Consider the following 57671-nt stretch of genomic DNA (forward strand, 5'->3'; position numbering starts at 1 on the left):
TTGCCCGCACCAGCATTGATGGCGTTAGCACCGGTTCCGTTGACAATGATCGAATTGGCGACGCTTGAACCCACTACGGACGCGGATCCGCCGATCACCAGGTTTTCGATACTGATCAACTGATCGCGATTGCCCCCGAATGTCGCAAATCCAGCGGCAAGGTCGAAGGTGACGCTGGAAACCCAATTCAGGTCATGCACCAAGGTGTCAATGCCGGCGCCACCGTCATAGACATCGTCATCAGACGCACCCATGCCTTGGGTGTCGATAATCGTATCATTACCACCTTCGCCATTGACCACATCGTTGCCACCCAGGCTGTCGATCGTGTCGTTGCCGGCGCCGCCATTGATCGTGTTGTTGCCGCTGGTCCCGGTCAGGCTGTCATTACCGGCGCCAGACGTCAGGTTTTCGAAATTGACAAAGGATTCCGGCGAGAAGTTGGTCACGCCCGTCGTCAGGTTGACGACATAGTTGCCGCTGTAGGTCGTCGTATTCAGCCAGTCGAGACCTGCACCACCATCCAGGGTTTCGGTCGCGCCAATCCCGGCAAAGATGGTGTCATTGCCCAGTCCACCGGTATAGACGCCACGGCCCGACGAATGCAGTTCGTCATTGCCATCGCCGCCGTCGACCGTATCGCCGGGATTGCTGCTGAAGCCACCCGCATCGACCGTATCATTGCCGTCGCCGGTATTGATAATATTGTTGCCCGCCGTGCCGGTGATCGAGTCGTTTCCGGCCCCCGTCGTCACATTTTCGAAATTGACGTAGGATTCGCCGCTGTAGTTGGTGACGCCGGTGTTCAGGTCGATCGTATAGTTGCCGCTCCACGATGTCGTGTCGAGCGTATCGGTACCCGTGCCACCGTCCATAACCTCGGGCGTGCCGGGCGCCGCGTACATGAGGTCATTGCCGTTTTCGCCGTAATAGGAGCCGAAGCCCGACGAATAGACCGTGTCGCTGCCCGAACCGGCATAGACCGTGTCGGTACCGCCGCTGCGCATGTCGATGACATTGTTACTGGTGCTGCCATAGACAAGATTGTTGAGGCTGTTGCCGGTCCCGTTGATCGCGCCGCTCAGCAGGTACAGATTTTCGAAATTGGCCAGCAGCGTATAGGTGATCGACGAGTAGACCCAGTCAGTGCCAGCGCTTGCCGCCTCGGTAACCGAATCCAACGTGCTGTCGACATAGTACAGGTCATCACCGGCGCCACCGGTCATGGTGTCGTTACCGGTACCGCCGTTAAGTGTGTCATTACCATCATTGCCGGTGACACTGTCATTCCCAGTGCCGCCGTCGAGATAGTCGTTGCCGAAGCCGCCATAGATGGCGTCATCGCCGGCTTCACCATACTGGTAGTCATTGCCGCCGTCGGAACCCAGGGATTCGTCGAGCGTATCGTTGCCGGCGCCACCCCAGTTGGTGTCGTTGCCGGCGATGCCGTACAGATAGTCGTTGCCGCCGCCGCCGGTCAGAGTATTGTTGGCCGCGTTGCCGTACATCTGATCGGCGCCCGAGCCGCCGATGGCGTTTTCGATCAGCGACCGCGCATCGCCGTTATACTGCAGGGCGTTGGCAATATTGCCCGGCGCCAGGTTGGTGCCGCCCGAATAGGCGCGGTTATTGGCCAACTGCGCCGTATTGAAGGTCGTCCAGTTGCCTGGACGCAGGTCGATGCTCTGGTTGCCGCTGAAATTGCTGAGATCATAGGTATCGATCCCGTTGCCGTCCCAGATGGTGCGGAAGATCTTGTTGCCGTCCGGGTCACCCTGGCTCACGCCGTTGATGAACATTTCGCCGGTCGTGGCACTAAAGGTGTAGACGCTGTTGCCGCTGTTGGAGTTGAAATTGGCGCCGTACAGATACTGCAGGGCGGCAATGTCCTCCATCATATAGGTCTGCGGCTGGTTGAACTGGTCGCCTTCGAACTGGATCGAGTTGCCCGGATCGGAGCGATAGGTCATCAGCGACCAGGCCTGGCCGTCATGCGACGCCGTCAGGGCGCGCGAACCATAACGCGGGCCCGGGCCGTCAATATAGCCGCCGACCGTCAGGTCGACATTGGTGTAGTCCGAATGACCATGCTTCAGTCCGAGCGCGTGGCCGGTCTCGTGCATGATCGTCGCCTGGCCCCAGTTGCCGATATTGGGCGTCAGGTAGAAGGGCTGCCCGGTCATACCGAACCAGATATCACCATCCCACGTATCGCTACCCGGGAAATTACCTTCGGCGGACGGCAGCGACGAGTCCGTCGTCTGCGAATAGCGCAGATTGCCGTGATTGGCGTTGGTTTCGGTGATTTCGGTAAAGGTCAGGTTGGTGTAGCCGGCAACCAAACCCAGTGCGTAACGCACCGCCGTCTGTTGCGCCGCGTTGAAATCGACGTGGTTGGTCAGGTAGCCCGAGTCGTAATAGGGCGTCTGATAGAAGCTGCCGCTGGTCGGAAAGCTGAACGTCATGTTGGTGATCGTCCATTTGGAACCGATCAGGACGGCATCGGTGTCCTGGACACCGCTGAAGTCATAGTGGCCGGAGACAAGCGTCTGCGAGATCCGCGCCGTCAGGCCCGGGCCCGACGAGTCGTTGATCCCGTCACCCCCGCCGCTATGCGCCATGGTGCGGGCGCCGCCGCCCGAGATCGACCCTGGGTCGCCCAGGGTGCCGATCGAGCTGAGTATGCCGCCGGAATAGGCCGGGGCCGACGGTGCATTGAACGTCGCGGCACCCGACACGCTGCCTGGCGTGTGTGACAGAGCATTGGAAACCGGCACCGGGCGTGGAGCGGCCGCACTTGCGGCAAGCTCACCGGCCATGACCAGTCCATTGATGGGGTTGATGGGGGCGGACAAAGCAGACGGGGCTGTCTTACCTGCCAAGCTGAGACCAGAGACACTGCCGGTCTCGTCGATATCGAAACCAAAACGCACGCGCATGGGAGTCACCCTGTGTGAAAATGTGGGATTAAAAAACTTACACTACGGTATTATTACACTATGCCCCAGACCTCGCCCCAGGTCTCGCCGTCCGCACTTTACACCGCGTCGCTGGACTTGTGGAAGCCAATTTTGTCAATCTTTTTAGAAAACGGCCATATTTCCGCCTTGCGCCTTGAAATCCTGAAACAATTATTTTTCGGTACGGGTCTTGCATCTTGCCCTTAGGGTAAATTTCGCTTTACCCTATTGATAATATTCGCCTTTCGGGAGATTTTCAGTATCCGGAGGACGTACAGTTTAACCGCATAGACCGTTCCGTGCGTCAAAAAACAAAACGCCGCCTGCAATGCAGACGGCGTTCCGTGAAAACGGGCAATCGAATCTAGTATAATTTTACCACGTTATGTGGCTGAGGAAAGCCGGATCGCTGGCCGTGGTTGCCAGCACGGTAACGACATTGCCGCCGCCTAAATCGATCACGGTATCGGCGCCGTTCTGCGAAATGACAACGCCGCCGCCATTGACGACTCCATGGGTATAGGCATTGATGTCGATCCGGTCGTTCTGGCTGGCCTTGAAGTCGTTGATCGTATCGAGGCCGCTGGCCGTACTGAAGACGAAGGTGTCCGCCCCGGCGCCGCCGATCAGGATGTCATTGCCCTTGCCGCCATTCAGCAGGTCGTTGCCGGAACTGCCGTTCAGCGTATTGGCCGCCGTATTACCGTAGATCTGGTTGTCGAGGCCCTGGCCCGTGCCATCGATCAACGCCGTACCGGTCAGGATGATGGTTTCGATATACTGGCCGGCAGCATTGTAAGTGACCGATGAGCGCACCGTGTCAGCGCCGCCTGTGCTGACTTCGTAGACTCGGTCGCCGGCATTATCGATATAGTAGGTGTCGTCGCCCAGCCCGCCGGTCATGGTGTCGGCGCCGCCCTTGCCGTCCAGGATATTGGCGCCATCATTGCCATTGATGATAGTGGCGATGCCGTTGCCGATGCCGTTGATATTGGCCACCCCCGTCAGGTTCAGGATTTCGATATAGACCGAGGCGGCGATCGTATAGCTGACCGAGGCATTGACCGCATCCTTGCCGCCGGTGCTGTTCTCCACGATGACATCGGCCGCGTTGTCGACGACATAGGTATCATTGCCCGCGCCACCCGCCATAGTGTCGGCGCCAGCCCCGCCATCCAGCACATTGGTGCCGATCGTGCCGTTGATCGTGTTATCGAACCCGTTGCCCGTGCCATTGATATTGCCGGTCCCGGTCAGGGTCAGGATTTCGACGAAGGACGCAGCCCCCAGCGCATAGCTGACCGAGGCCAGGACGGTATCTGTCCCCTCGCCGCTTGCCTCCACTACGCTGTCCGCCGTACGGTCGACCAGGAAGGTGTCGTCGCCCAGCCCACCGGTCAGGGTATCGCTGCCTGCACCGCCGTCCAGCCGGTCATTGCCGTCGAGGCCCGACAACTTGTTGTTGCCGGCATTGCCGGTGATCATATTGCCCAGGGCGTTGCCCGTGCCGTTGATGCTGCCTGTACCCATGAGGATAAGGTTTTCGACATCGGCGGTCATGACATGGCTGACATAGGCCTGGACAAGGTCCGTACCCGCCCCGACACCTTCACTCACCAGGTCACCGGCATTGTCGACCGTGTAGGTGTCATTACCCGCACCGCCGGCCATGGTATCGGCACCACTCTTGCCGTCCAGCGTATTGTTGCCGCTGTTGCCATTCAAGGTTTCCGCACGACCGGTGCTGGAGCCCGTAGCCGTGGTATCTGCGGTCCCGGTCAGGCTGACGACTTCGATATATTGCGTGCCGATATCGAAACTGACCGAAGCATTGACGACGTCGGTACCCTGGCCGTTCAGTTCACTGACCGTATCGCCGGCGCCGACATAAAAGGTATCATTGCCCGCGCCACCAGCGAGGACGTTAACTCCGCTGTTGCCGGTCAGAACGTTGTTGAGGGCATTGCCGGTGCCGTTGACATCGGCGGTCCCTGTCAAGGTCAGGTTCTCGACATTGGCGCCCAGAGTATAGGTCAGGGCGGTAAAGACCGTATCATTGCCCGCATTCGCCGCCTCGACCACCAGATCGGCGAGGACGTCGATATAGTAACTGTCGTCGCCCAGGCCGCCGCTCAGCGTGTCGTTGCCAACCGCCCCATCCAGGCTATTGGCATTATTGTCGCCGCTAAGGCTGTCATTATAGGCCGAACCCAGCAGGCCTTCGAAATTGCTCAGTGTGTCGGAGCCGGCATTGATGGTGTTCTGACCGGCGCCCTGGAGCGCCAGGCTGACCGTCACGGCCGCACCTGCCGAGGCGTAGGAGGCAATATCGAAGCCGGCCGCCCCGTTCAGCGTATCGTTGCCGGCACCGCCATCAATGACGTCGTTACCGCTGCCGCCGGTAAAGCTGTCATTGCCCGCCGTCATCAGCACCGCACTGCCGGCATTGCTCAGGGTGAGATTGAGCGTCTCGAACGAGGTAAACCGGCTGGCGCCGACCAGCAGCACGCCGCCGGCCAGGAAGGTCAGGCTCTGGAACCCGGCTCCGCTCAGATTGAGGTTCAGTGTATCGCTGCCGGCTCCGCCATTGAGTTGCAGCTTGCCTGTGGTGCCCAGCGAAGTCCCGTCGACATTTACCGTGTCATTGCCTGTGCCGGCGGCGTAGTTGATCACTTCGATATGGTCGAGATCCGTCCTGTTGGAATCGTTATACAGGTTGCCATAGAAATACCCGCCACTGCTGTACAGATTGCTGGCGACACCGACGGTCAAAGCCGCATTGTTGAGGGTCAGCCTGTCCAGGCCGTTGCCGCCGTCCACCGTCTGATACCCCGTGGCGCCGACGATCGTCACCAGGTCATTGCCATTGGCCATACGCAGCTGGTCATTGGCGGCTCCCGTCACGGTCACGGTGTCATTGCCACTACCGAAGGTCACATTGAAGGTTTCGAAATGGGCCAGACTCAGCCGCGTCGTCGCAAGCGCCGTGGCATCCAGCGTAATATTGCTGGTGACGACGGCCAGGTTGGCCGTCAGCGTATCGTTACCGCCCGCGGCGTCAACCGACAGCAGGGTGTTCGACGAGGCCAGCGAAGTACCGTCGACGCCGACGGAATCGGCGCCATCGCCCATCATGACGGTCAGCCGCTCGATATGGTCGAAATCGGTGCGGCTGGTGGTATTGTAAATATTGCCGTAGAAATAGCCGCCGGACGAATAGATATTGTTGCCGACGCCATTGAGCTGGCCGCCATTATTGACCGTAAGTGTATCCCGGCCATTGCCGCCGTCGACCGTTTGGTAGCCAAGGGCGTCGGTGATGCTGACCGTGTCGTCGCCGTCGGCCATGCGAAACTGATCGTCCGTCGCATGACTCACCGTGACGCTGTCATGGCCGCTGCCGAAGGTGACATTATAGACCTCGAAGCCGGTCAATGCCACGCGGTCAGTCGTCAAGGACGCGCCGTTAAGCGTGATATTGGTGGTGATGACGGCCAGGCTGGTGTTCAGCGTGTCATGCCCGGCGCCGACATCCGCGGAAACTGAATTGGCAGCCACCGCCAGGGAATTGCCATCCAGATACAGGCTGTCGTCGCCGCTGCCGCCCTTATAGGTCAGTGATTCGAATTGATCGAAGTCGGTGCGGCTGCTGTCATTATAGAAATTGCCGTAAAAATAGCCGCCGGAGCTGTAGATATTGTTGCCCACACCAGCGACTTGGGCCGAATTGTCGAGGCTCAGAACGTCAAAGCCTGTGGAACCGTAGACAGTTTGATAACCGGCGGCCTCGTCTATCGTAACCGTGTCATTGCCGGCGCCCAGCCGCAGGACGTCATTCGTAGCCCCCGTCCGGCTGACACTGTCATTGCCGCTACCGAAATCGAGATTGTAGACATCGAATCCGGTCAGCGAAACGCGGCTGGTCACCAGCGAATGGTCGCTCAGAACGATATCGGTCGTCAGCACATGCAGATCGGCAGTTAGCCCGTCGAAACCGGCGCCCGCTTCGATCGTGACTGTATTGGCAGGCGCCACCAGGCCATTGCCGTTCAGGTATAGATTGTCATTGCCAGATCCCATGGTGTAGGTCAGCTGGTGCATAAGGTCGAAGTCGGTGCGGCTGGTGTCGTTGTAGAAATTGCCATAGAAATAAGCACCGGCGCCGCTGCCAGACGTATAAATATTGCTGCCCACCCCGACGGACTGCACACCGTTATTGACACTTAAGGTATTGAACCCGCTACCGCCGTTGAAGACCTGGTAGCCGACAGCATTTGTGACCGACACGTTGTCATTGCCGCCGCCCAGGGCTATGCTGTCACCTGTCGCGCCCGTCAGGGTGACGGTATCGTTGCCGCTACCCAGTGTGAGGCTGTAGACCTCGAAATTAACAGCCGAGACATTACCGGTCGTCAGGCTGTTATCGGTCAGGGTGAAGCCGGTCGTCATGGCGCCGAAATCAGCTGTCAGCGTATCGGAACCGCCGCCGCCGTTGACATACAGGCTATTGCCGGCCTCGGCCGCTGCCAAACCGCCGATATACAGGTTGTCATTGCCCAACCCCATATAGTAGGTGATGGTGTTGATATGATCGAAGGGCACATAGCTGCCGTCATCATTATAGGCATTGCCGTAGAAATAGTGGCTGCTGTCGGGATTCGTGCCGGTATAGATGGCGCCGCTGGCGTCACCGGTCTGGGTCGAATTGTCGCGGAAAAAAGATGTCATGACGTTCAAGTCCCTGTTCTGTTCGAAAACTGGCTAGTCGCGCACATCCGCGGCTCTGACAGGTAAGGCGAATTCAGGACGGAAAAGGGGTCACCTGGTGCGTAATTTTCTGCACCCGGTAAAAAACATCAGCAATATCATGAAGATGAACTGTCGGGCACGCCTCTTTCCCGCCGTCAGTCGACAAGCCTTGCCGCCGATTCGCGCACGACCACGCGATGCGGTACCGGCTCGAACCTGGCCCGCGCCGGACTCACGCCCTGTCGCATGGCTTTAAGATCGGCGACAATGCGTTCGACGGCGCGACATCCCATTACCTTCAGCGGCTGATGCACGGTCGTCAGCGGCGGCCAGATGATTTCCGACAGCGGCGTGTCGTCGAACCCGGCCAGGGACAGATCGCCCGGTACGCTCAGGCCCAGCCGGTTGGCCGTGAACAGGGCCCCGACCGCCATGTCGTCATTGGCGCAGATCAGCGCGCTCGGCCATTCACCCCGTGGCCTCGCAAGTATGGTCACCGCCTGCTCGACACCCGACCGAAAGGTGAAATTTCCGCGTTCGCAAACGACGCCGGCGAGATCGATATCGGCCTCCACCAAGGCGCGTGTGAAGCCGCAATAGCGTTCCTCAGCCGACAGGTGGCCGGCAATACCCTTGATAAAGCCGAAACGGCGGTGGCCCAGGTCCAGCAGATACCGTGTCAGGTCGAAACCGGCCTGGGCCTCGTCCATCCCGACTCCGGAGGCGATGTGGCGCGCCGCCGGGCCAGGCGCGATACAGACAACGGGCAGGTTACGCTCCATAAGCCGGTGGACCAGTTCGACATCGTCGGAAAAGGGCGGGGTAAGAATCAGCCCGACACAGGCCTGGGCATCCAGCCGCGTCAGGATATCAGCCGCCGGATCACCGCTGTTCTGCCGCACGGCGTGCAGCATCAGTTGCATCCCGGCCTCGGCGCAGGCGCGCAGGGCGCCCAGCTCCAGACCGGAATGGTAAAAGGAATTGGGCTCGGCTTCGGGATCGGACGCATAGACCAGCCCCAGCAATTGCGCCTTGCCGCCGGCCAGCGCCCGTGCCTGCATATTGACGTGGTAGTCGAGGTCCTCGATGGCCGCCATGACGCGGCTACGGACCTCGGGGCTGACATTGACCCCGCCGTTCAGCACGCGCGAAACCGTAGCGCGCGCCACACCCGACCGAGCGGCCACATCGTCGATGGTCGGTTTACCTGCTGCCACGTGACGTCCCCGGATGAGTCGCACAACTATGCAACCGGTTGCGGACGGTGACAAGCCTCGCCCGGCGTCAACCTTGCTTCAGAAGTGCCTTGGCCGCTTCGGCCGCTTTCTTGACATCCTGGGCACGCGCCAGCGGTGCCACCAGGATACCGCTGGGCGTCGAAATCACCATGATGTCCGACAGGCCGATGACCGCCACCACGGGGCCGGCATCATTGCGGATCAGGCAGTTCTCCGCCTCGATCAGGATGGCGTCGCCCTTGATATGGTTGGAGCGATCATCCTTGTCACCCAGCCGCCATAGTTCGGCAAAGCCGCCGACGTCCGCCCAGCCGATGTCGCACGGCACGACCGCCGAACGTTTGGTCTGTTCCATCACCGCATAGTCGACGCTGATCGACGGCACTTCGCCGAAGCTGACGGCCTCCAGCCTGACCGCCACGCCGTCGCGTTCCGCTGCGTCATAGGCCTTGCGGCACGCCGCCAGGACCTCGGGCGCATGGATTTCCAGTTCTTCCAGCATCACCTGCGGCGAGAACAGGAAGATGCCGGCGTTCCACACATGCCGCCCGCCTTCGACATACTGCGTCGCCGTCGCCAGGTCCGGCTTTTCGAGGAACTTTTCGATCTCGTAGATCCCGTCCGACAGTTCCGCCCCACGCGCGATATAGCCAAAGCCTGTCTCAGGGTGGCCGGGCGTAATGCCGAAGGTAACGATCCGCGACTGCGCCGTTTCGGACGCCGCCACGATGGTGGCGTGAAAATCGGCAGGCTTGCTGATGACATGATCGGCCGGCACCATCAGGATCAGGGCCTCGGGCGCCAGTTCCAGCCCGCTCAGCGCCGCCATGGCCGCCACAGCCGCCGTATTGCGCCCGAACGGTTCCAGAATCACCGCCTGGGGTGCCTTGCCGATCTGTTCCAATTGCGCCGTCACAAGGTCGAAATGGCCCTGGCCGCAGATCGCCACCGGATTGAGATAGTTGTCGCCGATCAGCCGCAGCGCCGTTTCCTGGATCATCGTATTGGCCGTCGCGATGGCGTGAAACTGCTTGGGCGCGGTCGGCGTCGACAAGGGCCACAGGCGCGTGCCGGAACCGCCCGACATGATGACCGGCAAGATATTGATGGGCATGAAAAAATTCCTGAAAATCTATCCTGAACGATGCCTTGCTAAAGCCGAAACCGGCAATTTATCCATGGCGCGTACGTTGCAATCTTATAAAGACACAGTAGGGTGCACTGCAACATGCCTTTACGCCCAACTGCAAATTTATAGTGCGCCTGCTACGAACGCGTTCCTCCCAGATTATCGCCAGCCCAGAAGAGCCTCATGTCCGATATCGCCGACCGCCTGACCCAGTCCCAATCCACCCTGCGCCAGTGGTTGTTCGACCACGCCCTGCCCCTGTGGTGGGATATCGGCGGGGACCTGGCAAAGGGCGGCTTCTTTGAAAAGATCAATCTCGACGGCACGCCGTATGACATCGACCGCCGCACCCGCGTCGCGGCGCGTCAGGTCTTTTCCTACGCCCTGGCCGGGACCATGGGCTACACGGGGGAAACCGACGCCCCGATCGATCACGGCCTGGCCTGGCTGTCCGGCCCGGCGAAAAACCCCGACACCGACATGCTGTACGCCGTGCTGGCGCCGGATGGTTCCGTCGTTCGCGGCGAATTCGATTTCTACGACCACGCCTTTGCCATGCTGGCCTACGCCTCGGCCTATACGGTGCGCAAGGACCCGGTCCTGGAAGCCGCGGCTGTGGCCATCCGCGACACCATCGTCCGCGACTATTCGCACCCGGTTCGCGGCTTCGAAGAAGCCAATCCGCGCACCCTGCCGCTGAAGACCAATCCGCACATGCACATGTTCGAAGCCTGCCTGGCCTGGATCGAGGCCGGCGGGGACTCCAAATGGCGCGATATTGCCGCCATGGTTGCCGACCTGTGCGTCGAAAAATTCCTCCACCCGGTGACCGGTTCCTTGAGAGAATATTTCGACGGCGACTGGAACCCCATGGAGGGCGAGATGGGCCGCATCGTCGAGCCCGGCCACCAGTTCGAATGGGCCTGGCTGTTCCTGCGCTGGGCGAAGCTGACCGGCAAGGCGACCTATGTCACCGCCGCCAAACGCCTGATCGAGATTGCCGAGAATGACGGCACCGATCCTGTGCGTGGCGTTACCTTCAATGAACTGTGGGACGACTTCACGCCCAAGGACGCCAAGGCCCGCCTGTGGCCGCAGACCGAGCGCATGAAAGCCTATGTCAAGCTGACCGACGCTGCTGAAACGGCCACCGATCGCGAAGCCGCCATCGACCGCGCCATCGCTGCCGCTGCCGGCCTTAAACTCTACCTCAGCACGGAAATCGAAGGCTTGTATCGCGACCGCATGAAAACCGACGGCACCTTCGAAATCGAGCCCGCACCGGCCAGCACGCTGTACCACATCATCTGTGCCATCGACGAGTTTTCAAGTTTGAAAATCTGACCGGTTTTTCGTAGCGCCGGCACCAAAACTATTCTAAACTCCCGTTGAAAGCGCTTCCAAAAGCGCCAAAAAAGCGGGAGAATCATGTCAAAAGCGCTCAGACTAGCGGCCCTGATGGCCTTCGTGTCCACGCCTGCCCTGGCCCAAGGCGCCAGCCAGCCGTGGATGGACAGCAGCAAGACGCCGGAACAGCGCGCCCAGGCCGCCGTCGCCGCCATGACGCTCGATGAAAAGCTCCTGATGGTCATGGGCTATACCGACCCTGACCAGTTGATGAAGGAACCGGACGATATCGTGCCGCCGGCCATCAAGGCCGACGTCAAGGCCAACCATATTGCCGGTTCCGCCGGCTACATCCCGGGCATTCCCCGTCTGGGCATCCCCGGTCAATGGCAGACCGACGCCTCGATCGGCGTTCGCGTCGCCAATATGGAGCGCACCGCCCTGCCCTCGTCCCTGGCCACGGCTGCCTCATTCGATCCAAAGATCACCTTTGACGGCGGGGTCATGATCGCCAATGAGGCCCGCGCCTCGGGCTTCAATACCTTCCTGGCCGGCGGCGGCAACCTGGCTCGCGAACCGCGTAACGGCCGCAATTTCGAATATACCGGCGAAGACCCGGTCCTGACCGGCGCCATGACCGGCGGCCTGATCAACGGCATCCAGTCTCGCCATATGGTCTCGACCATGAAGCATTGGGCGGTCAATGATCAGGAAAGCCAGCGCACCACGGTCGACGTCACCATCACCAAGGCCGCCATGCGCCAGTCTGACCTGCTGGCCTTCGAGCTGATCTACGACACCGCCAATCCGGGCTCGGTCATGTGTTCCTATAACCTGGTCAATCACGATTGGGCCTGCGAGAACGACTATCTCAACAATCAGGTCTTGAAAGGCGACTGGGGATTCAAGGGCTATGTCATGTCCGACTGGGGGGCCGTCCATTCTGCCGCCAAGTCAGCCAATAACGGCCTCGACCAGTTTACCGGTTATCCGTGCTGCGGCCATCACGGCGCCTTCTTCGCCGCCAAGAACCTCAAGCCCGAAATTGAAAACGGCAATATCGCCATGTCGCGCATCGACGACATGGCTGAGCGTATCCTGTGGCCGCTGTTCGCCAAGGGCGTGGTCGATGACCCTGCCAAGGTTGGCCCGATCGACTTCACAGCCGATGCCGCGGTGTCGCAAAACGCCGCCGAACATTCCCTGGTCCTGTTGAAGAACCAGGGCAATCTCCTGCCGCTGACCGGCGTCAAGTCGGTTGCCATGATCGGCGGCCACGCCGACAAGGGTGTCATGGCCGGCGGCGGATCGTCGGGCGTCACCCCCATCGGCGGCAGTGCTGTCACCGGCATCGCGCCGACGACCTGGCCGGGCCCGGTCGTCTATATGTCGTCCTCGCCGCTCAAGGCGATGCAGGCTGCCCTGCCCCAGGCCAAGGTTTCCTACGCCTCTGGTGAAAAGATCGCGCAAGCCGTCGCCCTGGCCAAAAAGAGCGACGTTGCCATCGTTTTCGTCACACAATGGCTGGGCGAAGGCTTCGACGGCCATCTGGAACTGCAGGGCAATCAGGACGCCCTGGCCGCCGCGGTCGCCAAGGCCAACCCGAAGACCATTGTCGTCGTCGAATCGGGCGGCGCCATACTGATGCCATGGCTGGACAAGGTTCCTGCCGTGCTCGAGGCCTTCTATCCCGGCATCCGCGGCGGTGAAGCCATCACCAATATCCTGACGGGCAAGGTCAATCCGTCGGGCCACCTGCCGATCAGCTTCCCGGCCTCAAACGCCCAGCTGGCCCATGCCGAGATCCCGGGCTTCGGCAGACCTGACGGCATTCCCGTCGCCATCACCTATGACGAGGGCGCTGCCATCGGCTACAAGTGGTACGACGTCAAGGGCTTCAAGCCTCTGTTCGCCTTTGGCCACGGCCTCAGCTACACCTCCTTCGCTGTTTCCGACGTCCGCCCGCGCCTCGACGGTTCGAGCCTGAAGGTCAGCGCAACCGTGACCAATACCGGCAAGCGCGACGGGGCCACTGCCACCCAAATCTATATCGGCGCCGACGTCACCGCCGGCTGGGAAGCCCCCAAGCGTCTGGGCGCCTTCGCCAAGGTCGACCTGAAACCCGGCGAAAGTCGCATTGTCGACCTGACGGTCGATCCGCGCCTCCTGGCACGCTACGACGAAGCTTCCGACAGCTGGGTGATCGCGCCCGGTACCTATCACGTCATGGCGGGCGAAGCCTCCGACAACCTGCCGGTCACAGCCGACATCACCCTGCCCGGCTATATGTGGAGCGCCGTTCACAAGTAACTATTGAAACTAACTTGACCTGACGGCGGGTGCATGACAGCTATAGGCCTATTTAGAAAAGTGGCCGCCACTTTTTCGTCAATACTGCGACCATAAAAGCATCTCATGAAACCCGCCCTCAGCGTCACTGACCTGTTCACCATCGGCGTTGGCCCGTCCAGCTCGCACACGGTTGGGCCGATGCGCGCCGCCCATCACTTTGCTGAAAAGCTGGCTGACCGCCCAGCGCCTGTCCGCGTGGTCTGCCGCCTCTATGGTTCCCTGGCCCTGACGGGCAAGGGCCATGCCACTGACACCGCCATACTGGTCGGCCTCAGTGGTTGGCTGCCCGACCGCATCGAACCTGAAGCCATCTCGCCCCTGGTCGCCGATATCCACGCCCGCAAACGCCTCCGTTTTGCCGGTCTGCACGATATCTCGTTCGATCCCGGTGCCGATCTGGCGTTCCGCATGGGTGAGTTCCTGCCCGAGCATTCCAACGGCCTGCAGTTCGAAGCCTTCTTCGCCGACGGCGCCATCGAAGCCGCGACCTATTTCTCGATCGGCGGCGGCGCCATCGAGGGCGACGGCGTTACGCCTAAGTCGGGTAATATCGCCCTGCCCTACGCCTATGCCTCCGGCGTCGAATTGCTCGCCATCTGCGCCCGCGAAGACCTGACGATTGCGGAGGTCATCTTCCGTAACGAAGACGCCTTTCGCCCGCGCGCCGAGACCTGCGAATTCCTCGACGCCGTCCGGTCTGCCATGATGGCCAGTATCGAGCGCGGCATGCGCCAGGACGGCATCCTGCCCGGCGGGCTGAATGTCCGGCGCCGCGCCAAGGCCATGGTCGACAAACTCCAGGGCAGAGGCCCCCGCATAGACCCATCGCAGATCTTCGAATGGGTCAGCCTGTATGCCCTGGCCGTCAATGAGGAAAACGCCGCCGGCGGTCGCGTCGTTACAGCGCCGACCAACGGCGCCGCCGGCGTTTTGCCAGCCGTCATCAAATATTATGAAACCTTCGTCCCCAATGCGACGAAAGAGGGCACGCGCACCCTGCTGATGACCGCCACGGCTATAGGCTTTCTTTACAAGACCAATGCCTCGATCTCGGCCGCCGAAATGGGCTGCCAGGGCGAGGTCGGCGTCGCCTGTTCCATGGCGGCGGCGGGCCTGTGCGCCGCGCTGGGCGGTACGCCTGGCCAGATCGAGAATGCCGCTGAAATCGGCATGGAGCACAATCTCGGCCTGACCTGCGATCCGATAGGTGGCCTGGTCCAGGTGCCGTGCATCGAACGCAACACAATGGGCGCCATCAAGGCGATCAACGCCACCTACCTGGCGCTGAACGGCGACGGCCATCACATAGTCAGCCTCGATGCAGTCATCGAGACCATGCGCCAGACCGGCGAGGACATGCGGGTGAAGTACAAGGAAACCAGCCTGGGCGGCCTGGCGGTCAATGTCGTCGAATGCTGAGGCTGCAGCGTTATCTTGACCTTGACGTTACCCTTATAAACGCCCGGCGCAAATGCCCTGCAATACTCACAACTTCGCCCAGTTTATGCCGAAGTGCGGCCTGAAACTGTCATTATCGGCGAAAAGGCCGGTTGTTCAGGAGTTGCCGTCATGGCCCGTACCCTCGATATGCACGACGAAGTTGCCCGCCGCGACTATTTCCGGCTGTTGTTCAAGGCGCTGGACGCCGGCAGCGTAACGCCCTTCGTCTTGCGGCAAAAACTCGATGGTGTGGTCAAGGCGTCGACCCACATGGAATTCGACGATCATGCCCAGACTGAACTGACTGAGTTTCTGACTCGCGTCATCGACATGTACAAGTTCGGAGAGATCGATCTGTTATCGGCGACAGACGATATCGACCTGTTGGTCATGGCCGCCGAGGCTGACAGCCAGGACCTGATGCAATTTGTCTATGTCGGACCGGAAACCTTCGGCTGCATGACAATGTAGGCATCTCACTGAAAAGTCCTTCGGCGGCGCTACGCTTGCCTCAGTGTACTTTTCAGTGGGTTCAGTACGGAAAATTCAGGACTTGGGACGGCCCGGCGTCCTGACTTTGCTTTTTGCCTTAGAATTTCATTTTCGTGCTGCTTCAAACGCATAGCCGGCCTTGAGCAATCCCGCCTCGCCCCATTTCGGACCGATAAAGCTCAGGCCCACCGGCAGCCCCTGGACGTCACCCATCGGCACGGTCAGGTGAGGATAGCCCGAAGTCGCCGGCAGGCTGGTCGCCGAGGGTCCGTTATATTGATCGCCGTAGATCAGATCCGACAGCCAGGCCGGACCGTAGGTAGGCGCCACCAGGACCGCCACATTGTTGGTTTTCATCAGTCCGTCCAGCATAAGTGCCGACGAGGTCTTGGCCTTGACCGAATTGAGCACATAGGCGGGATCGCCCAGGCCCTTGGTCGCCTCGGCCTGTTCGAACAGTTCCTGCTGGAAATAGGGCATTTCCTCGGCGGCATGCGCCTTGTTGAAAGCGATGACATCGGCCAGGGTCCGCGTCTGGACGGTGGCCGGCGTCGAGGCCAGATAGAGATTAAGATCCGTCTTCAATTCGGCCAGCAATACCGGCAGTTCGGCGTCACCCAGTCCCTTGACCTCCGACGACTTGATATCGACCAGCACAGCTCCGGCATCGGTCAGGGTCTTCAACGCGGCCTCGAATACAGCCGCCGTTTTTGGATCGTTACCGATCTGGTCGCGCAACACGCCGACTCGCACCCCTTTCAGGTAGTCCTTGCTCAGGCCCGTCGTATAATCGACCTTGCGCGCATCGGCCTCACCGGTCGCCCCATCCAGCGGATCACTGCCCGCCATGACATTGAGCATAGCGGCGACGTCGGCGACGCTGTGCCCCATCGGCCCCGGCGTATCCTGGCTGTGCGAGATGGGTATGACATAGGTCCGCGACACCAGCCCGACGGTCGGCTTCAAGCCGACCAGACCGTTCATCGACGACGGACAGGTGACCGAACCATCGGTTTCCGTGCCGACCGCCAGGGGGGCATAATTGGCCGCGACCGCAGCACCCGACCCACTCGACGACCCGCAGGCGGTGCGCGCCTTGTCGTGAGCATTGGCGACCAGCCCGCCGACGCCGCTCCACCCGCTGACCGAATGGGTCGACCGGATATTGGCCCATTCCGACAGGTTGGTCTTGCCCAGGATAATCGCCCCGCCGGCGCGCAACCGCGCCACGACGGGTGCGTCACGATGGGTGATATTGTCTTTCAGAGCCAGCGATCCGGCCGTCGTCGCCATATTGTCCAGGGTCTCGACATTGTCCTTGATCAGTACGGGAATGCCCATCAGCGGGCCGAGATTTTTGCCCTGCTTGCGCGCTTCGTCGATCGCCTTGGCCTGGGCCAGGGCATCCGGATTGACGACGATCATGGCATGCAGCGTACCGTCTTGGGCCTTGATACGGTCGAGTGCAGCTTGAGTCAGTTGTTCGGCGGTGAAATCACCACGTGCCAGGGCGGCTTCAATATCCGCCACAGGTGTTGCATTGGCCAGGACGCCGGCCGCTGACAGATGTGTGGTATCGACCTTGGCCGTCGAACCGCTGCTTTCGGGGCGGCTACAGGCAGCCAGAAGGGCAAGGGCGAAAATAGGTAACAGGTGTCTAACCATCATCACGATCTCCTCAGAGCGTTTGGCATTGCGAACACAGCCTAGTCTTCGTCAGCCAGACTTTCCACATCAGGATATGAAACCAGCCTTGCTTTCATTGAATTCAGTCGATCCCGCCATAGCTCCGGCATGTCCTCGACCACTTCGTACGGCGTACTCAAATTGAAAACTTCAAACCAATAATAGCGGGATGTTCTTTGCCGATCCTCTCGGTCCGGCCAGGCATCAGCTACCGACTCCGCCGCGTGACGCTGGGTGATCGCGCAAAGCTCTGTCACAGTTGGCCGATCATCCATTAATGTCCGTCCGAACACAATGTGTTGGGTGTGCAGTAGCAACATGACGACCAGTCCGTCAGTCTCATCTGGAGAGGTGCCGAGCAGAAATGACGCCAGCACCCGATGTATTTCCAGCGAATTCATTTCGTCACAATAGATACAGATTTCCCTACTTTACAAGCCGCTTGGCGCGCGCCTATGAGACGGCATGAATTTGCTCCCGATCATGTTAGACGCCGGCGCGGAAATCCTGCGCATCTACGCCACCGATTTCGCGGTTGCTGCCAAGGGCGACGCCTCGCCGGTCACCGAAGCCGACCAGGCCGCCGAGGCCATTATCCTCAAAGGCCTGGTCGAGCTGGCGCCCAATATCCCGATCGTGGCCGAGGAAGAAGCCGCAGCCGGCCGCGTGCCCGCAGCCACCCGAACCTTTTTCCTGGTCGATCCGTTGGACGGCACCAAGGAATTCATTTCCAGAAACGGCGAATTCACCGTCAACATCGCCCTGATCGAGGACGGCGCACCGACCGCGGGCGCCGTCTATGCCCCGGCGCTGGGTCGCATCTACTGGGGTTCGCAGGGCGAAGGCTCATATATGGCCGACGTTACCGATGGAGAGCTCGGACCGGCACAGCCTATCGAGGTTCGCACCGCGCCCGCCGCCATCACAGCCATCGGTTCGCGCTCGCATGGCGGAGCCGAGACCGACGCCTATCTGAAAGCCTTCACCGTCGCGGAATTCAAACCGGCCGGTTCGTCGCTGAAATTCTGCCTGCTGGCCTGCGGTGAGGCCGACATCTATCCGCGCATGGGCCGCACCATGGAATGGGACACGGCGGCGGGCGACGCGGTCCTGCGCGCAGCCGGCGGCCGGGTCGAAACCCTCGGCGGCCAACCTCTTGTATACGGCAAGCGCGACCAGGCCAGCGACGCCGACTTCGCCAATCCGTATTTTGTGGCATTCGGCGACCCCGGCCTGAAGAAGGTTTAACCACGAACTGCACGAACGACACGAACCTCGGGAAATAGGCGAGAGGCTATTCGTGTTCATTGGCGTTTATTCGCGGTTCCAAATATCGGCACTTGGCATTAAGCCTGCCATATCAGAAGTTTCTCGAAGTTCGTGTCGGTTCGTGGTTCAAATTCTTAAACCACCCAACCTCACCTGTAGATTCAGATTTTGTCGTTTGCCGTTTTTCGGCCGGATGCCTACATACCCACAAGACCGCCCCGCCTAGGGCTCTATCAAGGTTATACCGTGTCGACCGAACAACTTACCCACCTGCGGCGTCTCGAAGCCGAGTCCATCTTCATCATGCGCGAGGTCGCGGCCGAGTTCAAAAACCCGGTGATGATGTATTCGATCGGCAAGGACTCATCGGTCATGCTGCACCTGGCGATGAAGGCTTTTTACCCGTCCAAGCCGCCCTTCCCGCTGCTCCACGTCGACACGACGTGGAAGTTTCGCGAGATGATCCAGTTCCGCGACGACACGGTAAAGCGCCTTGGCCTCACCCTGCTCAAGCACACCAATCCCGATGGCCTGCGCGACAATGTCAATCCGTTCGACCATGGCTCGAACGTCTATACCAACATCATGAAGACCGATGCCCTGAAACAGGCCCTGACCGAGCACGGCTTCGACGCCGCTTTCGGCGGCGCGCGCCGCGACGAGGAAAAGTCGCGCGCCAAGGAACGCATCTTCTCATTTCGAACGCAGAACCACGGCTGGGATCCGAAGAACCAGCGTCCGGAGCTGTGGAACCTCTACAACGCTCGCATCAAGCCCGGGGAATCGATCCGTGTCTTCCCGCTGTCCAACTGGACCGAGCTCGACATCTGGCAATATATCCTGATGGAGAACATCCCCATCGTTCCGCTCTACTTTGCCAAGAAACGCCCGGTCGTGAAGCGCGGCGGCCAGCTGATCATGGTCGACGACGACCGACTGCCGCTGTTACCCGGCGAAAAGCCCGAGATGAAATCGGTCCGCTTCCGCACACTCGGCTGCTATCCACTGACCGCCGCCGTCGAATCCGAAGCCGACACGCTGGAAGACATCGTTGCCGAAATGCTGACCACCCGCACCTCGGAGCGCTCGGGCCGCCTGATCGATCACGATGAACAGGGCTCGATGGAGAAGAAAAAGCGCGAGGGCTATTTCTGATGAACGCAATCGTTGATACCCGCATGGATACCAAGGCCCTGGTCGAGTACCTGGCCAGCCATGAAAAGAAGTCCCTCCTGCGCTTCCTGACCTGCGGATCGGTGGACGATGGCAAGTCGAGCCTGATCGGCCGCCTGCTCTACGACACCAAGCTGATTTTCGAAGACCAATTGGCTGGCATTGAAAAGGATTCCAAGAAGTTCGGCACGGTCGGTGAGGACATCGACCTCGCCCTTCTGGTCGATGGCCTCCAGGCCGAGCGCGAACAGGGCATCACGATCGACGTCGCCTATCGCTTCTTCACGACCGACAAGCGCAAGTTTATTGTCGCCGACACGCCTGGCCACGAACAATATACCCGCAACATGGCGACCGGCGCCTCCAATTCTGACCTCGCCGTCATCCTGATCGACGCCCGCAAAGGCATATTGACCCAGACGCGCCGCCACAGCTTCATCGTCTCGCTGCTCGGCATCAAGCACGTCGTCCTGGCAGTCAACAAGATCGATCTGGTCGGCCATAGCCAGGCTGTTTTCGACAGGATCGTCGCCGATTATCGCGAATTCTCCGGCCGTTTCGGTTTCCAGACGCTTCAGGCCATTCCCCTGTCGGCGCGCTACGGCGACAATGTCCTCGAACGCAGCGACAACATGCCGTGGTACGACGGCCCGACCCTGGTCGAGCATCTCGAAACGGTCGAGATCGACCAGGATCTGCAGCAACAGCCCTTCCGTCTCCAGGTCCAGTGGGTCAACCGTCCGGATCTCAACTTCCGCGGCTTCGCCGGTACGCTCGCCTCGGGCACGGTCCGCCCGGGTGACGACATTGTCGTCGCCCGCTCGGGCAAGGCGTCAAAGGTGGCGCGCATCGTTACCCATGACGGCGATCTCGACCAGGCCATTGCCGGCCAGGCCGTGACCCTGACACTGGATGACGAAATCGATATCTCGCGCGGCGATGTTCTGGTCCCGGCCGAACAGCGCCCCGAAGTCTCCGACCAGTTCCAGGCCCATCTGATCTGGATGAGTGAAGTGCCTCTGCTGCCCGGCCGCCCCTATATCCTGAAGGTCGGCGCCCGTACGATCTCTGCCACCGTCACCGGCATCAAGCACAAGATCGACGTCAACACCTTCAATGAACTGGCGGCCAAGGCCCTGCCGCTCAACGAAGTCGCCGTGGTTAATATCCAGACCCAGGAACCGATCGCCTTCGACGCCTATGGCGACAACCACGACATGGGCGCGTTCATCGTCATCGACCGGGTGTCCAACCTGACGCTCGGCGCCGGCATGATCGATTTTGGCCTGCGCCGCGCGACCAATGTCCATTGGCAGGCGCTCGACGTTTCCAAGGACTCGCGCGCCGGCATCAAGAACCAACGCGCGGTCGTGTTATGGTTTACCGGCCTGTCGGGCGCCGGAAAATCAACCATTGCCAACCTGGTCGAAAAGAAGCTGCTCAGCCTCAACCACCACACCTATCTGCTTGACGGTGATAATGTCCGTCACGGCCTGAACAACGACCTGGGCTTCGCCCCGGCGGACCGTGTCGAGAACATCCGCCGCGTCGCCGAGGTGTCGCGCCTGATGGTCGATGCCGGCCTGATCACCCTTGTATCGTTCATCTCGCCTTACCGCGCCGAACGCCAGCTGGCGCGCGACCTGCTGCAACCGGGTGAGTTTATCGAGATCCACGTCGCCACACCGCTCGACGTCGCCGAAGCGCGTGACGCCAAGGGTCTGTATAAGAAGGCGCGGGCTGGCGAGATCACCAACTTCACCGGCATCGACAGTCCTTATGAAGTGCCTGAAAACCCGGAACTTGTCCTGGATACGACGGATACCAGCCCCGATATCCTGGCCGAACGGATCGTCACCTATCTCGGTGAACGCGGTTTCCTGGGCGACGTTTTCGACTACAGCATCTAACAACAGGTGAGGCGCCAGACAGCAGGCATTCCGGCTCGGCTATGCCTTTAACCCTATCAGGGTCGACTTGTACCCGGCCTTGATGACCGGGCGCAGGACGAACACTGCCTGCAACACTTCGGACATGTCGAAGGGCTCGAAGTGGCACCGTACCTTCCGGTCGTCCGTATGGCACAGCACAGGCTCGAGATTATGTCCGGACTGTTCGTCCGGCGTATCGAGCAACAGATAAAGGTGCCCACTGGCCGTTTCGACCTCATCGGTAAAGGTCAGGTCGAACTGGCTCACGCCCTGCCGCAACAGCGAGGTGACATTGATAAGCGTGATAGAATCCGAAACGACCAGCCTCGGATGGGCGGCAAAATCGAGCAGATCGGCCAGGCTCCGGGCATGGTCAGTCGCCGACGCCGCGATCTGCACTGTTACCTTGTCGCCAAAAACGCTGGGCGCAACACGGAAGGCGTTCATATGGGCAAAGCCTGAGACAATCTCATGGCCTTCCAACCACGAGCCGTATTCCTGTGGCGTCAGGAAATCAAAAATCTGGAGGATCTTGTCCTCATTTCGCTCGACCGGCGACGAATAGTAGCCCCAACCCAGTTGCCCCGTCGTCCGCACATATTGCAATGTGTAAAAGCGGGCACGATTGACAGCGGTGCGCGGCGTGCGAAATGCCGTCAGGTGCGCTGTGCGGATCACCGGCTGCACATGAAGCCGGCTCCAGTCGGCCACGCCGCAGCGCTCACGCTCTTCGTCGGTCAGGACAAGCCACAGATAGGCGCAGTGCTCCAGAGGATCATCGAAGTGAATCGCCTTGAAGACGCAACACTGCTTAGGCGTATCGGTCAGGTCGCTGGCCAGGCGCTGTGAACCTGCACTGAGCAGATAGGGAAATTCCATTTCCACAACAGCCTTGTCCGAGGCCAGGAATGTGGCATAGGCCGCATCATCCCACTCGAAAATCTCGTCAGCGTCGATGCGAACGATAATGTCGCCGTCGCACTGGCTGTAACCAAACGACCGCTTGTGTAATTCGTCGTCCCAGATGCCGCTGAAATAGCGCACCTTGTCACCGAATAAGGCCAGGATATCGTGCGTCTTTTGCCACGATCTCGCGGGATCCAACCCTGCCTTCTCGAAGAAGGGCGCCACCCAGGCATAGGCGCCATCGACAAAGACAAGTTCATCGACTCGATCAATGACGGATTCGATGGCCGCCTGCAGGAAGTCGTCATCGCAGTGGGCGATCATATAGGCGCTGGTTTTCATGCGGCGGACTTTGTTACTTGAACCGTATTATTTGGGCAGTTTGAAAGGCTTGAAGGGCCTGCCGTAACCGGCGCAAAGATGCAAGAACAAATATCCAGCCAGGGCTTCGTAAACCGGATCCTGGAAGTGCGGCCAGTCGTCGGTGCCCTTGCCCCAGGCCTCGCCCATCTGCAGCGGCGGCAGGATAATCAGGTCTTCGAACATGGCCAGCTGGCTGATCTTCTGAAAGAAGTCCTGGGCGTCGCGCGTGCGGCGCAAATTATCGGTGCTGGAAAACCAGTGGTAGCACATATAGACGATCTTCGCGTCGGGTTGCAGCTTGCGCAGCCATTTGTAGATGCGCAGATTGTTCTTGGCAGACTGAACGCCCGACAGGTAATCGTAGGTGTAATCGAATTCTTCCAGAAGCGCCTTTTCGTTTTCGAACGAGCCGAAGTTGAAGAAGACCGGCGAGTCGCCATAGACTGGATGGTTCTTCCACACAGCCAGTTTCGACGCCAGGTCCATGAAGTTGTCCATCAGGATGACATCGAACTTCGTCGTTTGCAGTTCTTCGATAAAGTTGCGTCCGGAAGCTTCCTTCAAGGGCAGCAGGTCGTGATAACCCAGGCCCTCGATATACTGGTTGAGGATATATTTGCGCGCCTCGGCTTCGTGCTCGGGCTTGAACACGAACTTGGCCATCAGTTCATCGAACGGAATCTGCGGCGCCGACTTGTCGACGAAATATTTGAGAAAGGCATCGCTGCGATTGTGGTGAACGCTCAGCAACTGCTCAAACCCAAACCGCTGCATCCGCGCGATAGTGATGTTCGACAGGCACGAGCCGAAGGCGGCAATCTTCATAAACAATTCCGAGGGTACGGTGCGCGGTCCCCATGGCTCAGGTCCATGTCCGGCCACCGCGTCCGGAAATATGTCGGCTGCATAAGACGTCAGCCGGCCTTTGCAAGTCAAGAGTCTTTACAACAGGCTTTTTTTGAAAAAGGGCTGACTCTTCGGATTTGGCGTTTTAAAGTGGTTGCGCTGCAGCGACGCGACGGGAAAGCGGCGGTATTCCCGCCGGCGTCTAAGCGGTACGCCCATCTTGTCGGGAGCCATCATGTCCAATCCCTATAGTTCGCTGGAAGGCAGGGCCTTCTGGCGTTCGGCCATCGCCGATCGTAACGCGCTCGAAATCGAGGAACTGTACAGGTCGAAACTGACGCTGCATCCGGAGGACAAGGTCCTGACTGCCGGTTCATGTTTTGCCCAGCACATCGGAAAGGCGTTGAAAAAGAATGGCTACAACTGGTTCGATGCCGAGCCGGGGCCCGACATCCTGGCGGCTACACCCGAGCTGAAAAAAAAATACGGTTACGGCGTCTTCTCCTTTCGCACCGGCAATATCTACACGACCGCCCTGCTGGCACAATGGATCGATTGGGCATTCGGCCACGCCTCGCCCTCCGATGAATACTGGGAACAGAAGGGCCGAATCTACGACCCGTTTCGCCCTGCGATCGAACCCAACGGCTTTGCCAGCGTCGAGGAGATGCGCGCCGCCCGTGAGGTTACGCTGAAGACCATCCGCACTGCCCTCAGCGATGCCAAGCTATTCGTCTTCACGCTGGGCCTGACCGAAGGCTGGGTGAACACGCGAACCGGCCACGTTTATCCCATGTGCCCGGGCACCCTGGCCGGTGAGTTCGATGCGTCGCAGCACAGTTTCAGAAACTTCCGCTATCCGGAGATTCATGCCGCCCTGAAACGGGTCATAGAATTCACTCGCAGCCTCAATCCAGACCTGCAATTCCTGCTCACCGTGTCGCCCGTGCCGCTGACCGCCACGGCCAGCGGCAATCACGTCCTGCCGGCGACGACCTATTCCAAATCGACCCTGCGCGCCGTCGCCGGCGACCTGGCCGACGAATTCACCTTTGTCGATTATTTCCCGTCCTACGAAATCATCACCGCCCCAACCTTCCGCGGCATGTTCTACCTGCCCAATCAGCGCGAAGTGTCGATCAAGGGCGTGGACTTCGTCATGACGCATGTCTTCGCCGGGCTCAATGCGACGCCGTCCGCCAGGCCGGCCCAACCGGCTCCCAAACCCGCGACACCTGCGCCCGAATCGCCTGAAAATGAAACAGACGTGACGTGCGAAGAAGCCATGCTGGAAGCCTTCGGAAGATAAGAACGAAATCAATGAAAGTTTGTATTGTCGGCAATTCGCATTGCACGGCGCTGTACGGCGCGCTGAACCGGGGTTGGAAGGACGATACGATCGCCTTCGACTATTACGTCATTCCGGGGCGCACGGCACCGCACCTGGTCTATGATGGCGAAACCTTTGGCGCCCGGCCGTTCAGCCGCCTCCAACCCGACGGCACGCCCTTCCCCAGCCCCGTCCGCAGTTCCATCGGCGAGCGCCTCGACCTGACAGCGTTCGACGCCCTGATCATCAGCGCCATCAACTTCTCGGCGCCCAGCAATGAAAACCTGGCCTCGGGCGATCACGTCCTGGGTTCGGTCGGCTGCTTCGACTGGCTGACCGACGCGACTGAGTCCACCCTTACGGCCATTTCGCGCGCCTTCCTGCTCGATATCCTGCTGAAACGGCAACAGGAGCACGGGGCAATCAGGTTCTGTTCCGACATCGCCGGCCGCTTTAAAGGTAAGGTCTTACTTCAGGTGGCCCCGCCACCGTCGGCCCGGGTCAATGACGATGAATCCTGGCAGTTGAAGACGCTTTACGGTGACCGTGTCAATGCCGTCTATTCCGATTTCTACAAACTTTGCGAAGACGCGTCCGATCTGTTCATCAGGGATCTCGACCTCGACATCGAGCTGGTCCGCGCCCCGGACAGCGTGCTTGATGACGGCTTTCTGAAGCCTGAACTCGGTTCGAACAACGACGTCTGGCATGCCAATATGCGGTATGGTGAGCGCGTCCTGGAACAGATGGCGACCCGGCTGAAGACGGTCTCGCAGAGCGACGCCCGAACGGGAACATGATAATTCTTTTGCACCTGCGAACCATTGATCTGAACTTCCAGATGGTTTAACAGTGAGCCCCCCGCAGGTAAATTTGTGTGTGCTTGCAACAGTTTGGCCATTTCGGCCGACAGACTAGGCGGTATATGTACAAGAAAGCTTTCAGTGATCTGACCCGTGGTCTGGCGCTTTACCGGGTGTGGATCTATCAGGCCTGGCACGAAATGTCGGCCAAATACAAGCGCACCCTGCTCGGGCCTTTCTGGATGGCGGCATCGACCCTGGTCACCGCCATGTGTCTGACACTGGTCTGGGGAATTTTGGCCAACCGCCTCGATCACCTGGGTGAGCTTCTCCCCTACGTCCTGGGCGGCATGATTTGCTACAATCTGGCCGGCTTCATGCTGAGTGACGGTCCTGGCCTTTTTGTCGGTTTCGCCGGCATGATCCGCAACCACGCCAATCCATACAGCTATTATGTGCTCGAGTCGGTGTGCAAGGCGATCCTCACCTTCGCGCACAATGTCGTCGTCTATTATGTCGTTTGCGCCTGCCTGGGCGCCCTGACCATCCCACACTGGTCCTTCGTCCTGGCCCTGCCGATCGTTATCGTCAGCATGTACACCTGGGGCACGGTCATTTCGCTGATTTCCGCGCGCTTCCGCGACTTGCAGCTTCTTCTGCCCTATATCGGTCAGCTCCTGTTCTTCCTGTCACCGGTCATGTGGCGCGTGGTCGACATGGCGAAAGGCCGCGCCCTTTGGGCACAGTTCAACCCGCTTTACGGCCTGCTTGAGGTCGTTCGCTCACCATTGCTGGGCCAGATGGCGCCGGCCCACGCGTGGGGCCTGGCCATCGGTACGTCCGTCGCCGGGATTATTGCCTGGCTTGCCGTCTATCCGCCCTTGCGCAAGCGCATTCCGTTCTGGGTGTAGGAGTTTAAGCCATGTCCGACGTCATCTCACTCAGCGGAGTCGAGCTTTCCTACCCGGTCTACTCGATCCGCGCCCACTCCCTGCGTAACACCATTGCCAATATGGCGATCGGCGGCAAGCTGCTGAAGGACGGCCAGGACATCGTGCATGTCAAGGCGCTTGACGGTGTCAGCTTCTCCCTGCAGGAAGGCGACCGGATGGGCATTATCGGCCACAATGGTGCCGGCAAGACCACCTTGCTCAAGGTTCTGGCTGGGATTTACGAGCCTGATCGCGGATTGGTCGAGGTGACGGGCCGTATCTCATCGATGATCGACATCGGCCTCGGCCTCGATGCCGCGCTCACCGGTCGCGAAAACGTGCTCAGCATGGGCCGGATGCGCGGTTTTGGTACCAAGGTCGTCGTCGGCAAGATGCCGGAAATCATCGATTTTTCCGAACTCGGCGCCTATATCGACCTGCCCGTCAAGACCTACAGCGCCGGCATGATGGCCCGCCTGGTCTTCGCGGTGGCGACCACGCTCGACCCCGATGTTCTGCTCCTCGATGAGTGGATCGGCGCAGGCGATGCCGGTTTCCATCAAAAGGCCAAGGAGCGCATGGACGAAATTCTCGAAAAATCTCGCGTTATGGTTTTAGCGACGCACAATTTAGGTCTGATTAAATCCGTTTGTAACAAGGTTCTGGTATTGGACGGCGGCCGCCAGACCTATTTCGGCGATTGTGACGGGTGGGATTTGCACAACAATGCGCCCGCTGCCCTGAGCGCCTGAACGCCACCACGTTCAGATAACGCTACTGCTTTCCACCGGTAATCCGGGGCCGGTGGAAAGCAAAAAACAATGACAAATTTGTGGCTTTTGCACGTGACATGTCGAGCAAAATTCTGTTTGTATAGGCGTGCAATTACGTTGCCATGCAGCATGGCGCACGGTTAGGACCTGATGACTCTTGGATTTACCCTGTCCGGTACGGCGCTGACAGTCACCGGACTGAAAAACGACCCTCAGGTCCGGCTGACTCTTGACGGCCTTCCCATAGATCCCGAAAGCTTGTCCTGGAAGGGCAACAGCGTCAGCTTGATCCTGCCTTTCGGCGTCTTTGATGCCCGCTCCCATCGCGTCACAGTCACCTATGCGACCGGGCCGGCTTCCAAGAAAGTCATCAAGACCGAATCCTTTACCCATACCTCCGTCTATGAAGGCGAACTGCTGCGCGCCGACGATCACGTCGCCGGGTGGATCTCCGATGTCACGCGGCCGGGCTTCGCTGTCGAAGTTGATATCGACTTCGACGGCGAGATCATACGGACGCTTCGGGCCGACGCCGCCCATGATTTTGGCAGCACGGGCGCTTTCAGCTTCGCCAACCCGGCAAACGGCAATGAGACACGATTGCTGGGCGTGCGCATCCGCGGCACCGACTATTATCCTATTGGCAAGCAATTGATTCGCCTGTCGGCGGTAGGACTGATCGCCGCCCTCGACGGCGCCATGCCCGGCGGCGAAAAGGCCCGTGCACTCGACGCCTTCAAGCGCCAGTTCCTGATCAATATGGCGCGCCATCGCGAGCCCGTCGCCTTTCCGCACGTCTGGACGGCCAGCCTGCCGTGCCATGGTCATACCATCAACCAGGGCGTCGACGTCATCATTCCGGTCTATCGCGGGCTGGAAGAAACCATGGACTGCATCGACTCGGTGCTGCGTGCCGAAGTCAAAACCCCTTACAATCTCATCGTCATCAACGATGCCAGCCCCGATCCCGCCCTCGTCAAGGCCTTGAAGGCCCACGCCGCAAAGCACGACTACCGCCTGCTCGACAATGCCGAGAACCTGGGCTTCGTCGCCACGGTCAACCGCGGTATGTCGCTAAACGACGACAACGACGTGGTCCTGCTCAATTCCGATACAGTTGTCGGCGACCACTGGCTGGACCGGCTGGTCCGTGCAGCCTACTCGGCGCCCAATATCGCCAGCGCCACGCCGCTGTCGAACAACGCCACAATCCTGACCCTGCCCGAACTGGGTGAATATGCCGAACTGCCGTACGGCCTCGACATGGCCGGCATCAACGCGTTGTGCGCCCGCGAAAACGACGGCGTCACGGTCGACCTGCCGACGGCGCACGGCTTTTGCATGTTTATCCGCCGCGCCGCCCTGCGTGAGGTCGGCCTGTTCGACGCCCAGACGTTCGGCAAGGGCTATGGCGAGGAGAACGATTTCTCCCTGCGCGCCGCCACCCGCGGCTGGCGCAATATTGCCGCCTGTGACGCGTTCGTCGAACACAAGGGCGGTGTTTCCTTCGACAACAAGCTGGAAAAGGTCGCGGTCGCCATCCGCGTGCTGAACGAGCGCTACCCGGACTATCACGGCCAGATCCACAACTTCCTCGATACGGATCCAATGGCGCCGGTCCGTAACCGCCTGCAGATCTCGCTATGGCGCGACCGCCCGATTGCGGTCTTCATCTCGCTGGCATCCGGCGGCGGCGTCGACACCAATATCGAATTCCTGGCTGAAAAGCTGAAGGGCGAAGGCTATCATGTCCTGATCGCCCGCAATGCCAGTAACGGTTCGCGCTTTGGTTATGCCCTGACAGAATGGGGTAGTACCAACCGTACCCTGTATCCCAAGGCCGGCGGTCTCGACGCCCTGTGCGCCGATCTGCTGATCCTGACACCGCGCTTCATCCACCTGCATCACCTGATCGACGTGGAAGACGGCATGGACCGCTTCCTGAAAGGTGCGGGCATTCCTTATTTCGTTACCCTGCACGACTTTTTCTATGCCTGCCCGCGTGTTACGCTGCTCGATGACGGCGGCGAATATTGCGACCTGCCTGATTTTTCCGCCTGCAATACCTGCCTGAAGCGTGGCGGAGCGCATTCGCACTTGCATGGCGACTACCGCGCCGTCTGGCAGGACATTGTCCGCTGGCGCGACAAGTGGCACGACCTGCTGAAACAGGCCGACGGACTGTTCGCGCCATCCCAGGCCACGGCCGATCTTTATCACCGGGTCTTCGCCGGGCTGACCATCGATGTTCGATCGCATCTCGGCGGCGCCACGCCCACCGTGGAATCGCAGCCGATCACCGCGCCGGCAAAGATCAAGATTGCCCTGCTGGGCGCACTTGGCCCGCATAAGGGATCGGCTGAAATCGTCGCCCTGTTGCGTTGGGCAGAAAAGCGGGAACCGGACCTGGCATTCGCCCTGATCGGCTATTCCGATCGCAACGACCAGATGCTGTCCTTTCCCAATCTGCGCGATTTCGGACCCTATACGCCGGAAACCCTTGAGGAAAAGGTCCGCGAATCCGGCGCCCAGGTGGCGCTCTTTCTCAGCCCGTGGCCTGAAACCTACGCCTATACCCTGTCCGAAGCCCTCACCATCGGCCTGACCCCGGTCGCCTACGACCTGGGCGCGCCCGGTGGACGGCTCACGGCCCTGGGCGTCGGCCAACTGGTCCCGCCCGATGCTTCGCATGCCCAGATCATCAAGGCCATCCGCGCCGCCGCCGCGACGAAAATTACACCCAAGACCTACAGCGAAGGCGAGTACGCCTCGCTGATCGACGACTATTATCAACTCGACCGCGTCCACGACGACCGCCGCGTTCCGTGCCTTCTCCTGCCGCAGACCGAAGGTCTGCACGACGACGCCTGGGCCACACGCAACATTGTTCTGCGCTTCGGTGTCCGCAACGAGGTCAACCGCCTGAAGCTCGACCTCTATGTGCCCGAAAGCTTTGGGCCGCAGCAGGCGCGCGTGCTGATCAATGGCGAAGACTACGGCATGGCCGATTTGACGCCCGGCCGGTCGGCCCAGCGCCTCGACCTCGCCACCCGGCCGATGAAGGGCCTGATCAAGGTCGAGGTCGCCTTCAGCTTCGAGCACCACCTGCCGCAGCCCGACGAACGCATGGGCGCGGCGAAACTGGGCGCCGCCAGTTTCGAATTCAGCACCGAGCCGGTCGCCATACCGGTTCCCTCGCCGATCAGCGTCCGTGTGCGGCCCTCGCCCGACATGCGTATCGAAGACCTCACGGCGATGGACGAGACCGGCAAGCTGGAAAGCCTGTATCGCGACGTCACCAGCTACGCTCTGTTCAGCAAGAAGCCCGGCCTGCTCGAAGGCCCGGTCAGCCTGGCGCGCGACCTGTTATGGTCGGCGCGCATCGCCCGCCGTCAGGGTGCAAAGACCGCGGTCAAGTCGTTCCTGGCCATGCGCGGCCTGCGCAAATCGTCCTTCGATGACACCTTCTACCGCATGCAACTGGCCGGCAAGCCGCGCGAGGGCATGGATCCCGTCAACCACTATGTCGTGTTCGGCGCCAAGGAAGGTTTCGATCCGGCCCCCGGCTTCTCGTCGAGCTTCTATCTCAAGGCGCATGAAGACCTGGCGCGGACCGGCGTCAATCCCTTCTTCCATTACCTGCGCCACGGTACGCGCGAAGCCCGTCGCATCGAGCCGTCAGGCCGTATCGGCCTCTTCCTGCACAGCCGTATGGGACAAGGCGATAGTAACGGTGTTGACAGTTCCCTGGGGCTGTCCCACACGCTACTTCTCGGCAATGCCGGCACAGGTTCCGTTGGAGCGGGCGCCGATACCGGCTGGCCCAAGCGTGACCGCCCGGGCGATGCCGACCGGCTGACGATTCACGAACGCCGCGCCAATGACGACATTCTCGACGTCGCCTATATGGGGCAGACCTTCCTCGAACAGTACGGCCTGCTGGGCAAGGCGCCGAAATGGGAAGCTGCCGTCCAGGCCATCAACGCCCTGCCGCGCCCCTCCATGTCGGTAGCTCCGGCCGTCTCGGTCATTATCCCTGTCTATGGTCAGTTGGCCTACACACTGAACTGCCTGCACAGCCTGGTACGGCAAAATGCCAGCCATAGATTCGAGATCGTAATCGGCGACGACGCCTCACCCGATGACAGTGAACGCTGGTTGAGCCAGGTCCGCGACGTCCGCTATTTCCGTTACCCCGCCAATGAAGGCTTTATCGCCACCTGCAACAAAACGGCCGCCGAAGCAAACGGCAAATATCTCGTTTTCCTGAACAACGACACCCGCGTCGCCGATTCCTGGCTCGACAGCCTGGTCGACACCTTCAATCACTTCCCGAAAGTAGGAATGGTTGGCTCCAAGTTGTTCTACCCGGACGGCAGCCTCCAGGAGGCTGGCGGCATTGTCTGGCGCGATGGTTCGGCGTGGAACTATGGCCGTCATGACGACCCCAACCGCCCGGCCTATTCCTACGCCCGTGCGGTCGACTACGTTTCGGGTGCGTCCTTCATGATTCGCCACGACCTGTGGACGAAGCTGGAAGGCTTCGACGACCACTACAAACCAGCCTATTACGAAGACACCGACCTGGCCTTCCGCATACGCAGTCTGGGTCACAGCGTCATCATGCAGCCCCTGTCCAAGGTCGTGCATTACGAGGGCAAGACGTCGGGCACCGATACGGCGGAAGGCGCCAAGGCCTATCAGGTGCTCAACAAGGAGAAGTTCTTCGAGCGCTGGCGCGAGACACTCAGCAGCCACCGCGAAAACGGCGACAAGCCCTCGCTGGAACGTGATCGCGCCGTGACCAAACGCGTCCTGATCGTCGACGCCTGCAACCCGACCCCATCCCAGGACGCCGGTTCCAAGGCGACCGTCGACCTGATCCGCTACTATCAGACGCTGGGCTATCACGTCTCCTTCGTGCCGGAGGACAATTTCCTGTATCAGTGCACCGAGGTCGGCGCGCTCCAGGCCATGGGCGTCGAATGTTTCTACGCCCCGTTCGAACGCTCCATGACCGAACTGCTGCGCGGCAACGGCGCACTGTATGACGTGGTCCAGGTGATCCGCGCCAATGTCGGCTTCAAGAATCTCGAACTGATCCGCAAATACGCCCCCCAGGCCAAGGTCATTTATCTCAACGCTGACCTGCACTTCCTGCGCATGCAGCGCCAGGCCGGGATCGAGAACAATGACGGCCTGCGCGAAGAGGCTGAAGCCATGAAGGTCAAGGAGCTGAAGCTGGCGGCCGATTGCGACATCACCCTCGTCCATTCCGACGTCGAACGCGACATTCTCAACGACGAGGTGCCCGATGCCAAGGTCGCCGTCCTGCCGCTGATCGAGGAGATTGTCGACGCCGACGTCTCCCACGCTTCGCGCAAGGATGTGATGTTCCTCGGCGGCTACAACCATCCACCCAATGTCGATGCGGCCAACTTCCTGCTCGATCAGGTCTGGCCGCGCCTGTCGGCCGAACTGCCCGAGGCAAGGCTGCTGCTGGTCGGCGCCAATCCGCCGCCGGAGTTGCTGGCCCGCGCGTCGGATCGCGTCCTGGTGACCGGCCAGGTCAAAGACCTGGCGCCGTGGTTCGGGCGCTCGCGTCTGTTCCTGGCCTCATTGCGCTATGGTGCTGGACTGAAAGGCAAGGTTCTGTCGGCCATGGCGCACGGCGTACCGGTCATTGCCACCGATATTGCCGCGGAGGGCCTGGAGGTCGAGAACGGCACGTCGATCTTTATCGCCAATACGGCGGACGAGATCGTGGCCAAAACCACAGAACTCTATGGTCAAAGCGGTCGCGAATGGAACCGCCATTCCATGCACGCCCAGGACTATATCCAGGCCCACCACGGCTTCCAAACGGCGTTCGAAGTCTTGAAGCGCGTGTTGGAAGACTAGAGCGCAATCCGATAAAGTGGCTGCCACTTTTCGGTTAAATTGCGCGACAAAACAAAAAGTTAGAGCGAAATGACAATTCTATCTAAAGTCATTTCGCTCTAACGCAAAAAAGGACGGTGACGAAACCGCCACCGTCCCTGTTTTCTCACACGCGCAATATCAGCTGGCGTTGACCACGATATTTTCGAGATATTCCTGGCGGCCCGACTTGCCGACCGGCGCCAGATTCTCCGCCACCGCATAGTCGGCCATGTCGGCCAGTGACGCCTGACCGGCCAGCATTTTCTGGCCCATGCCCGCCTTCCAGCCGGCATAACGCGTATCGACAAAGCCCTGCAGCTCGCCGTCTTCTATCAGCTTCGCCGCATTGATCAGTCCGCGTGCCAGGACGTCGATCCCGCCGACGTGGGCGTAGAACAGATCCGCCGCATCGATCGACTGGCGCCGTACCTTGGAGTCGAAGTTGAACCCGCCGGTTGTGAACCCGCCGCCACGCAGCAGCTCATAGATGGCCATGGTGATTTCCATGACATTGTTGGGGAACTGGTCGGTGTCCCAGCCGTTCTGGTGGTCGCCGCGATTGATATCGATCGAACCCATAATGCCCAAAGCCACTGCGGTCGCGATCTCGTGCTCGAAGCTGTTGCCAGCCAGGGTGGCGTGGTTGGCCTCGATATTGACCTTGACCTCGTTTTCCAGGCCGTAATTCTTCAGGAAGCCGAACACCGTCGCCGTATCGCGGTCATACTGATGCTTGGTCGGCTCGTGCGGCTTGGGCTCGATCAGGATGGTGCCATTGAAACCGATCTTGTGCTTGTGCTCGACCACCATGTTGAGGAACCGCCCCAGTTGGTCCAGCTCCTGCTTCAGATTGGTGTTGAGGATGGTGTCATAGCCTTCGCGGCCGCCCCACAGCACATAGTTGGAACCGCCAAGCTTATGCGTTGCCTCCAGCATTTCGCGCACCTGCAATGACGCCCACGCCACCACGTCCGGATCGGGATTGGTCGCGCCGCCGGCCATGTAACGCTTGTTGGAGAACAGATTGGCCGTCCCCCACAACAGCTTCACGCCCGTGCGTTCCTGATGTCCGGCCAGCACATCGACGATCTTGGCCAGATTGGCCTTGTGCTCGGCCGGGGTCGCGGCGTCGGCCATGGCGTCGACATCGTGGAAGCAGTAGAACGGGGTATCCAGCTTGGTGAAGAAGTCAAAGGCGTTTTGAGCCTTCAGTTCGGCCAGGGCCTGGGTTACCGGCGTGCCGGGTTTCCACGGCCGGTCGAAGGTCCCGGCGCCGAAGATGTCGTTACCCGGCCAGGCAAAGGTGTGCCAGTAACAGACAGCGATGCGCAGATGTTCGGCCAGGGTCTTTCCCATGACCACGCGTGACTTGTCGTAATGCTTGTAGGCCAGCGGGTTGCGCGACTGCGGTCCTTCATAGGTGATGGTCGGCAAGGCATCGAAATAAGAGGTCGTCATCAGTTAGTCCTTAAACAGGGGCTTCAGGGTCTGGTACAGGCGTTGGAAAGGGGCGCGCTTGGCATCAAGGCTGTCGCAGAGCTGGCGGTCCGGTTCGATTACGTGGCGGATCGGCGGCGCCGTACACACCTCGGCGACCGTGTCGGCCCCAAGACTCAATCGCGCCAGCCTTGCCGCACCATAGGATGGGCCAAAATCCGCGCCCTCGCGGTAGATCAGCGGCTTGCCCAGGGCCGAGGCCAGGGTGCGTCCCCAGAAGGCCGAACGCGCGCCGCCACCGATGACCGTAATACTGTCGAAATGCGTCCCGGCATCGCTTAGCACGTCCAGACCGTCGGCCAGGGCCAGGGCCACGCCCTGCAAGGTTGCCAGGCCGAGGGCGAGCGGGTCGGTGCCGGGGTTCAACCCGAAATAGACGCCTTTTGCATAGGGATCGTTGTGCGGGGTCCGCTCGCCGGTCAGGTACGGCAGGAACAATTCGGACGTATCGGTCTTTCCCGAAGCCTCGATGGCCTGCAGCATCTCCTCGACGCCGTCCGCCCGGGTCAGTTGCGCCACCCAGTCGAGGCAGGACGCCGCGTTCAGCATCACCGACATCTGGTGCCAACGTTCGGGCACGGCATGGCAAAAGGCGTGGACCGTTCCGGCGACATTGGGCCGGAACTGTTCAGTGGCGGCAAACAGCACACCTGAGGTTCCGAGTGACAGCAGGGCATCGCCATCATGAATGACGCCGACGCCAACCGCCCCGGCCGCATTATCGCCGCCACCGGCACAGACCGACACGCGTTGCATGCCCCAGGCCTCGGCCAGTTCATCGCGCAGGATACCCGTCGGCTCCAGCCCTTCGCACAAACGCGGCATATGGCTTTGCGTCAGCTCGCACGCCGTCAGCATGGCATCCGACCATTGCCGTTTGGCGACATCGACCCACAGTGTCCCCGAAGCATCCGACAGATCGGTCGCCGCCTCACCCGTCATCCGCAACCGGATATAGTCCTTCGGCAGCAAAACCAGGTCCAGCGCATCCCAGATCTCGGGTTCGTGCGCCCGCACCCACAGCAGCTTGGGCGCTGTAAAGCCCGGCATGATCAGGTTGCCGGTTATTTCATGCGTCGCCGGCTCGCGCCGCAACAGTTCGTCGCATTCTGCCTCGCAGCGCCCGTCATTCCATAGAATCGCCGGGCGGATGACCTTGCGCGCCCTATTCAACAGGACCGCGCCGTGCATCTGGCCTGACAGCCCGATCGCCCTAACCTGCGCCCGTGCGGCAGACTCCAGCTGGCTGACCGCGCTGTTGGTTGCCGCCCACCAATCCGATGGATCCTGTTCCGACCACAGTGGATGCGGCCGTGACAGCCCGAGCGGCGCCCGCGCCTCGCTTACGACGCTACCGGCGTCATTGACGATGACCGCCTTGATGCCCGACGTGCCGACGTCAATGCCCAGATACATCTGTTTTCCCTCCGGCGGCACACGGGATCTCTGCCCCAATGCGACCGCGCACCTGTCGTTTTCGCCGTGTATGGCGATAATACTGTGAAGACGACCTTAGTCGTGAACGCGCAAAACCCTTACCACCAGCACCCGTTCAGGCGCCAGTCCTGGCTGCATGTTCGATTTCCGATTGGCATTTTTATGTTATCGCTACCATGGATTCATCACACTTTTTAAAAATTCCGTCAACCTGATTTTTCCGATTCAAATATCGCGAATATTTCTTATTTTGATTTGCCTTATCCGCACCCCCTTGCCAGGCGCGACTTATCGCCCGTCGCCGCCTCGAACAAAGGTTCAAACCCCGCATGTGATTTTCCATTCACGTACCACCCGACTTTTATCCATCGGGACATGACGACCCGGCGAAGCGGCCTGATCGCCTGGGACGGCGCCCCGCTGGTGGTCAGCCACAACGAAGCCTTCGGCTTCACTTGGCGCTTCGCGCGCCTTATGGCGGTCCGAAGCGACGTTTTACCTACTTGCCGTCGAAATCACCGTCATACAGATATTGAGCCGTCTCGATGGTGACATAGTGCAGCAGGTGCCTGGCTGAATCCGTCTTGAACGAGAATTCGATGAAGTCTGCATTGCCGGCGGCATCCATATACAAATTGGTGACCTTGAACTTGCTGGTGTCGGCATTGTTCACGCCGTAGGTCCCGGTCAGAGCGACGACCCCGGTCATGGCCGAATCCGCCTGGCCGGAAATGGCGCAGGTCGCGCCGTCGACGGTTATCGTCCATGTCCCGTCAAAATAGTCCGGCCGGCCGCTGTCGCGCACATCTTCGCGCTTGTCGACCTTGAAACGGCCATGATGTTCTCCGGCCACCTTTTCGCACGATGCGAAGGCCATGACGGGTGAAACAAGGCAGGCAGCGGCGAGACCTGCACAAAAGATTCGGGCTGAAAATACCGTGGACACGTGTTGAACTCCCTGGAGGCGGTTTTTCACAACGATGTCACAGTTATGGGGCGTTCGGCAGGGCCAACGGCCAAATGAAAACGTATTCATTTATCTCGGGCGGCTGCCTAAGCCATCTATGCGAAATCCGCATTAACTGCGAACAAGCTCCGGGGAAAATTTTAGGCCGGCCGATTGACGTTTGTCGTGCGCGCGAATGCAAATCCCGCACGCCCATTTGACAGCGGTCAATGTGCCAAATCAGGGCTGTGCTAACTTCAATCTCGTCGAAACATTGTCCTGTCCCGATCCCTCACCCCAAGACAGGGCAGAAATCGATCCCGATTGCGCGTAATGGAATCAGGATTGGAACGGCGGCGCAGAGTATGTGCGCCGCCGGTCCATTTTTTCATCTCAACATCACATTATTCGAAAAAGATTTTGCCATCGCGCCCATTCGGCGGCCACATCTCCCGCTCCGCCTTGCCGCTCAGGTGATCCAGCGGCGGCAGGTGATTGTCGATAAAAGGCGACGGCTTGGCCATGCGCCGCAGCGCGACCATCATGGTCAATTCAACCTCATTACCATGCACCACGACGCCATAATCACCAAGCGTCGCAAAAGCGCGCGAGAGATTTTCCGGAGTCATCCCCAGAAGCGACGCCAATATACGCTTTTCGTGTGGCAGTTGCAGCTTCAGACTGCCGTTCTGTTGCACCTGGAGCGTCAGCAGGTAGTTAGCCAACCGTTCGGACGCGTTGCGCAGCTTCATATTCTTGAGCTGGCGGACCATGGCGCGGTTCCACCCTGCCAATTCCTCGGCGACACAGACCGCGAATAAGCCGTCCTCGCGCATGGCGCGGCGAAAGCTGTCGGCGGACAGCATTAGAATTTCCGACCGTTCCAACGTCCGGGCCGACATCAGTGCCGGTGCATTCAACACGACGGACGACAGTATCAACATCGATAAAGGGCGCACGACCGCCACCGTCGTTTCCTTGTCGTTCCACGATCCTTGGATCTCGATGATGCCGTCCATCAGGATATAGAGAAAATCGACCGTATCGCCTTCGTTTAGCAGTGTGGTTCCGGCAGGAAATTTCTGCATGAAGGCGCCGGACGTCAGTCGATCGAAATGGGCAGGCTCGATGTGCTCGAACAACCGCAAGCCGCGTATTCGGTCGACATCGCTGTCTCTCATGGCCGGCCCTCGCCCATACTGGTTGCAGCGACCGTGAACTGCCTCAAGTATGAAGTCAAGGTTGTGGCAAGCCCATCGGCACAACGCTACATGGAGACGCGATGCATAGCTGCAGACGATTGTAATTGACGCATATCAAGCGGCGTACGCACAATTGGTAACCCTTAAGCGGATGATTTTTATACGAAAACATATATGCTTTCATTGAGAGAAACCTCTGACAGCAACTCTTTCCGCAAGCTCAATTCACGATGCATTTTGAAATACCTGACATTGTAAATATTATCCAAGCTATTCGCTGGAGCGCGAAATGACCGGCCCGACCTCGCCGGGCCCGGAAACCTTGCTGCAACAGATTCAGGATTCCCCTCTCGACTGGTTCGCCAACGAGCTTGTACGCTTGCGCGCCTGTGCCACCAACCTGACGTTTGTCGCCGATGCGCCGGCCTACAAGGTCGACGCCATGGCGCAGGTTATTCAGGAACTGCGTATCGACCTGCCACGCCTCCTTGCCTGCGAAGGCACAGCCGTGCTGCCGATCCTGCGCCTTGCCGCACACCGCGATGACGATATCGAAACGGCGGACCGCATACTGACGACCAATCATCGAATTCTATCCGGCAATATCCGCCAGATTCTGGTCCGTCTTGAAGCCTTCAGGATCGCCGAAGCGCCGCTCAATTCCGATCGGCGTCTGGTCGAAAGCCTGTACGACCTGGCAGCACGCCTGCGCAGCCACCTTGCCCTCACTGCGGCCGTTATCCTGCCGATCGCTCGGCTGCGTTTCAAGCCGGCAGATCTTGAGCTGCTGGCCTCTGAACTGGGCAATCAACCGGGTGTCGTTTGAAACGCCAATAGATACAAGCCGCGGCGCTATATCCCGGCGCCCGTGTCGGTATCGCGCCTTAGACTCGGCGGGTAAAACACCGAATGCCGCGTCAAGTCGCCATAGCGCTCGTAGAACGCTGCCAGTTCGGCCTCACGCCGCGCCACCTCGCCCTGACTGTCGTCGCGCTTGCGCGTCCGGCCCTCCTTATGAATCAATGTTGCCTGCGGCACATAGATGATCTTCAGCCCCCGCGCCCGGACCTTCAGGCATAGGTCGACATCGTTCAGCGTCACGGCAAACGCCTCTTCGTCGAACCCACCCAGACTGTCGAACAGGGACTTGGCGATCATCAGGCAGGCACCCGTCACAGCGTCGACCTCACTCGCCGTGCCGATCCGCGGACAGTTGCTCCACGTCTCGCGCGCCAGCCCGCGCCACGGATGGCCCGGCCCCGGCACCAGATTGACCGCCACGCCGGCGTGCTGCAGATCGCCTGACGGATAGATCAGCCGCGCGCCCACCACACCGACGTCCGGCCGGGCGGCAAAGTCCAGCATGGCGCCCAGCCACTGTCCGTCCATCGCCTCGATATCGTCATTGAGGAACAGCAGGGTCGGATAGCGTGCCCGCCTTGCCCCGAGATTGCACAGCTCGGAAAAGTTGAACGGCGCGTCGTGGCGCAGAATTCGCACGTCCGGCCGGAAAGACAGCTGCGCCAGATAGGCGATCATCGCCGGATCGGTCGCGCCGTTATCGACGACAATCAATTCCCTGGTCACCGGCGCCATGTCCAGCGACGACACGCAGGCAGACAGCAAATGCAACTGAACCTTCGTCGGAATGATGATTGACACGCCAGCATGTAGGTCCGCCGCACCGGGCAGTTCGGCCGCCTTGTCGTCATGATGCGATACATGCGAGGTCGGCGATGCCACTGCCTCACCCACCCGCGCGCCGACAATGCCTTGCGGCGCCGGGCGCAACAGCCGTCCCGCCACGGCCAGCCATTCGCCTGGCGGCCGCCGCAACATCGACACTGCCTTGGTCAGCAGGAAGCCAGCCCGTGCCACAACCCCCATCCGGATCAGCTCGACCTGGGCCGCATAAGCTCCCGGCGCTGACAGAAAGCGCAGATAAAAATCGTAGCGTCCGGGCCTGATGAACAGAATGATCTCTTCGCCATCGCGTACATAGACGAGACTGCGCCGTTTGGTTGCTGTCTCGACCATCTCGATCTCGACACCAATGCCCTGGGCGCGCAGGCGATATTGGCCGCTCAACGCCACCGCGGCATGGTGCGCTTCGGCATAGGGCTCGGTCAGGCGAACGCCCTCGGCCATCGGCTCGGCGCCGGCAAGACCGCGCAGTTCGCTTAACAGATTCATGCCCGGCCTCCCGCTTCCATCTTGGTGCAATGGCCCTATAGTAGGCAAGATGAAATCCCTGATCGCCGCCCTGCACCAGCACGTTTTCCGCTTGAAATACGCCTTGCGCGCACGAAACTGGCGCGGGAACCACCCCATGGCCGCGCCAACGCCACCCCGTTTCCTTGTTTCCGGCTTTATCAACGAGGCTTTCGGCATCGGTCGCGCCGCCCGCCTGACCATCGATGCCCTGCGCGCCCGTGGCCACGCGGTAATGTCGCACGACCTGCGCCCGGCACAGCGTGGCCTGCTCACCCGCGCACCCGCGCCCATACCGGTCGGCGACAGCAATATCTGGCTAATCCACGCCAATCCGCCCGAGGCTCGGATTGCGCTGTTTGCCCATGACGAAGCACAATGGCGCGATCTGTACCGCATCGGCTACTGGGCCTGGGAAAGCGACCTCGCCCCCACTGGCTGGCTCGATGTCGCTCAACATTTTCACGAAATCTGGGTGCCCAGCGCCTTTGTCCGCGCCGCATTTGCCCGCGCCTTCGCTGAAAACAACCTGTCCTTACAGACCGCAAAACTGAAGATCGTCCCCCACCCGGTTGCCGTTCCAGCCATTGTTGAGACCCGTTTCGAGCGCGGCCGGGTCCGCGTACTGACCATGTATGATCCAAAGAGCGGTCTCGATCGCAAGAATCCTGCCGGCGCCATTTCGGCCTGGATCGAGGCCTTTCCCAATCCTTCCGAAAATGCGGAATTGATCGTCAAGTCCTTGTTGGACAACGCCTCGCTAAATACACTGGCGGGGAATCGGCCGGATATCGTCTTCGTGTCCCAGACCCTCAGTGACGCCGATCAGCAGATTCTGCTCCAGAGCTGCGATATCCTGTTGTCGCTGCATCGTGCCGAAGGGTTTGGCCTGCCCCTGGCAGAGGCCATGGCCGCCGGACTGGCCGTTATCGCCACCGAAGGCACAGGCAATGGCGACTTCATGACTGTGGATAACTCAATCTTGATTCCGGGCCACCCGGTGCCGGCGTCAATCATGTACAACGGTCCGCACGCCCAATGGATGGAACCCGATATCGCCCTGGCTGCCCAGGCTTTGCGCCTTCTGGTCCACGACGCGGTCCGGCGTCATGCCCTGGGCGATCGCGCCCACGCGGACATGCGCCAGGCTTATAAACAGTGGCGCTTCGACTGAGACTTGCACTCACGGATAGGGTTTTCTATAGGTTTTGTATCGCACCTGCACAGAACTGGATATTTCGACATGTCGAGCCCCTCCGCCACTGAAATGCTGACCCCGGTTTCGATCGGCGAGATTGCCGACAAGATCACAATCCTGCGTATCAAGTCCGAACGGATCAAGGACCCGGCCAAGCTGGTCAATATTCACGCCGAACTGAACGCCCTGAACGCTGTGTTCACGCAGCATTTCCCTGTGCTGGCAGCGGAAGTCACAGACGCCATCGCCCAGCTTCAGGCAGTCAACGAGAAGTTATGGGTGATCGAGGACGATATTCGTGACTGCGAACGGGCCAAGGACTTCGGCGATACCTTTGTCCAGCTGGCGCGGGCCGTCTATTTTACCAATGATGAGCGCGCACATCTTAAAAAGGTGATCAACCTGGCCCTGGGCTCCGCCTATGTCGAGGAAAAGTCCTACGCCGACTACACGGCGTAATTCACTGACGCGCGCTCAAGGATCAATGATGTCGGAACGATATGCGCCAAATACCGATACGGGGCGTGGAATCTGCCTCTTCGACGGCGACGACATCAGGCTGATTGTTCAGGACAACAAGTCGGATGTTGTCTTTGTCACGTTTACACCGCGGCCGGCGCTCGAGAAGAACGGCAGCTTCAGCAGGCTGGGTTTTGCCCAGCGCCTGGTCGAGCGCCGCAAATATTCCGGTGTCTATTTCATTTCCAAGTGGCCCCATTGGTGGCAGTCGCCGGAATTGCCAGTCGTCGAGGCGATTGTCCGCGACCTGCCGTTCCTGAAAAATGCCAAGCGCCGCCTGTGTTACGGCGGTTCAATGGGCGGATTCGGCGTATTGCTGAGCGCGTCGCGTATCGGCTGCGAACGCGGTCTGGTCGTGGCACCACAGGTGTCGATGGACCCGGCCCTGGTGCCGTTCGAGAACCGGTGGAACGAAGATCTGGAAGCCATCCAGTTTATCGAGCCCGATTCGCGCACCGGCATCGGCGCCAACTGTCAGTATTACGTGCTGTACGATGAGTTTCACAAGCTGGACAGGCAGCATGTCGACATGCTGGAAGGCTATCCCCAAGTCGAGTTTCTGAGCGTGCCTTATGGCGGGCACAATATCCTCGAATTCATGTTGAAAATCGGTGTCCTGAAAGACTTTGTCCGCGACGTCACCATGGACAACCTTCATTTCGACCAGGTGCTGCGGAGCATTCGCGGCGTCCGCCGAAATTACACGCAATATTATGAGAAGATGTACCTGTACGCCTTCGAGAAGGACAAGAAGGCGAGTTGCGGCCTGATTGCCAAACACTGGTTCCAATTCGATCCGGCATCACTGCACGCCTTCAAGCGCTATACCAAGTTTCTCGCCGAAGGCCGTGAAAAGGACAGCGAGGACGACGAAAAAATCCGCTTCGAAGCCCTGGTCGAGACGTCAAAAATCTATGTCCGGACGGGTGCCGACAGGGTTTTCGGTCTGCAGCAGCAGCGTCTTGGACTCTACAGCCTGGGCCGTTATGCCGAAGCCCTGGAAGTCGCGCTGGAAGTCTGCACCCTGCAGGACAGCATCTTCAACAATTGGCGCTGGGCCTATGCCTGCATGAACCGTCTTCGCCAGTATCAGGATATTATCGACAGTTGCCGGACGCATTTTGACAGTTTCCGCACCGAAATCCGCTTCCTTCGCGCCTATTTTGAAGCCCTGGTCGCGGCAAAATCGGTCGACGAAGCGACACGAATCGGCAAACTTGTGCTGGCCCACCCGCAGGTCAGTTTCGAGGACAAGGAGCGGGTGGAAACTGCCCGCGAGTTGATGTAGGTTCGGCCGCGTCATGACTGTTAAACCCGCCGGCATCGGCAAGGTAATATTCGAAGGGGAAGATCTGCGCCTGGTCATTAATGACCTGGGCAGTGACGCCGTCCTGCTCACCTATACGGCGCGTCCCGAAAAAGGCCGGCCGCAGGGCAGTTTTGCCAAGCCCTTCGCCGACAAGCGCGGTATTTCCGGAATCTACATAGTGTCGAAATGGGCGCATTGGTGGCAAACGCCCGAAATGCCGATCGTTGAAGCGCTGATACGCGACAGCGGCCTGATCGATAACGCGCCGCACAGCCTGGCCTATGGTGGCAGCATGGGCGGCTTCGGCGTCCTGCTAAGCGCGGGAAGGCTGGGTTGCAAATATGGACTGGTTTCGGGACCCCAGATCACCTTCGCACCGGAGATCGTCGACTATCCCAACCGCTATGCCCCCGATACCGACCCGTTGACCTTTGTCGAACCCGACGCCCGGGCAGGTATTTCGCCGCATTGCCGCTATGTTGTCCTGTACGATCCGCTGGACAGTTTCGACCGGCGCCAGGTCTCGCTGCTGGAAAGCTTTCCCAGCGTCGACTACCTGCCGGTCCCCTTGTCCAGCCACAGCCCGCTGAAACTGCTTAACGAGGCCGGGGTGCTGGAAGACCTCGTTGTCGATTCGCTGCGCGGAACCGCCGACATCAAATCCCTGCGCCGCCATCTGCGAACGGCCAAGCGCGACTGTCCCTTGTATCTGGCAACTCTGGGGACGATTGCGCGCCGGCGCAACCATCCACCCGTGGAGCTTTGGGCGGCGCGGCGGGCACACGAGATCGAACCCCTGTCAGTACCGGTATTTCAAAGGCTGGCCCGTATTTTACGCGAAACACGCAATTTCGCCGAGCTGGAAACGGCAGCGCGCGCCTTTATGGCAACGGAGCCCGAAGATGGAGCGGGGACGGAAAACCTGTTGATCGCGCTCTACAGCCAGATGAAGCTGGAAGAGGCCGCTCAGTTCGGACGGCCGTTGTGCGAACGCAATCCCGAGCGTTACGAGCTGTGGAAATGGCTCTTCGCAGCCCTGACCCGCCTGCACCGGTTCAGCGAAATCGCCGACGACTGCCGGCGTCACTTCGACAGCTTCAACGGTGACATGGGCTTTCTGCGCAACTGTGCCGAGGCCCTGATCGCGACCGGCCGGCGCGACGAATCCGAACAACTGATCGCCAGGATGAGCGACCATCGCGACTTCAACGGCGAGGATCGTGAGCTCATCGAAAAGCTTCGGGCCGTAGCCTGAGCGAAATAGCACGTTCCATATTGCCGCTCCGCACATAATCTCTATAACCATGAAACTATAGATATTTTTTGCGAGCCTGCATGTTTACGCGCATTGTGACGCTGGCGAACCGTCAGCGGGTGTTTCAGGAGGAAACCGAGGGCTATTTCCTCGATTTTGTGCCGCGCGGACCCAGGCTGGTTGTCGTTTTCGAAGCCGCCGGCGCCGTGCTCGATCGTCCGGATGGCGACCGGCTGGGCTGGGGCCATGACTGGATCATCAACCAGGGCCACTCGATGATCTCGGTCAAGCCGAAAAAGGTCGAATGGTATCGCGGCGCCGATCTGCACCGGCTGTTCCGTGACCCGGAATTCATCGCCTTCTGCACAAAATATGAGCGTGTCCTGTTCTATGGCGGATCAATGGGCGGCTATGCCGCCCTCGCCCTGGCCCAGGCCATCCCGGGCGCCTATGTCCTGGCGCACGGTCCGCAATCGACCCTGGCCGCCGATCTGGTGCCGTGGGAGAGGCGCTTCCTGGAAGGCCGGTTGGCTGACTGGAGCGGCGATTTCCGTGATGGCGCCGATACGCCGAAAACAGCCGGCAAGATCTACATCACCTACGACCCCTTCCACAAATACGACACCTGGCATGCCAAACGCATCCAGGGGCCCAATGTCTTCCACCTGCGCTCGCCCTTCGCCGGTCACGTGCCGCAGGTTTTCCTGACCAAGCTCGGCGTTTTCAAGGACGTCTTCATCCATGCCATGGCGGGCGATGAGCGCTTTTATGCCGGCCTGATCCGCGACCGCCGGCGGCTGGGCGACTATCTCGCGACCATGGGTGGCCGGGCGCGTAACCCCGAGCTGAAGCAGAACCTCTATACGCGCGCCCTCGAACTCGATCCCGGCAACATTCCGGCCCTGCACGACCTGATCCTGGCCAGGTCGAAGGCCGGCGATCACGAGATCGTTGCCGACTACTATGCGCGCGTCGCCCACCTCAAGGGCATCAACCAGAGCTACCTGCTGCCGATAAAGGTCTATTCCGGCCTCAGCCTGCTGGCCCTGGGCCGCGACGACGAAGCTCGGCAGGTCGTCGACGACGTCTGGCAGACCAAAAGCGAGAGTCCCGACCTGTTCCGGCAATTGCTTAAGCTGTGCCGCGGCCTGGCGGACAAGGGCATGGACATGGGTGAAATCACGACCCACACCGAGGCGCGCATCACCTACCTCGCATCGATCCGGGGCGGTGTGGTCGCTGAGAAAATGCTGGGTTAAACACGGATGACAGCCGGTACCGAACAGATCGCCTTCGATGGTGAGGATATCCGTCTGGTCCTGAGCGACCAGGGCGGCGATATCTGCCTGCTGACCTATACGCCCCGGCCGGTCAATGCCCGACTCCAGCAGGGTTTTGCCAAAAAGTTCGCTGACAGCCGGGGCGTGTCCGGCGCCTATCTCATTTCCCGGCGCGCCCACTGGTGGCAGTCACCGGAACTGGCCGTGGTCGAGGATCTGGTCCGCGACTGGCCGGTGTTTCGCCAGGCACGGCACCGCCTCGCCTATGGCGGCAGCATGGGCGGCTTCGGTGTCCTGCTGAGCGCGGGACGCATCGGGTGCGAACGGGCGCTGGTCTCGTCGCCCCAGACGACCTTCGACCCGGCCTATGTCACCTACCCCAACCGCTATGCCCGTGACACCGACGGCCTGGCCTTCAGCGAGCCGCACGCCTGGACGGGGGTGCGTGACACCTGTCACTATACGGTGCTCTATGACCCCCTCGACAGTTTCGACCGGCGTCAGGTGGCCCTGCTGGAACCGTTCGCCATGATTGATTATCTGCCGGTCACCTTTTCCAGCCACAGTCCGCTGAAGCTGCTGCAACAGGCGGGCGTGCTCGAAGACATAATCTTCGCCATGGCGCGCGGCCGATTCGATCTTGCCGAAGCACGCCGCAGCCTGCACGATAAAAAGCGGCATTGCTCGCTCTACTACGCCACCCTGGCCGCCAAAGCGATGGAGACACGACGCATGAACCTGGCCCTGTGGTCCGCTGAACAGGCCTTTATCCTCGAGCCCGAATCCCTGCTCGTCTTCCGCACCCTGGCCAAGCTGCTGCGCGACAGCCAGGACCATGCCGGACTGATCCGCGCAGCCCACACCTTTATCGAGGCCGGCGGCGACGTCAGGGCGGGCAAAGGCCAATGGCTGGCCGGGCTTTACGGTGCCCAGGATTACGAGGCCGCCCTGGATCTGGCGCGGGAAATGGCCACGGCACCGGACGGTGACGCGGAAGATCACCGCTGGATCGTGCTCATCCTGCAAAAGCTGGATCGCCCCGACGAAGCCGCGGCGGCAGCGCAGGCGGGGCTGCAGGCATTTCCCGGCAATGGGCGGCTGGCTACCCTACTGTTCGATACGCTGTTCGCCCAGCGTGACTACGCAGCCGCCATGGATATCGCGGTGGAGATCGGCACACTAACCGATATTGCCGCTGCCGAACGGGCGCGCATTGCCGAGCTGGTTGCCAATCCACGCCTCTCGGCGATCATGAAGCGGCGTCAGGAGGCTTTGCGCGCTGAATGGTTCGAGGCCGGCAACCTTATAAAGGCTCTGGCCGTGGCCGAGGCGCTGGCCGCCCGCCCGGATGCCGATGAAGAAGACATTGCCTGGGTGTCGGCGATACTGCATCAGCTGGGCCGCTCGGAAGAAGGTCTGGCGCGAGCCCAGGCAGGACTGGCGGAGGCACCGAACGAAATCCGCCTCCTGGTTGCGCAGTTCGATAACCTTTACGCCATGGGGCGTTACACCGAGGCCCGGGAGATCGGCGAACGGGTGGTGGGTCATCCCGAAGCTACCGCCAGCGAACGCTGGCGTACCGAAAAGCTGATGAGCCCGGAGGGGGTCAGGTCGACGATAGACCGCCAGCGGGCGGCCCTGTTCACCGCCCTGCAGTTCGATGAGGCCCTGGCCCTGTCACAGCGTGTTGCCAATGAACCCGACGCAACGGCCGACGACAAGATGTGGGTCGGCCGTCTTCTGCATCGCTTGAAACGCTATGACGAAGCCGTGACAGCCATGCGGGCAGCGCTGTTGGCCCACCCGGGTCATTTGCAACTGATGCGGACCCTGTTCGACAACCTGTTTGCCCGGCTCGATTTTGCCGCCGCCAAGGGACTGCTGATCGACATGCTGGCGCATCCCGATCTGGCGGAAGCCGACCACAGCCGGCTGGTCGGTTTGTTGGAAACACCCCGCCTGGCCAATGTCGTTCCGGCGAGCTGGGCTTGATTGGCAAGGAAGTCCGTTGCGGTTGACGCCGTTTAGAGGTTGAGCACCTTTAAGACCTCGTCGACCGAGATGCCACCAATGCAGTCACAGAGAGCGTTGGTGAACTTCGAATCCTTGCTGGTATCGAGTTCGCACGGTGAGCAGTCGCGAGCGATGGCGATCGACTGGCTGTTGGGCCCCAGCGGTCCCCGCGTCTTGACATTGGTCGGCGCAAATAGCGAAACCAGCGGAATACCCAGGGCATTGGCGACGTTCATCACCCCGCTGTCATTGGCGACGAAATGGCTGCACGACAGCATGGCACGCGTCATCTCCTCGATCGTGCCACCGGTGCGGTTTTCCGTACCGTCGACATATTCATCCGGCGTGCCGAACGAGGCGACCCTGATGCCACGCGCCATCAGGCGGTGCGCCATGGCGCCATAGCCCGGCCAACGCTTGGCGCCCCAGATACCCCCCTTGGAGCCGGCATGGATACCGACCAGGAGGTCGTTCGGCTTTTCCCAGACATAGTCGCCCAAAAAGTACTGGTTGATGTCCTCGGGACCATAGTCGACGCCCAGAACGGCCTTGGCCGCGGCCAGGTTGAATTCAGTCTCGTGCAGTTCGCTGCCAGGATGAAAGGTTTTCCACGACCGCGACTGGAGCAGGCGGTTGGTGGCGAAATGCGGAATAGCCGTGCCGAAACAGTGGGTAATGAAAACGGCCTCGTAGCGACGATTGAGGACGTCTTCGTTGAGGACGAAGGCATGGTTGACATAGTCGCGCTTGCCCAGGACGAACAACATGTCCTTGTGATCGCCGGCCATGACGACATCGACCGGCCGGCCGGTACGCAGGGCCAGGTTACGGATCATCGGCGCGGTATGGATGATATTGCCGAGGCCGGAGCCAACGCCGATCAGCAGGGGTTTGTCAACGGCGGCGACGAGGTGACCCAGACGCCGCGCCTGCATGTTGAAACTGTAGCGTTCAGAGTTTTCCAGAGCCAGCTGCGACTGGCGCAGCCAGTGGTCGTCATCGTCGAACAGACGGTCGATCTCACGCGCCCACAAATCCGGGTCCTCGGCTAAGCTGACGCCGGACTCGATCAGCAGATACGGGACGTTGCCTGTGTCCGAACCGATCACCGGCACGCCGAAGCGTTGGGCTTCGATGACAACACGTGAAAAGGTTTCGACAAAACGGTAGCTGGGCACAGCGACAACACGCGCCTGGCGATACAAAGTCGTCATGTCGGCGACATGGTCGAGAAGCTCGACATTGCTGACGCCTTCACGCGCCAGCTGGGCCTGGGCAACGTCACGCGACGACTGGCTGGCTATGGCGCAGAAGCGGATATGCGGCACGCGTTTCGCCGTCTGGATAAAGAGATCGAACCCCTTGTCGCCGCGGGCATTGGCCAGCAAGACGAAATCGCGACCATCGGGTACGACCTCTCCCGTATCCTCCGGCTCGACATTGTCGGGCAGTGAAAAGAGGATCGGCGGCCGCATACCGTACATGGTCTCTACCATGTGGCGGGTATAGTGCGAATTGGCGTAGACGACCTCGGAATCGCGAATGACACCGTTGAATTCCGGCCGCCCCTCGACATCGCCAAAATCGACGTCGGGATAATAGCCAGAGGACGGGGTCGGCGGGGCCAGCATGTCGCGCCAGAAGTGGATGCCGTGGATCAGGCTTATGTTGAAGAAGCGGAACGCCGCCGTAACTTCGAAAGCCAGGCCCGAGATCATATGGGCCAGGACCGGCTTTTCCTCGAAGATCAGGCGGACGAATTCCTGCGGCGACTTGTCGATAAAGCGGTAGCGCAGGCCGTTGACCTCCCCCTCCTCGCCGACCAGTTCGGCCTGGGTGCCAATCACCAGGACGTTGTAGCCCATGTCGCGATAGATATGGGCCATCTGCTGCAGGAAGTGTTCGCCGCCGCCGAACTTGCGCACGCCGTATTGCGAGAACAGAAGGACGGTGCGGCCCCCGGCCGGCGTCGGCGTCAGGTCGGGCAGGCCAGAGACGTCGCTGTCGGAAATGCGGGCATAGAGAGAGGCCACACGCTCGATCTGGTCGAGGTCGCTGTGCGTATCGATAATACCGGCCTGAAGCAGGGACAGCAGGTAGTCACGACGCCAGACGATCCGGCGTAGTTCGCCCTGGTCGCGGACGCCGGCCGCCCAGTCATAGCCAATGGCCGCCAGCCGTGAAGCGGTCTGCGCCACGTCTCGCGACGGGTCGAAGCCGAACATCACCCAGCGCCCAGTCGCCATGAGGACGGCTTCGCCCCAGCCATTGCGCCCTTCGATGGGGATGATCTCGGCGAGGTTGCCGGGGTCGGCGAGGTCGCGGGCACTGCCGTCGACGAGGATGGCAATGCCGTTTTCAGCCCGCGGCCGGAAGGTTTCGACCAGGCGCGAAATGATGCGATGATTGAACTTGCAGGTGTCATTGTTCGGCGCAACGCCGAGCGCCTTCTGGCTGGTTTCCAGCGCTTCATCGATCAGGTTGAGACGGACATAGACACGTGTCAGCTCAATGAGTGATGCGAGGTCGCCCTTGCCGCGTTTGACCGCCTCCAACGACATGGCCAGGGCTTCGTCATAGCGCAGCAGGTGCAGATACAGCATGGCCAGTTCGCGCAGGGCGCCAACATTACCCGGGTCGATAGCCACGGCCTTCTCGATCATTTCGACGGCGCGCGGCATGGCGGTGCGGTCCTCGCCAAAGACGCCGTAGCTGCCGAAACCGACACGGATCAGGGCGCGGCCCAGTTCGAGATAATATTTGGTTTCTTTCTCGGGTTCGAGCTTTACGCAAGCTTCGAAGACGCGCACGGCGTCGGCCCAGCGCGAAAGGCGGGCATAGGTGACGCCGAGATAGAAGAGCGCCGCATGCTTGCGCGGATCGAGGTCGTAGATCCGTTCAAAGATATGCGCTGCCTGATCGAGATCCCCAAGATAGAGAGCGGCGCGGCCCTGCCAGGTCAGGATACGCGCCGAAATACCAAAATCGTCTGGCAGGCCGTCACAGACGAGCGAGAGAAGCTGCCAGTTCTGCGCCTTCGCCTGCTCTTCAATGAGGGCGTAGACGTCTTTTTCCTTCCATCCCTCACGCCCCAGCATGGCGTTGATCAGGGTACCGACGCTTTCTCGGGTCAAGTTGGGTTGTTTGCCAGGCTCGGGTTTGCCGCGATAGCGGATCTCGGCAAAACGGGGAAACTTGCCTTTCGGCTTGTCCAGCAGGGTCGGCGGCACGGGATCGGAGGCTTCGGCGGCCGGTTCGGACGAAGGGGGCGCCATGGGTTCGGCCAGCCGTTCGGCGGCGCCCGGTGGCGGCGTATAGCTGTAGATCAGCGGCACATCGACGAGCGAACCTTCGGGCATGAGGCGAACCTCGATACGGTTATCGCCGGCTCTCAGCCGTTCATCGGGCAGGTCGATCGAGAAACCATGGGCGCCGTCACCGATCCCCGCGTCCAGAAGATCACCGCGCATGTCGTCGGCACGGTGGACGCCGATCTCTTCGCCGTTCATGTAAAGTCCGAAACGAACCCTTTCCGCTGGATTGCCCTGGTTGAACAGCCAGCCGCTGATCACACCATCCTGGACCCGTTCCAGCCTGCCGCGGACGGCGCGGGCGCCGGCGAGCGAAGCCGGCTGCCGGCGGGCTGCTGGTTGGGCAGCGGGTGATACGGGCGCCGGCGGCGGCACGACTGGCGTCACTGGGGCAGCCGTTGGGATAGCCGGATTGTAGTGATAGACAAAGGGGTCGCCGATCCGCAGATTTTCCGGCTGGCCGTAGAGTTCGATCGTGTTGTCGCCCGGCCGGAAGGCGTGATCGGCCACGAAGACCTCGAAACCATGATGGCCGGTGCCGACCATGGCCTGGCGCAAATCATCGCGAAAAAGCTTGGCGACATAGGGTCCGGAATCGACATTATTGATCCGCAGTCGAAACTGAACGTGCGGGTCGCCGCCTTCATCGCACTGCGCCCATCCGACGACGACAGACTCCGTGACCCGTTCCAACCTGCCGCGAAATTGACGCATAAAATCTGATCTCTGCAATAAATTAGTAGCCGGTAGTTCTGCTATATGCGGTGCAAAAAGAAAAGCCCCGCCGGGTTGATTTTACGCCGGCCGGCGGCATGGGGACGGCGTCAATTTTCCGCCGGACTTAGCAGATCTCGGTAGAGCGCTTCATAGGCCGCGCCCATATACTGGATATCGTGTGTCTCGCCGTAACCCGTCTGCCAGGTCAGAACCTCCGCCGTGCGGTGTTCCCACTCGCTGCCATCGCGCAGGCTGAGCAGACGGTCAAGGGCCGCGCGAGGCGTGATCGACAGTGGCAACAGCCAGCCGCCGCCCGTCTGCTTGATTCGTTCACCTACGGCGCCGCAGTCGATGCCGACGACCGGCAGACCGCAGGACCACATTTCGGTCAGGGTATGACACCAGGTTTCCGGCCAGATCGACAATACTGCGCCGACATGCGGCGCGATGGCGGCCACCTTGCTGGTAAAATCATCGCGCTGATAGCGGAAATGAACAACAACATTGGGGGCGCGCGTCACCTTGCCGGGATCGCCCAGCAGATGCCATTCGATGCTTTGGTCTATGTCCAGTTCGATCATCGCGTTGATCAGGTCTGCGCCCTTGGCCGGCGAAATATTGCCGGGCACCAGAACCCTGAGCCGCCCGCCTGGCACAGGCCGGGTCGCCGACTGGGTCACCTGGGCAAAGTGACGGCCGTGCGGAATGATCGGAAAGGGTCTGGCCCTGATATCCGGATAAACGCTGAGGAACACATCGCGCGCGCTCGGCGACGTGGTGACAAAGGCGTCGCAGGCGGCCAGGGCGTCCGCGAATATCTCACGCCAACGGTGCACGAAAGCATTCTTCAGTGGTGGGAATTCGCTCTGCGGCCATAGCTCGACCGCGCAATCGCCCGCCGTCGCCGTACAGGTGCCGGCGCAATAGACCTTGTCCTGGTCGAGCAACTTGATCGTCGGGCAAACCGTGTAAAAGTCGTGCAGCGAGAAGACGACGGGAATGCCCAGGCGTTTGCAGACGACCGGCAGGTCGGCGCCGTGCCAGCCGAGGTGACGGATATGGACCAGTTCGAAGGCATATTGCAGCAACAGGCGTGCCACGGCATCATCATAGTCGGGCGAACGATGCAGGGTGGGTTGAATGGGCGTGGCCAGCGGAACGCGGACAACCATTACTTCACGCCCCTCCACAAAACGCGAAAGCTCGATCTGCCGCGAATCACAGGCCAGGACCCACGGTTCGTAGGTAGCTTCCACCGCCTGCATCAGGTCGCGATTGGTCTGCGGGGTACCGCCGGTGCGCGTCGAGATAACGTACAAGATGCGCGGCTTCGCTCGCTGTCCCAGGGCCAGCGCCCGGCGTAGTCGCCAGCGTACACCAAGGACGCCTTCGCTCTGGCTGAAGACCTGCATCAGCCCGGCAGCCTCGGGATAGACTGTATCGAGATCGACGGCCGGTTCTGGCGGCATGTCCGGCCGATAGACATAGGTGCGATCGTCGAGGACGTGAATGCGGCCGGACCGGATAGCGCGCAGGCAGAAGGCCTGAATGTCGCCGTCGAATCCGACCAGGTCCAGAGCGTCGCGCCGGATAAAGAGGCAAAAATCACCACCAACCGGACAGCGCGGATAGGCAATGCCAGACGCCTGGCGAACCAGCCGGGCCATGTCCTGCGCCGTCAGGTCCGGCGGCAGGAAATTATCAATGTCCGGTTCGGGAACGGAAAAGACGCCGGCATTATTGCATAGCGGGGTGGCTGTGGCGGCGCGCGGATCGCTGTAGGCCGCCGCTCGCAGGCCGGACAGCCAACCTGGAGAGGTCTCTATGCCCGACTCCACCAGGACGATATCGGCGCGACCGGCGTCCGCGATCGCCTGGGTCAGGTCTTGCTGCGGCAGGCGGATGACAGCGATCTCATGGCCCGTTGCCTGTAACAGATGCGGATAGGCGTTGGATACAGGCGTCGGGGCGCCTTGCTCGAATTCGACCGTGTCCCGTTCGGTAGCGATGAAGTCCTGCGTCCCTTTCGGGGCGAACTGAATGCGGACCAGGCGCGATCCGCCGGGATTGAACGGCGTAAACTGGAAACCGCCACCATGCTCGACCAGACCCGCGATAATGAGATCTTCGCGATACCTGTCGGCGGCAAGGGTCGTAAAACGAATGCCGTCAACATAGACATCGGCCTCGGCGACCTGATCCTTGCGCTCGGTATTGACCATCCATCCGCTGACGCCGTCAGGCGCCATGTGCTCGACCTTGAGGTGGATCGGTGCGATCGGCTCGTCGGAAGGCGGCAAGGGCGGTGCGATGATCACGAAAAGCGGTGGGAATACCACCAGGTCCGGATCATAGGCCAGGCGGATGTCGACGCGATGGAGCCGATTGTCCCAGTACTCGACGGGGATATCGAAATGAAAGCCGCAATGGCCGCCCGACTGGACGTCCGGGCGGAACAATGTCGCCAGGGCGGTCGTCACGTGATGCCCATCTATGTGTATGGTCAGTTCGACAGCGCCGAGGCGATTGCGGTCGGCAATCCAGCCATAGATATAGGTCTGCGTCAGGCCGTCCATGAAACCGCTGATGTGGGCAGGCATGTGCCCGTCGTCAGGCGCAACGGAGTCCTCGGTCTTGCCGTCTGGTTCGGCGGACGGTTCCACGGCCTCGGTCACTGCCTCCGGCGGGGTGCCAATGTCGGCAGCACCAATATCGGCAGCGCCTGTGTCAGGAACGTCTGCGTTGGGAACGTCTGGCTCCGGGTCGTCCTCCCGCTGGGACGCGGAAACGGCAGGCGCGATAATCACGAAGACGGGCGGGAAGACGACCAGATCCGGTTCGGAGACAAGGCGGACGTCGAGGCGATGTGGCCGCCCATCCCAGTAGTCGACGGGAATGTCGAAGTGAAAGCCGCTGTAACCGTCGCTGACGCCACCCGCCAGAACGTCCTCCCGGAACCGCGCGGCCAGGGCAGTTGTGACAAGCAGGCCATCGATATGCAGCGCCAGGGCGACGGGGCCGGGCGCGTCATGATCCGTGATCCAGCCGTAGATATAGGTTTCCTTGAGGCCGTCCAGCGTGCCGTCTATGCGCGGTGCCAGGGGTGCAGGCGCCTCGTTGGGTAAAGGCGCAACCGGCACCGGCACCGGCTCAGGCTCTGCGACCGGTTCAGGTTCGACCACAGGTTCAGGCGGAGGCGCAATGACCGCTGTAAGCGGCGGGAACAGGAAACGATCCGGATCGGAGGCCAGGCAGACCTCGACGAGATGCGGCTGGTTGTCCCAATACCCGACGGGAATGTCGAACTGAAAACCACTGTAGCCATCGCTGACGCCACCCGACCGGACATCTTCGCGAAACACCGAAGCCGGCAGGGTCATGACAAGATTGCCGTCAATGCGCAGGGCCAGCTCGACGGGGCCCGGGCGATCACGATCGGCAATCCAGCCATAAACGTAGCTGTCTCCAAGACCGTCGAGCGAACCGCTCATTTGGGCCGGCATCCTGGGCGGCTCAGGCAGGGCATGGGTGGCCGCGGGGGGAGCTTCGGCCTCAACAACGGCTTGCTCTACAGGGGCTTCAGGTGTGACCGGTTCAGGCTCCGCAACCTGTTCAGGTTCAGGCGGCGGCGCGATGATCGCTGTAAGCGGCGCAAACACGGCCCGCTCCGGATCGGACGCCAGGCAGACCTCGACATGGTGGGGCTGGTTGTCCCAATAGGCGACGGGAATATCGAGCTGAAAGCCGCTATTGCCATCGCTGACGCCTCCCGACAGCACATCTTCGCGAAATACCGAGGCTGGCAGGGTTGTGACGACACTACCGTCAATGCGCAGGGCCAACTCGACAGGGCCCGGGCGATCACGATCGATGATCCAGCCATAGACATAGCCGGCTCCCAGACCGTCCAGCGAACCGCTCATATGGGCCGGCATTCTGGGTTGGTCCGTCAAGGCTGCCGATACATTTTCGGCCACGGGCTCCGGATCTGGTTCGACGACCGGTTCAGGTTCAGGCTGAGGTTCGGGTTCAGGTTCCGGGGGCGGCGCAATGACCGCCGTAAGCGGCGGAAACATGGCCCGCTCCGGATCGGTCGCCAGGCAGACCTCGACATGGTGGGGCTGGCTGTCCCAATACACGACAGGAATATCGAACTGGAAGCCGCTGTAGCCGTCACTGACACCACCCGCCCGGACGTCCTCGCGAAAGAGCGAGGCCGACAGGACCGTGACAAGACGGCCGTCAATGCGCAGCGCCAATTCGACGGGACCGGGCCGATCGCGATCGGTGATCCAGCCATAAACATAGCTGTCCCCCAAGCCATCCAGCGAACCGGACATATGGGCTGGCATGTGCAGCGAAACAGGCTCGGCCAAGGTGGGCTCAGGGGCAGGCGGCGCCTGAGCGGCAGGCACATTTTCAACCGCGGGCTCAGGCCCGGATACCTTTGGTGCGATGGCCGCGAGCACAGGCGGGAACAGCGCCTGGGCTGGATCGGCGGCCAGACGAACCTCCACGCGATGAAGCTGATCGTCCCGGTAGTCGACGGGAATATCGACCTGAAAGCCGCTGTAACCGTCGCTGACCCCGCTCGACTGAACATCCTCGCGGAAGATCGAAGCCAGGGTGGTCGTAACGGCGCGGCCATCGATATAGAGCGCCAATTCCACGGGACCGGGCTGGTTACGATCAGTAATCCAGCCGTGGACCTGCCAGCCATGGGCCTGATCGTCTTTCACCCCGTCCATGAAACCGCTCATATGGACGGGCATATGAACCGGAACGCCACGACCGGGACGGCGTAACGGGACAGACGGTGCAAGATCGGACGATTCGGCAGCCGCCGGTTCATCGATCGGAACCGGCTCGACAGTCATCTTTTCGATATTGGCGGACGGCGCGTTCGAAGCGACAGGTTCAGGCGTTACTTCGGACGGATCGGGAACGCCGTCCGAATCGATGACCACGACGAGCGGAATGGCGTTGAGAAACCCTGGCGCGTCCTTGACGCTGACCATGATCTTGTGGATGCCGCCATCGCGCAGCTCGGCCGGGATTGCGATGCGGAAGGTTCCACGGCCGCCGCTTTCGGGCGACTGGGCCAGGGCTGTGGCAACGACCTTGTCGTCGATATG

The 57671-nt window shown here is 60.6% G+C and carries 35 protein-coding genes (1 of these 35 running past the window's edge); 19 read left to right on the plus strand and 16 right to left on the minus strand.

Going from position 1 to position 57671, the window contains the following annotated elements; genetic code table 11:
• The 4 genes from AC1DXO_RS24870 to AC1DXO_RS24885 form a co-directional block, all read right to left on the minus strand.
• A partial coding sequence (locus AC1DXO_RS24870; protein ID WP_476980910.1) for a M10 family metallopeptidase C-terminal domain-containing protein occupies positions 1-2939 on the minus strand: 2939 nt, incomplete at its 3' end.
• A gap of 396 nt (positions 2940-3335) precedes the next feature.
• Positions 3336-7688 (minus strand): beta strand repeat-containing protein, encoded by a 4353-nt coding sequence (locus AC1DXO_RS24875; RefSeq protein WP_476980911.1) that lies wholly within the window; start codon positions 7686-7688, stop codon positions 3336-3338.
• 176 nt (positions 7689-7864) lie between these two features.
• Positions 7865-8926, minus strand: a complete 1062-nt coding sequence (locus tag AC1DXO_RS24880; protein ID WP_476980912.1) for a LacI family DNA-binding transcriptional regulator — start codon at positions 8924-8926, stop codon at positions 7865-7867.
• A 67-nt stretch (positions 8927-8993) separates the two neighbouring features.
• The gene (locus tag AC1DXO_RS24885) at positions 8994-10061 is read right to left on the minus strand and encodes a mannose-1-phosphate guanylyltransferase/mannose-6-phosphate isomerase (protein WP_476980913.1); all 1068 of its coding nucleotides are present in this window, start codon (positions 10059-10061) and stop codon (positions 8994-8996) included.
• 198 nt (positions 10062-10259) lie between these two features.
• Here AC1DXO_RS24885 and AC1DXO_RS24890 point away from each other — a divergent pair, with 198 nt between their 5' ends.
• The 4 genes from AC1DXO_RS24890 to AC1DXO_RS24905 all read left to right on the plus strand — a co-directional run bounded on the left by AC1DXO_RS24890 (position 10260) and on the right by AC1DXO_RS24905 (position 15686).
• Entirely contained in the window at positions 10260-11420 is a 1161-nt protein-coding gene (locus AC1DXO_RS24890; protein WP_476980914.1) for an AGE family epimerase/isomerase, read from the plus strand.
• An 84-nt stretch (positions 11421-11504) separates the two neighbouring features.
• Positions 11505-13733, plus strand: a complete 2229-nt coding sequence (locus AC1DXO_RS24895; RefSeq protein ID WP_476980915.1) for a glycoside hydrolase family 3 C-terminal domain-containing protein — start codon at positions 11505-11507, stop codon at positions 13731-13733.
• 105 nt (positions 13734-13838) lie between these two features.
• Positions 13839-15194: an L-serine ammonia-lyase gene (locus AC1DXO_RS24900; RefSeq protein ID WP_476980916.1), complete on the plus strand. Its 1356-nt coding sequence runs from the start codon at positions 13839-13841 to the stop codon at positions 15192-15194.
• A 150-nt stretch (positions 15195-15344) separates the two neighbouring features.
• Positions 15345-15686 (plus strand): hypothetical protein, encoded by a 342-nt coding sequence (locus AC1DXO_RS24905; RefSeq protein WP_476980917.1) that lies wholly within the window; start codon positions 15345-15347, stop codon positions 15684-15686.
• Between the two features lie 126 nt (positions 15687-15812).
• Here the strand turns inward: AC1DXO_RS24905 and AC1DXO_RS24910 are convergent, their stop codons facing one another.
• Positions 15813-17375: an amidase gene (locus AC1DXO_RS24910; RefSeq protein ID WP_476980918.1), complete on the minus strand. Its 1563-nt coding sequence runs from the start codon at positions 17373-17375 to the stop codon at positions 15813-15815.
• 38 nt (positions 17376-17413) lie between these two features.
• Positions 17414-17794 carry a hypothetical protein gene (locus AC1DXO_RS24915; RefSeq protein ID WP_476980919.1) on the minus strand — a complete coding sequence of 127 codons (381 nt, stop codon included), beginning with the start codon at positions 17792-17794 and terminating at the stop codon, positions 17414-17416.
• A 64-nt stretch (positions 17795-17858) separates the two neighbouring features.
• On the opposite strand from AC1DXO_RS24915, the gene cysQ reads away from it, so the two are divergent.
• From cysQ to cysN, 3 genes are all read left to right on the plus strand, one after another.
• On the plus strand, positions 17859-18641 hold the full coding sequence (gene cysQ / locus AC1DXO_RS24920) for a 3'(2'),5'-bisphosphate nucleotidase CysQ (protein WP_476980920.1): 783 nt from the start codon (positions 17859-17861) through the stop codon (positions 18639-18641).
• A gap of 267 nt (positions 18642-18908) precedes the next feature.
• On the plus strand, positions 18909-19817 hold the full coding sequence (cysD, locus tag AC1DXO_RS24925) for a sulfate adenylyltransferase subunit CysD (protein ID WP_476980921.1): 909 nt from the start codon (positions 18909-18911) through the stop codon (positions 19815-19817).
• A complete protein-coding gene (gene cysN / locus AC1DXO_RS24930; protein ID WP_476980922.1) occupies positions 19817-21745 on the plus strand; it encodes a sulfate adenylyltransferase subunit CysN in 1929 nt (642 codons plus the stop codon). Before cysD ends, cysN begins: the two co-directional genes overlap by 1 nt.
• Positions 21746-21784: 39 nt before the next feature.
• On the opposite strand, the gene AC1DXO_RS24935 is transcribed toward cysN, so the two are convergent.
• The 3 genes from AC1DXO_RS24935 to AC1DXO_RS24945 all read right to left on the minus strand — a co-directional run bounded on the left by AC1DXO_RS24935 (position 21785) and on the right by AC1DXO_RS24945 (position 24118).
• Positions 21785-23014 (minus strand): glycosyltransferase family protein, encoded by a 1230-nt coding sequence (locus AC1DXO_RS24935; protein ID WP_476980923.1) that lies wholly within the window; start codon positions 23012-23014, stop codon positions 21785-21787.
• A 27-nt stretch (positions 23015-23041) separates the two neighbouring features.
• Positions 23042-23860, minus strand: a complete 819-nt coding sequence (locus AC1DXO_RS24940) for a hypothetical protein (RefSeq protein ID WP_476980924.1) — start codon at positions 23858-23860, stop codon at positions 23042-23044.
• Positions 23861-23977: 117 nt separating this feature from the next.
• Positions 23978-24118, minus strand: coding sequence for a hypothetical protein (locus AC1DXO_RS24945; protein WP_476980925.1), 141 nt, complete (start codon positions 24116-24118; stop codon positions 23978-23980).
• Between AC1DXO_RS24945 and AC1DXO_RS24950 the strand changes: the two genes are divergently transcribed.
• From AC1DXO_RS24950 to AC1DXO_RS24970, 5 genes are all read left to right on the plus strand, one after another.
• A complete protein-coding gene (locus AC1DXO_RS24950) occupies positions 24117-25190 on the plus strand; it encodes a GSCFA domain-containing protein (protein ID WP_476980926.1) in 1074 nt (357 codons plus the stop codon). The two genes, AC1DXO_RS24945 and AC1DXO_RS24950, sit on opposite strands and share 2 nt — an antisense overlap.
• Positions 25191-25201: 11 nt before the next feature.
• The gene (locus tag AC1DXO_RS24955) at positions 25202-26011 is read left to right on the plus strand and encodes a hypothetical protein (protein ID WP_476980927.1); all 810 of its coding nucleotides are present in this window, start codon (positions 25202-25204) and stop codon (positions 26009-26011) included.
• 125 nt (positions 26012-26136) lie between these two features.
• The gene (locus AC1DXO_RS24960; protein ID WP_476980928.1) at positions 26137-26925 is read left to right on the plus strand and encodes an ABC transporter permease; all 789 of its coding nucleotides are present in this window, start codon (positions 26137-26139) and stop codon (positions 26923-26925) included.
• Positions 26926-26936: 11 nt separating this feature from the next.
• Positions 26937-27698: an ABC transporter ATP-binding protein gene (locus AC1DXO_RS24965; RefSeq protein ID WP_476980929.1), complete on the plus strand. Its 762-nt coding sequence runs from the start codon at positions 26937-26939 to the stop codon at positions 27696-27698.
• A 171-nt stretch (positions 27699-27869) separates the two neighbouring features.
• The gene (locus AC1DXO_RS24970; protein ID WP_476980930.1) at positions 27870-33620 is read left to right on the plus strand and encodes a glycosyltransferase; all 5751 of its coding nucleotides are present in this window, start codon (positions 27870-27872) and stop codon (positions 33618-33620) included.
• Between the two features lie 159 nt (positions 33621-33779).
• Here AC1DXO_RS24970 and xylA read toward each other — a convergent pair whose 3' ends face one another.
• From xylA to AC1DXO_RS24990, 4 genes are all read right to left on the minus strand, one after another.
• The gene (gene xylA / locus AC1DXO_RS24975; protein WP_476980931.1) at positions 33780-35099 is read right to left on the minus strand and encodes a xylose isomerase; all 1320 of its coding nucleotides are present in this window, start codon (positions 35097-35099) and stop codon (positions 33780-33782) included.
• A 3-nt stretch (positions 35100-35102) separates the two neighbouring features.
• On the minus strand, positions 35103-36554 hold the full coding sequence (gene xylB, locus AC1DXO_RS24980) for a xylulokinase (protein ID WP_476980932.1): 1452 nt from the start codon (positions 36552-36554) through the stop codon (positions 35103-35105).
• Between the two features lie 520 nt (positions 36555-37074).
• The gene (locus AC1DXO_RS24985; RefSeq protein ID WP_476980933.1) at positions 37075-37521 is read right to left on the minus strand and encodes a hypothetical protein; all 447 of its coding nucleotides are present in this window, start codon (positions 37519-37521) and stop codon (positions 37075-37077) included.
• A 404-nt stretch (positions 37522-37925) separates the two neighbouring features.
• A complete protein-coding gene (locus AC1DXO_RS24990) occupies positions 37926-38702 on the minus strand; it encodes a cyclic nucleotide-binding domain-containing protein (protein ID WP_476980934.1) in 777 nt (258 codons plus the stop codon).
• Between the two features lie 310 nt (positions 38703-39012).
• Here AC1DXO_RS24990 and AC1DXO_RS24995 point away from each other — a divergent pair, with 310 nt between their 5' ends.
• Entirely contained in the window at positions 39013-39549 is a 537-nt protein-coding gene (locus AC1DXO_RS24995; protein WP_476980935.1) for a hypothetical protein, read from the plus strand.
• 26 nt (positions 39550-39575) lie between these two features.
• On the opposite strand, the gene AC1DXO_RS25000 is transcribed toward AC1DXO_RS24995, so the two are convergent.
• A complete protein-coding gene (locus tag AC1DXO_RS25000) occupies positions 39576-40916 on the minus strand; it encodes a glycosyltransferase family 2 protein (RefSeq protein WP_476980936.1) in 1341 nt (446 codons plus the stop codon).
• 49 nt (positions 40917-40965) lie between these two features.
• Here AC1DXO_RS25000 and AC1DXO_RS25005 point away from each other — a divergent pair, with 49 nt between their 5' ends.
• The 6 genes from AC1DXO_RS25005 to AC1DXO_RS25030 all read left to right on the plus strand — a co-directional run bounded on the left by AC1DXO_RS25005 (position 40966) and on the right by AC1DXO_RS25030 (position 48487).
• The gene (locus tag AC1DXO_RS25005; RefSeq protein WP_476980937.1) at positions 40966-42108 is read left to right on the plus strand and encodes a glycosyltransferase; all 1143 of its coding nucleotides are present in this window, start codon (positions 40966-40968) and stop codon (positions 42106-42108) included.
• 69 nt (positions 42109-42177) lie between these two features.
• Positions 42178-42591: a DUF6165 family protein gene (locus AC1DXO_RS25010; protein WP_476980938.1), complete on the plus strand. Its 414-nt coding sequence runs from the start codon at positions 42178-42180 to the stop codon at positions 42589-42591.
• A 28-nt stretch (positions 42592-42619) separates the two neighbouring features.
• Entirely contained in the window at positions 42620-43939 is a 1320-nt protein-coding gene (locus tag AC1DXO_RS25015) for a hypothetical protein (protein WP_476980939.1), read from the plus strand.
• 13 nt (positions 43940-43952) lie between these two features.
• Positions 43953-45215, plus strand: a complete 1263-nt coding sequence (locus tag AC1DXO_RS25020) for a hypothetical protein (RefSeq protein ID WP_476980940.1) — start codon at positions 43953-43955, stop codon at positions 45213-45215.
• A gap of 80 nt (positions 45216-45295) precedes the next feature.
• Positions 45296-46474, plus strand: a complete 1179-nt coding sequence (locus tag AC1DXO_RS25025) for a hypothetical protein (protein ID WP_476980941.1) — start codon at positions 45296-45298, stop codon at positions 46472-46474.
• Positions 46475-46480: 6 nt separating this feature from the next.
• Entirely contained in the window at positions 46481-48487 is a 2007-nt protein-coding gene (locus AC1DXO_RS25030) for a hypothetical protein (RefSeq protein ID WP_476980942.1), read from the plus strand.
• Positions 48488-48519: 32 nt separating this feature from the next.
• Here AC1DXO_RS25030 and AC1DXO_RS25035 read toward each other — a convergent pair whose 3' ends face one another.
• Together AC1DXO_RS25035 and AC1DXO_RS25040 are read right to left on the minus strand one after the other, a co-directional pair.
• Entirely contained in the window at positions 48520-52533 is a 4014-nt protein-coding gene (locus AC1DXO_RS25035) for a glycosyltransferase (protein ID WP_476980943.1), read from the minus strand.
• 110 nt (positions 52534-52643) lie between these two features.
• Positions 52644-57671: the 3' portion of a glycosyltransferase gene (locus AC1DXO_RS25040; protein ID WP_476980944.1), read on the minus strand. It continues 93 nt past the right edge of the window; the window shows 5028 of its 5121 coding nt (coding positions 94-5121); the start codon falls outside the window, past its right edge; its stop codon occupies positions 52644-52646.

Source organism: Asticcacaulis sp. P2_C5 (assembly GCF_056404555.1).

What these genes read in the sequence shown, in the direction of transcription:
- AC1DXO_RS24935 (WP_476980923.1), bottom strand. Translation starts at nt 23,014, where the DNA reads ATGAAAACCAGCGCCTATATGATCGCCCACTGCGATGACGACTTCCTG.
- AC1DXO_RS24955 (WP_476980927.1), top strand. Translation starts at nt 25,202, where the DNA reads ATGAAAGTTTGTATTGTCGGCAATTCGCATTGCACGGCGCTGTACGGC.
- AC1DXO_RS24940 (WP_476980924.1), bottom strand. Translation starts at nt 23,860, where the DNA reads ATGAAGATTGCCGCCTTCGGCTCGTGCCTGTCGAACATCACTATCGCG.
- AC1DXO_RS24875 (WP_476980911.1), bottom strand. Translation starts at nt 7,688, where the DNA reads ATGACATCTTTTTTCCGCGACAATTCGACCCAGACCGGTGACGCCAGC.
- cysQ (WP_476980920.1), top strand. Translation starts at nt 17,859, where the DNA reads ATGAATTTGCTCCCGATCATGTTAGACGCCGGCGCGGAAATCCTGCGC.
- AC1DXO_RS24950 (WP_476980926.1), top strand. Translation starts at nt 24,117, where the DNA reads ATGTCCAATCCCTATAGTTCGCTGGAAGGCAGGGCCTTCTGGCGTTCG.
- AC1DXO_RS24890 (WP_476980914.1), top strand. Translation starts at nt 10,260, where the DNA reads ATGTCCGATATCGCCGACCGCCTGACCCAGTCCCAATCCACCCTGCGC.
- AC1DXO_RS25030 (WP_476980942.1), top strand. Translation starts at nt 46,481, where the DNA reads ATGACAGCCGGTACCGAACAGATCGCCTTCGATGGTGAGGATATCCGT.
- AC1DXO_RS24945 (WP_476980925.1), bottom strand. Translation starts at nt 24,118, where the DNA reads ATGATGGCTCCCGACAAGATGGGCGTACCGCTTAGACGCCGGCGGGAA.
- AC1DXO_RS25005 (WP_476980937.1), top strand. Translation starts at nt 40,966, where the DNA reads ATGAAATCCCTGATCGCCGCCCTGCACCAGCACGTTTTCCGCTTGAAA.
- AC1DXO_RS25020 (WP_476980940.1), top strand. Translation starts at nt 43,953, where the DNA reads ATGACTGTTAAACCCGCCGGCATCGGCAAGGTAATATTCGAAGGGGAA.
- cysN (WP_476980922.1), top strand. Translation starts at nt 19,817, where the DNA reads ATGAACGCAATCGTTGATACCCGCATGGATACCAAGGCCCTGGTCGAG.
- AC1DXO_RS24995 (WP_476980935.1), top strand. Translation starts at nt 39,013, where the DNA reads ATGACCGGCCCGACCTCGCCGGGCCCGGAAACCTTGCTGCAACAGATT.
- AC1DXO_RS24900 (WP_476980916.1), top strand. Translation starts at nt 13,839, where the DNA reads ATGAAACCCGCCCTCAGCGTCACTGACCTGTTCACCATCGGCGTTGGC.
- AC1DXO_RS24910 (WP_476980918.1), bottom strand. Translation starts at nt 17,375, where the DNA reads ATGATGGTTAGACACCTGTTACCTATTTTCGCCCTTGCCCTTCTGGCT.
- AC1DXO_RS25025 (WP_476980941.1), top strand. Translation starts at nt 45,296, where the DNA reads ATGTTTACGCGCATTGTGACGCTGGCGAACCGTCAGCGGGTGTTTCAG.
- AC1DXO_RS24885 (WP_476980913.1), bottom strand. Translation starts at nt 10,061, where the DNA reads ATGCCCATCAATATCTTGCCGGTCATCATGTCGGGCGGTTCCGGCACG.
- AC1DXO_RS24915 (WP_476980919.1), bottom strand. Translation starts at nt 17,794, where the DNA reads ATGAATTCGCTGGAAATACATCGGGTGCTGGCGTCATTTCTGCTCGGC.
- xylB (WP_476980932.1), bottom strand. Translation starts at nt 36,554, where the DNA reads ATGTATCTGGGCATTGACGTCGGCACGTCGGGCATCAAGGCGGTCATC.
- xylA (WP_476980931.1), bottom strand. Translation starts at nt 35,099, where the DNA reads ATGACGACCTCTTATTTCGATGCCTTGCCGACCATCACCTATGAAGGA.
- AC1DXO_RS25010 (WP_476980938.1), top strand. Translation starts at nt 42,178, where the DNA reads ATGTCGAGCCCCTCCGCCACTGAAATGCTGACCCCGGTTTCGATCGGC.
- AC1DXO_RS25015 (WP_476980939.1), top strand. Translation starts at nt 42,620, where the DNA reads ATGTCGGAACGATATGCGCCAAATACCGATACGGGGCGTGGAATCTGC.
- AC1DXO_RS25000 (WP_476980936.1), bottom strand. Translation starts at nt 40,916, where the DNA reads ATGAATCTGTTAAGCGAACTGCGCGGTCTTGCCGGCGCCGAGCCGATG.
- AC1DXO_RS24965 (WP_476980929.1), top strand. Translation starts at nt 26,937, where the DNA reads ATGTCCGACGTCATCTCACTCAGCGGAGTCGAGCTTTCCTACCCGGTC.
- AC1DXO_RS24960 (WP_476980928.1), top strand. Translation starts at nt 26,137, where the DNA reads ATGTACAAGAAAGCTTTCAGTGATCTGACCCGTGGTCTGGCGCTTTAC.
- AC1DXO_RS24895 (WP_476980915.1), top strand. Translation starts at nt 11,505, where the DNA reads ATGTCAAAAGCGCTCAGACTAGCGGCCCTGATGGCCTTCGTGTCCACG.
- AC1DXO_RS24970 (WP_476980930.1), top strand. Translation starts at nt 27,870, where the DNA reads ATGACTCTTGGATTTACCCTGTCCGGTACGGCGCTGACAGTCACCGGA.
- AC1DXO_RS24990 (WP_476980934.1), bottom strand. Translation starts at nt 38,702, where the DNA reads ATGAGAGACAGCGATGTCGACCGAATACGCGGCTTGCGGTTGTTCGAG.
- AC1DXO_RS25035 (WP_476980943.1), bottom strand. Translation starts at nt 52,533, where the DNA reads ATGCGTCAATTTCGCGGCAGGTTGGAACGGGTCACGGAGTCTGTCGTC.
- AC1DXO_RS24905 (WP_476980917.1), top strand. Translation starts at nt 15,345, where the DNA reads ATGGCCCGTACCCTCGATATGCACGACGAAGTTGCCCGCCGCGACTAT.